This is a genomic window from Streptomyces sp. NPDC096136 (genome assembly GCF_044763325.1).
In the GTDB taxonomy this organism is placed as follows: Bacteria; Actinomycetota; Actinomycetes; order Streptomycetales; family Streptomycetaceae; genus Streptomyces.
Genome location: NZ_JBIWFZ010000020.1, coordinates 53,738 through 108,923 on the forward strand (window position 1 = coordinate 53,738; position 55,186 = coordinate 108,923).

The window sequence follows — 55,186 nt, forward strand, 5'->3', positions numbered from 1 at the left end:
GTTCCCCCCTCGCCTACTCCTTCTCCGAGGCCGACCACCGCAAGAGCATGTGGCTCGTCGAGCTCGGCCCGGCCGGGGAGGTCGCCGCCGAACGGCTCGACACCCCCGTCCCGCGGCCCCTCGCCCGGCTGCGGGGCCGCCTGGAGGACCTCCTGGACGACCCCGCCCTCACCGGCAGCGAGGACAGCTGGGTCGAGGCCGTCCTCACCGACCCCGTCCGCCCCCAGGACCCGATGGCCCGCCTCACCGCCCGCTTCCCCCACGCCCTCAGCCTCGCCTTCGAGCCCGAGGGCCGCGAGGACGACGGCGCGGCCTCCTACGCCCAGCGCCTGCGCGGCCGCAGCGACCAGGAGATCGCCGAGGACTTCGTCGCCCACGTCCGCGGCGGCGGCTGCGCCGACGAGGCCGAACGGGCCGTGCTGCGCGGAGCGTTCGACGAGGTCCGCGTCCAGGCCGCGGCGTCCGAGGACGGCCGCCGGGAGGCCGCGCGATGAGGCTGCACCGGCTCCAGGTCACCGCCTTCGGACCCTTCGCCGAACCCCAGAGGATCGACTTCGACGCCCTGTCCGGCGCCGGGATCTTCCTGCTGCACGGCCCCACCGGCGCGGGCAAGACCTCGGTCCTCGACGCGGTCTGCTACGCCCTCTACGGCTCCGTGCCCGGATCGCGCCAGGCCCCCGGCACCACCCTGCGCAGCGACCACGCCGCCCCCGACACCCCGACCGAGGTCACCCTCGAACTCACCGTCGGCGGCCGCCGCCTGGAGATCACCCGGCGCCCCGAACAGGACCGGCCCAAGAAGCGCGGCACCGGCACCACCAAGGACAAGGCACAGTCCTGGCTCCGCGAGCACACGTCCGACGGCTGGACCGCGCTCAGCCGCTCCCACCAGGAGATCGGCGAAGAGGTCGAACAGCTCCTCGGCATGAGCCGCGAGCAGTTCTGCCAGGTGGTCCTCCTCCCGCAGGGCGAGTTCGCCCAGTTCCTTCGGGCCGGCGCCGAAGCCCGCGGCCGGCTCCTCGGCCGGCTCTTCGACACCCGCCGCTTCGCCGCCGTCGAGACCCTGCTCGCCGATCGCCGCCGGGCCGCCGAGGCCAGGGTGCGCGCCGGAGACGAGAAGGTGCTCGCCGCCGCCCAGCGCCTGGCCCAGGCCGCCGGCGACAGCGCCGACCTGCGGGCCTGGCCGCTGCCCGCCCACCAGCCCGGCGACCCCGGCCTCGCCGGCGCCGTCCGGTCCTGGGCGGCCGTGGCCCGCTGCTCCGCCCGCGAGCGGCTCACCGTCGCCGAGTACGCCCTGGCCGCCGCCGAGGGACGGCACGCCGCGGCCCGGCGCGCCGCCGAGGAGGCCCGGGAACTCGACCGGCTCCAGCGCCGCCACGCCGAGACCGCCCGCCGCGCAGACCTGCTGGCGCAGGCCGCGCCGGAGCGCGAGCGCGTGCGGGAGCTGCTGGACCGGGCCCGCCGGGGCGCCCTCGTGGCCCCCGCCCTGGAGCTGCGCGGGGCCGCGGCCGCCGCCCACCTCACCGCCGCGCACGCGGAGACCCTCGCCCGGGCGGAGCTGCCCCCGGCCCTCGCCGAAGCGGGCACCGAGCAGCTCGGCGCCGTCGAGCAGCGCCTGCGCGAGGACCTCGGCGCGGCCGGCGCCGCCCAGCGGGCGGAACAGCGCAGCGCCGGGATCGGCCGCGAGCGGGCCACGCTGGAGCGGGAGTCCCGGGACGCCGACGAGCAGCACCAGGAGTCCGCCGAGTGGCTGGCCCGCTGGGAGGCCACCCGCGCCGCCCTCCAGGAGCGGGTCGACGCCGCCCAGCAGGCCCTGACCCTGGCCGAGCAGCTCGCCGGCCGGCTGGAGCCCGCCCGGATGCAGCTCACCGCCGCCCGGCGCCGCGACACCCTCGCCGCCGACGCGGACACCGCCGCCGGCGAGCGGGACTCCGTGCGCGAGGAGTCGTACGCCGCCAAGGAGCGCTGGCTGGAGCTGAAGGAGGCCCGGCTGCGCGGCATCGCCGCCGAGCTCGCCGCGGCCCTGGCCCCGGGCGAGCCCTGCACGGTGTGCGGATCGGCGGAGCACCCCGCTCCGGCCCGTCCCGCTCCCGGCCACGTGGACCGGGCCGCCGAGGACGCCGCCCACGCCCGCTTCGAACGGGCCGAGGAGCGCCGGGCCGCCGTCGAACGCCGGCTCGCAGCCGTCCGGGAGGCCGAGGCCGAGGCGGCGGCCGCCGCAGGGGAGGCCACCACCGCGGAACTCCTCTCGCTCACCGACGACCTGAGTACGCGTCACGCCGCCGCCCAGGCCGAGGCCGCCGGACTCCACACCGCCCGCGAACGCCTCGCCCGCGCCGAGCGGGAGCACGAGGCGCGCAGCTCCGACCGGCTCGAAGCCGAGCGCCGGGCCGCCGCCCGGGCCTCCCGGCGCGAGGCCCTCGACCGGGAGCAGGCCGCCCTGGAGGCCGAACTGGTCCTGGTCCGGGGCGACTCGCCCAGCGTCGCGGCCCGCGCCCGGGTCCTGGAGGACCGCATCCGGATGGTCACCACGGCCGCCGCCGCGCTGCGCCGCGCCGAGACCACCGCCGCGCGGCTGAAGGAGGCCGACGGCCAGCTCGCCGACGCCGCCTTCAAAGCCGGGTTCGACACCACCGCCGAGGCCGCCGGCGCCGTGCTCCCCGAGTACGAGCGCACCGCCCTCCAGCACCGCCTGGACGCCTGGCAGGCCGAGGAGGCGATGCTGTGCGACCGCCGCGCCGAGGCCGACACCGCCGCGGCCGCCGCCCTGCCCCCGGCAGACCCGCCGGCCGCCGAGGCCGCCGGGGAGCGTGCCGCCGCCCGGCTGCGCACCGCCGGGTCGGCCGTGGACGCCGCCCGCGTCCGCTGCGCCGAGCTGGACCGGCTCTCCCGGCAGGCGGAGCAGGAGCTGCGCGCCCTGGGACCGCTGCGCGAGGCCTACGAGCGCGTGGCCCGCCTCGCCGGCCTCACCGCCGGAACTTCCGCCGACAACGAGCGCAAGATGCGGCTGGAGTCGTACGTCCTGGCCGCCCGTCTGGAGCAGGTGGCCGCCGCCGCGACCGTACGCCTGCTGCGCATGTCCGGAGGCCGCTACACCCTCGTCCACTCGGACGCCCGGGCGGGCGGACGCGGACGCTCCGGCCTGGGGCTGCACGTGGTGGACGCCTGGACCGGCAGCGAGCGCGACACCGCCACGCTCTCCGGCGGCGAGACCTTCTTCGCCTCCCTCGCCCTGGCCCTGGGGCTGGCCGACGTGGTCACCGACGAGGCGGGCGGCATGCGGCTGGACACCCTCTTCATCGACGAGGGCTTCGGCAGCCTCGACGACCAGGCCCTGGACGAGGTGCTCGACGTACTGGACTCGCTGCGCGAACGCGACCGCAGCGTCGGCATCGTCAGCCACGTCGGCGACCTGCGCACCCGGGTCCAAGCCCAGCTGGAGATCGTCAAGCAGCGCGGCGGCTCGGTGGTGCGCCACCGCACGGCGGGGGTCACGGACTGAGCGGCCGCCGCGCCAGCGGGGACGAGTACACGACGCTGGTGGTCACCGGGCCGAGGCCGGCGATCCGGCCGGTGACCTCCTCCAGGTGCGCCATCGAGCGGGCGGCGACCTTGAGCACGAAGCAGTCGTCGCCCGTCACGTGGTGGGCTTCCAGGATCTCCGGGGTGGCGTCCAGGAAGTCGTGGAACGGCTTGTAGTTGCCGTGCGGATAGCGCAGCCGCACGAGCGCCAGGATGGCCTTGCCGAGCTTCTCGTGGTCGACCACGGCCGTGTAGCCGGTGATGATCCCGGCCTCCTCCATCCGGCGGACCCGCTCCGTGACGGCGCTGGCGGACATGGAGACGGCGCGGGCGAGTTCGGTGAAGCTGGCCCGGCCGTCCCGCTGGAGGGCCGCCAGGATGCGCCAGTCCGTGGCGTCGGGGGAGTATCCGGTCATGGCGCCGGTCTAGCAGGGGAATCCCCGGTGGAACAAGCCGAAGGCCGGGGAATCCCACTTCCCGGAATGATCAACGGTTCATAGATTCTGAGCCATGACGACGACGAGCCACACGACCGCCCCCGCCCCCGCCAACCCCGTCCTGCGGGTCCCTGCGGCCAGCCCGGCCGCGGCCGCCGCCTACTTCTCGGCCAGCCTCGCCTTCCACGCGGACGTGTCCGACGTCGCCGCCGCCTTCAAGGCCCACCGCGAGCAGGGCGCCGAACTCGGCTTCCAGCTGGTCGACTCCCGCTCCACCCCGGCCTGGGACCAGGCCCACGTGCCCGGCGCGGTCCACCTGCCCACCGCGCTGATCCCCGAACAGGCCGGGAAGCTCCTCGACAAGAACCTTCCCGTGGTCACCTACTGCTGGGGCCCCGGCTGCAACGGGGGCACCCGCTCCGCCCTCGCCCTGGCCGAACTCGGCTTCCAGGTCAAGGAGATGCTCGGCGGCATCGAGTACTGGATCCGGGAGGGCTTCGAGGTCGACACCTGGGAGGGCCCGCAGCGGCGCGCCGAGGCCGACCCGCTGACCGCCCCCACCGACTCGGACGACTGCGGCTGCTGAGCCGCCCGTACGCACGGCGGCCGCCCGCCCCCCAGTGGGGAGCGGGCGGCCGCCGGCGCGTGTCCGGGAGGGTCAGAGCCGCGAGAGCTCGTCCACCAGGTCGTCCAGGCCCAGCGAGCCCTGCGAGAGCGCCGCCATGTGCCAGGCCTTCAGGTCGAAGGACTCCCCGCGCGCGGCGCGGGCGTTGTCCCGGCCCAGCAGCCAGGCGCGCTCGCCCAGCTTGTAGCCGATCGCCTGCCCCGGCATCGACAGGTAGCGGGTCACCTCGCTCTCGATGAAGTCCGCCGGACGGCCGCTGTGCCGCCCGAAGAACTCCTGCGCCAGCTCCACCGTCCAGCGCTCGCCCGGGTGGAACGGGGAGTCCTGCGGGATCTCCAGCCCCAGGTGCATGCCGATGTCCACGATGACCCGCGCGGCGCGCATCATCTGGCAGTCCAGGTAGCCCAGGCGCTGCTCGGCGTCCTTGAGGTAGCCCAGCTCGTCCATCAGGCGCTCCGCGTACAGGGCCCAGCCCTCGGCGTTCGCGCTGACGAGGCCGACGCTCGCCTGGTAGCGCGACAGCTGGTCGGCGACGTGCGTCCACTGCGCCAGCTGGAGGTGGTGGCCCGGGACGCCCTCGTGGTACCAGGTGGAGACCAGGTCGTACACCGGGAAGCGGGTCTGGCCCATGGTGGGCAGCCAGGTCCGGCCCGGGCGGGAGAAGTCCTCCGAGGGGTTGGTGTAGTACGGGGCCGCCGCGCCGCCCGAGGGGGCGATCTTGGACTCGACCCGCTTGACCCGCTCGGCCAGTTCGAAGTGGGTGCCGTCGAGGTTCTCGATCGCCTCGTCCATCAGGCCCTGCAGCCAGGCCTGGACCTCGTCCACGCCCTCGATGTGGGTGCCGTGCTCGTCCAGGTGGCGCAGCACGTTCCACGGGTCGCCCTCGTCCGGGAGGATCTTGGCCGATTCGGCCTTCATCTCGCCGAGCAGGCGGTGGTACTCGGACCAGCCGTAGGCGTAGGCCTCGTCCAGGTCCAGGTCGGTGCCGTTGAAGTAGCGCGACCAGCGGGCGTAGCGCTCGCGGCCCACCGGGTCAGGGGCGTCCGTGACGGCCGGGGCGTACACGTCCCGCATCCAGTCCCGCAGTTCGACCACGGCCGCGGTCGCGGTGGCGGCCGCCGCGTCCAGCTCGGCGCGCAGGGAGTCGGGCCCGGCGGAGGCGAACTCCCCGAAGAAGTCCCGCTCGCCGTCGCCGTCCTGGCCGGCCCAGGTGGTGAGCTGGCCGACGAAGGTGGCGGTGGGGCGGGGGCCGCCGAGCAGCCCGCGCTCCAGGCCGAGGGCGAGGCTCTCGCGGTAGCCGGCGAAGGCGGCCGGCACGGCGCGCAGCCGCTCGGCGATCGCGGCCCAGTCGTCCTCGGTGTCGGCCGGGGTCAGGGTGAAGACCTCGCGGACCTCGTGCGCCGGGGAGTGGATGTTGCTGACGGTGCGCAGGTCCTCATCGGCTTCGTGGACCGCGAGTTCGGCGGTCAGGCGCTCGCGCAGCAGACGGCCGCAGCGGCGCTCGCCGTCGGTGTCGGCGCCGGGCAGCCGCTCGGCCTCGTCGAGCCGCGCGAGGGTGTCGCGCGACAGCCGGGCGCGGGCGGCGCGGCCGGCGGGGGAGAAGTCGGGGAGCGAGCCGGAGCTGGCGGCGACACCGAGGTAGGTGCCCATGATCGGGTCGATGGCGATGAGTCCGTCGACGTAGGCGTCGGCGACCTGGCGGGGCAGAAGGGCTGCGCTGTCGCTGTGGAGGGTGTCTGACATGCGGACATCTTCGTACGGCCGACACCCCTACGTCATCACCATACGGGCTTGTTCTCCTGACGGAGCCCGGATTCCGGACGCCTGAGGGCCTTGGCCGGGTCCAGCCGGGCCGTGACCACCAGGGTGCCCTCCTCGATCTGGTAGTCGAGGGGCAGGCCGAGGCCGCGCATGGCCGCGACCATGCCGGTGTTGGACGCCTGGGTCACGGCGTACACGCTGTCGGAACCGGCCTCGACGGCCATCGCGAGGAGCCGGCGCAGCAGTTCCGAACCGATGCCCCGGCGCTGCCAGTCGTCCTCGATGAGCAGTGCGACCTCGGTCTCGTCCCCGTCCCACAGCAGGTGGCCGAGGGCGACGAGCCGGCCGGAGGCGGTGGTGGCGGCCAGGGTGCGGCCGAAGCGCGGGCTGAGCAGGTGGCCGAGGTAGCGGTCGGCGTCGGAGACCGGGCCGTGGTAGCGCAGGGCGAGGGTGCGCTCGCTGCACCGGTCGTGCATGGCGCGGGCGGCCGCCAGGTCGGAGCCGTCGGCGCGGCGGACGGTGATCTCGTTCCCCTCGGGGAGGGTCAGCACGTCCCGGCTCCGGGGGACGCGGGGGCCGAGGCGGGCGTCGAGCTCCACGAGGGCGCGGGCGCGGGCGAACTCGGTGGGGGTGAAGGGGAGATACGGGCGCTCCACGGTGATCGCACCGCCCGAGGGGTCGCGCAGCCGCATCACCGTGGCCTCCAGCACGCCCTCCACGGGGGCGTCGGCGCCCGCGTTGGGACGGCCCGAGAGGGTGGTGGCGGGGATCGACTGGATGGTGCAGCGGCCCAGCAGCTGGCGCAGCGCGAGGGGGAGTTCGGCCGCGTCCAGGGCGGTGCGGGTGGCCAGGCCCAGGACCCGGGTGGGGGTGTCCACCAGGTCGTGGGCGTCGGCGCGTTCGATCCAGGTGCTGCGGCCGCCGGCCCGGGCGACGGCCCGGGACAGGTCGGCGGTGGCCAGGTGCTGGGGCGCGCGCAGCAGGAACTCGTCGACGGTGCCGCCCTCGGGGAGGGGGTGGGTCTGGAGGGTCAGGATGTCCACCTCGTGGCGGGCGAGCGCGGTGCACAGCGAGGCGAGGCTGCCCGGCTCGTCGCGCACGGTGGTCCGCATCCGCCACAGGGCGCCGGCGGCGGGCGCGGTGGTCGCGGCCGCTTCCCGGGGTGCCGCCGCGGGCGGAGCCGAGGGGTCCCCGGCGGCCGGTGGCGCATGGCTGTGCCGGCGGGCCCACCAGGTGTGGAAGCCCGCCGTCACCAGCAGCGCGACGGCCGAGGCGACCAGCAGGAGCGGGCCGCGGGGACCGTGCGCGACGAGATTGGCGATGCCGTCGGCGACCGCGACGGCGCAGAAGAGGGCGGCGAGTTCGACGAGGTCCCGGCGCCAGTGGTGGCGGTGGCGGTGCGGGGCGGCGGTGGCGCGGTTACGGTCAGTCATGCACACCACTGTGACGCCCGGGTGTTGCGTGACCACGAACGATCTGTGACCGACTGGTTAAGTGTCGCTCTGGCCCGTTTCTCCCGGTTTTCCAATGGGTTTCAGCCGCCGGTGCTGGCGGCCGCACCGTGGCCGGGACCGGCCGGGCCGGTGCCTCACGGCTGGCCGACGCGGCCCGGCTGGAGCACCTGGGTGAAGAGTACGTCCCCTCCCTGGCGGCGCAACCGCACGGTGAGTTCCCCGCTGTCGCCGTCGATCTCGACCTCGCCGTAGTACGGGGGGTTCTCCGCCGGGGACATGTTGGCGACCGGCGCCGACTGCACGTACGCGGTCCGCGGCCCGAAGGTCGCGTCCAGCCTGCCGGCCGGGAAGCCGCCCGCGCCGACGGGGCCGGAGACGAACTCCCAGAACGGCGCGAAGTCGGAGAAGGCCGCGCGCTCGGGGGCGTAGTGGTTGGCGGCGGTGTAGTGGACGTCGGCGGTGAGCCAGAGGGTGCCCGTGATGTGCTGGTGCTTGATGTGGCGCAGGAGGTCGGCGATCTGGAGCTCGCGCCCGAGCGGGGCCCCGGGGTCGCCCTGGGCGACCGCCTCGAAGTCCATAGCCCCGTCGGGGACCACGATGCCCAGCGGCATGTCGGCGGCGATCACCTTCCAGGTCGCCCGGGAGCGCGAGAGCTCCCGCTTGAGCCAGGCCAGCTGCTCGGTGCCGAGGATGCCGACCGGGTCCTCGGACTGGCGGCCGGGGGAGTTGGCGTCGCGGTAGGTGCGCATGTCGAGCACGAACACGTCCAGCAGCGGACCGTGCCGCAGCACCCGGTACATCCGGCCCTCGGCGCGCCCGCCCCGCAGGTCGGTCACGGGGAAGTACTCGCCGAAGGCCTGGCGGGCGTGGGCCGCGAGGGTGTCGACGTCCTTGACGGTGTAGCGCGGGTCGTCGAGCAGCTGGCCCGGGTACCAGTTGTTGCGCACCTCGTGGTCGTCCCACTGGGCCAGGACCGGCACCTGGGCGTAGAACGCGCGCAGGTTGTGATCGAGCAGGTTGTAGCGGAAGTTCCCGCGGAACTCGTCGAGGGTCTCGGCGACCTTGGCCTTCTCCTCGGTGGTGACGTTGTGCCAGACGCGGCCGTCGGGCAGCGGCACGGCCGCCTTGAGGGGCCCGTCGGCGTAGATCGTGTCGCCGCTGAAGAGGAAGAAGTCGGGGTCGCGCAGCCGCATCTCGTCGAAGACGCGGTAGCCGCCCAGCTCCGGGTTGATGCCCCAGCCCTGGCCCGCCAGGTCCCCGGACCACAGGAAGCGCACGTCCTGGCGGCGCGAGACCGGCGTGGTGCGGAAGCCGCCGCGGACCGGCTCGCTCGAGCGGCGGGGGTCGTCGGGGTCGGTGAGCACGACCCGGTAGTGGATCTGCCGGCCGGGAGGCAGGTCGCGCAGGGTGGTGGTGCCCGTGAAGTCGGTGGCCGGGCCGAGGAAGGGGCCGCCGTGGCGGCGGACGCCGTAACGGAACGACTCGCTCGGGGAGGTCTCGACGTACATCCGCGCCGGCCGGTCGGAGCGGACCCAGACGGTGGCCGAGTGGGCGGTGATCTCACCGCACTGGACGCCCCAGAGGGCGGCCGGGCGGCCGGAGCGGGTGAAGGCGGGGACCCGGGGGGAGGCGGCCAGCGCGGGCGCGGCGAGCGCCGTGGACAGGGCCAGGCCCACGGGGAGGGCGAGCGACCCGCCGAGCAGGGACCGTCGGGTGTGGGGCATCGAGGCCATGGGTGCGGCTCCAGGGGCGGCTGGGGGGGATGGCCGGTCCAGTGTGGCGTCGCCCACCAGACCGGCCGGGTCGCCCACGCGAACCGCGGATGAACACCCGTCAGCGGATCACGTCAGCGGGCTCGCGCGGTCACGCCCCTCCGCGCCCGGCGGCGCGTGCCGTCTCGCGGACGACCCGGGCCACGAGCGCCGGATCGTCGTTCATCGGCACGTGTCCGCAGCCCCGCAGCCGCACCAGCCGGGCCCCGGGAACCGTCCGCTTGGCGCGCACGCCCTGGCGGGGCGGCAGGAGCCGGTCGCGGGAACCCCAGGCGATCGTCACGGGCAGTCCGGGCAGGTCGTGGGCGAACCGTACGGATCCGCCGGCGGCCAGCGTCCCCCGGAAGCCCGCGGCACCGCGCAGGGCGAGGGTCTCGGCGACCACGGCCTCCGGGGCGCGTCGGCCCGGGCGGGCGTAGATGGCGCCGGTGAGCGCGGTGCGGCCCGCGGCGCTGCCCGCGAGCCGCTCCAGGGCCGGGCGGGGCAGGGCCAGGGCGCCGGCGCGCATCGCGAGCAGGGCGGTGAAGACGTAGACCCGCTCGGCCTGCGACCAGAACCCGGCCGGGGAGAGGGCGGTGACGGAGCGGGCGGTGCCGAGGCGCCCCATCTCCAGGGCGAGCAGCCCGCCGAGGGAGTTCCCCGCGAGGTGCGGGCGCTCGACGCCGAGCGCGGCGCAGAGCGCCCCGAGGGCCTGGGCCACGGTGGCGAGGTCGTACGGGACCCCCGGCGGCAGGGGCTCGGAGGCGCCGAAGCCGGGCAGGTCGACGGCGATCACGTCGTACTCGGCCGCCAGGACGTCGGACACCGGGTGCCAGGCCTGGAGGTGGTGGCCTATGCCGTGCAGCAGGAGGAGGGGCTCGCCCGCGCCCTTGCGCTCGTAGGCGACGGTGGCGGTACGGGGGCCCAGCGGCGATTCGATCGGGAAGGAGACGGTGGCGGTCATGCTGCTCCTCGTCGGGTGGACGCGAGTGGGACGGGCCGTCGGAGAGAGGCCGCCCTCATCATTACCGTCCGGTAGCCGGCCGGGTGGAGCCTTCGGGAAACGTGCGTCGGGCACGAACATCCTGTGAACGTCTTGCTACATATGCCCGATCTGCCCGGCGGGGTGGCCAGGATTGGTCTTGACCAAGGGGGGGCGCCGTCCTATGGTCGCAGGGATAGTGCAGGAACCTTTAATAAACAAAGGCGCGGAACTGCGGCGCGGAACTGCCGCTGGAACTGCCGCCCGACACGGCGACGGCGGCGACTGCAGGAGGAGTCAGGGTGGGGACCACGCAGCTCGAATCGGTACCGGAGCCGAAGTACTGGCACCTCAAGACCGTGCTCAGCGAGGCGCTGGACCGCGACTTCGCGGTCGGCGAGGTCCTGCCGAACGAGCGTGAGCTCGCCGCCCGCTTCGGAGTCGCCCGCGCCACCCTGCGGCAGGCCCTGGAGCAGCTCGAACTCGAAGGCCGCCTGCAGCGCCGCCGCGGCGTCGGCACCACCGTCGCCCCGCCGCGCGTGGGCGTCGCCGTCGGCAGCGCCGGGCACAGCTGGCCCGGGGGGAGCGACGACGGCTGGGAGGCCGTGGACGCCGTCGACGCCGTTCCCGCGGGCGCGGTCCTCGCGCTGCTGGGCACCGCCGCCGACCAGCCCGTCCACACCGTGCGCCGGACCCGCGTCACGCAGGGCCAGGCCGTCGCGGCCGAGCTGCTCTACGTACCCGCCGCCTCCGTCCCCGGGCTTTCCGCCATCGACGCCCCCGCCGGGCCCGCGCGGGCGCGCGCCGTCCTGCGGGAACTCCAGCGGCTGGAGCTGGACGGGCAGGACCGCTCGGTCGAGCTGGGCTCCGCCCGCGCCGACGACGCCAAGGAACTGGACCGTCTGCCGGGCGCGCCGGTGCTCCTGGTCACCACCCGCTACTTCACCGCCGAGGGCACGGCCGCGGTCTCGGTGGCCACCTACCGCGCCGACACCTGCCGCCTCACCTTCGGCGACACGGGCATGGAGATCACGGAGACCCGCGCCGCCTCCTGACCGGCGCGGCCGTCACCGCCCTGGCCCCGCCCCCGGCCCGCGTCCGAAGCGGAACGGAGCCGGGCGGGGCCGGCTCGACCGCTCCGCGCAGCGGCACGGCCGCCCGGCCCCGTCTCCGCGTCCGTGCTTCCGTTCGTGTCGATCCGACGGGGTCACCGGGCGGTGACGGTCTTCTCCACCGCGAACAGCTCCTCTTCCACGTGGTCCAGGGCGAGCCGCAACGCCCCCGTGGCCACGGCGGCCTCCCCCAGCAGGGACAGCGCCACCCTGGGCGGCCGCAGGCAGTACCGCTCCAGCTCCCGCCGCAGCGGTTCGAGCACCCCGTCCAGGCCGGCCGCCCACCCGCCGACCACGACCAGCTCCGGATCCATCGCCAGCACCAGCGCCGCCACGTCGTGCACCAGCCGTTGGAGGAACCGCTCGACGGCGGCCACCGCCCGCTCGTCGCCCCGCCTGGCCATCGCGAACACCTCGGCGACCGCCGGCTCGTCCAGCGGGTGCAGCGGTTCGCCCGTCGTCGACAGCAGCCGTTCCGGGGTGGCCTCCCGGCCCAGCAGGTGCAGCGCGCCGATCTCGCCCGCCGCGCCGCCGAAGCCGCGGTGCAGCCGGCCGCCGATCAGGGAGCCCGCACCCGGGCTGAGGCCGGCCATCACGAACACCATGTCGTCGGTGTCCCGCGCCGCACCCTTCCAGTGCTCGGCCACGGCCGCCGCGTTGGCGTCGTTCTCCACCCGGACCGGGCAGCGGAACGAGCGCCGCAGCCGCTCCCCGAGGGGCAGCCCGGTCCAGCCGGGCAGGGCCGTCCCGAGGCGGACCGTTCCGTCGGCCTCCACGATGCCGGGACTGCCGACCCCGACCGCCCGCAGCGAGTCGCGCGGGATACCGGCCCGGCGCAGCAGATCGGCCACCGCCGCCCTGACGCGCTCCAGCCGCTCGTCGGCCGACGCGGTCTCGGCCACGTCCTTCGTCCCGGCCCCGATCACCCGGCCGTCCAGCCCGGACAGCAGCACCGCGATCCGGTGCGAGCCGATCTCGACGCCGAGCAGATGGCCGGCCTCGGCCCGGAAGCGGAACCGCCGCGCCGGCCGGCCCTGCCGCCGCGCACCCTCCTCCGCGTCGGCCTCGACCACCAGGCCCGCGCCCATCAGGCCCTCCACGACCCCCTCGACCGTCGGCCGGGAGAGCCCGGTCACCCGGGTGAGGTCGGTGAGCGTCGGCGACTCGGCCGCGCGCAACGCGCGCAGCACCACGGCCGAATTGATCCGCCTGAGCAGAGAGGGATCCCCGCCGGTCAGCTGCCCCAACGTGTGTCCTCCCAGCTAGCGGCCCTGTCAGCCGGATCGTACTGCGCCTCCGGCGCGGCGGCGAGAAGCAGTCCCCTCAGCCCGGCGAGACGAACCCGGACTCGTACGCGGTGATCACCGCCTGGGTCCGGTCACGCGCCCCCAGCTTGCCCAGGATCGCGCTGACGTGCGACTTGACCGTCTCCGTGCCGACGATCAGCTCCCGGGCGATCTCCACGTTGGTCAGCCCGCGCGCCATGAGCCGCAGCACCGCCTCCTCCCGCTCGGTCAGCGCGGCACGCTCCAGGACGGCGCGCGCCTGCCGGTTCCCGTACTCGGCGGCGAGGGACCGCACGGCGGAGGGGAACAGCAGCGTCTCCCCCTCAGCCACCAGCCGCACCGCGTGCACGATCTCCGCGGGCCGGGCCCGCTTCAGCAGGAACCCGTCCGCCCCGGCGCGCAGCGCCTGGTAGACGTACTCGTCGTTCTCGAAGGTCGTGACCACGATGATCTTCGGCGGCGAGTCCACCGACCGCAGGACGGCCCGGGTCGCCTCGATGCCGTCGAGCAGCGGCATCCGCACGTCCATCGCCACCACGTCCGGCCGGAGTCGGCGGACCAGGGGGATGACGGAGGCTCCGTCGGCGGCCTCACCCACCACCTCGATGTCGGGCTGGGAGTCCAGGACCGCGCGCAGACCCGCGCGCACCAGGGGCTCGTCGTCGACGAGCAGTACGGTAACCGGCATCCGGTCAGCGTATTCGCTCCAGCGGAAGCCGCGCGCGCACCCGCCAACCACCCTCGTGGGGACCGGTTTCGGCCTCGCCGCCGAGCAGTGAGGCCCGCTCCCGCATCCCTCGCAGGCCGCTTCCCGCACCCGTGCTGACCGAGGGGCGCTCCGGCAGCGGGTTCGTGATCTCCAGCTCCAGCCGGCCGTCGGCCATTCCGATCCGCACGCGCACCGGGACGGGACCGCAGTGCCGCAGCACGTTCGTGAGCGCCTCCTGCAGGATCCGGTACCCCTCCCGGGTGACGGGCCGGGCAACTTCTCCAACGGGCCGCTCAGTTCGGCGTCCACCGCGGCCCCGGAGGCGCGGGCCGACTCCAGCAGCCGGTCCGCCTCCGCCAGGGTCGGCCGCTGCGAGGCCGGCTGCGCCGACTCCCGCAGCACCAGCAGCACCCGCTCCAGGTCCTCCAGCGCGGCCCGGCCCGTCTGCTCGATCGCGTCGAGGGCGCGGGCCGTGAACTCCGGGTCGCCGGCGGCCCGTGCGGCCCCGGCCTGGACCACCGCCACCGTCAGCGCGTGGCCGATCGAGTCGTGCAGCTCCCGCGCGATCCGGGTCCGCTCCAACAGCTGCTCCGTGCGCGCCTCCAGCGCGGTGAGCCGCTCGGCCGCCGACGGCCCCAGCAGCCGCCCGGCCACCAGGGTGATCAGCTCGCCGAGCAGGACCACGACCGCCATGAGCAGGACCAGCGGCAGGGGCGCCAGCAGTACCGCGAGCCACGGGGGGAGCGCGGACGGCAGCAGCCAGTGCAGGTCCTCGTTCGGTCCGAATCCGAAGGCGAACCCGATGAGGTCGATGGTGGTGACGGGCAGCCAGACCGAGACGAAGATGGCGACCGAGGCGAAGAGCATCCTGGTCTCCAGCCACAGCAGCGTCCGCCAGCGGTCGCCCCAGCGCGCGGACGGCTCCGTGCTGATCGTGCCGTCGGCACCGTCCTGCTCGTACGGGGCGAGCAGGAACTGGGCCTGGAGCCCCTCCGCCGTCCGGACCCAGGGGACGAAACCGAACGGCACGACGATCAGCAGCGGCATCCACGGCATATCGGGCGCTATGAACAGCCATATGGCCAGCAGCAGCACGGGTACGCACAGGTGCAACCAGCGCGAGTAGGTCACCGGTCGGAGCGGAGCGCGCAGGAGTCGTCGGTACATGCCCTCATGGTCGCAGCGCCCGATCACCGGGCGTCTCCCCCGTACGGGGGAGACGGGACCCCCGCACGGGGGAGGGAGGGGGAGCGGCCGGCGAGGAGTCTTGAGCCATGAACAGCATCGAGTTCCGAGAACTGACCAAGGCATACGGTCCTTCCCCGGCGGTGGACCACCTCACCTTCGACGTCGTACCCGGACGGGTCACCGGCTTCCTCGGACCCAACGGCGCCGGGAAGTCGACCACCATGCGCCTGCTGCTCGGCCTGGACCGCCCGACCTCGGGCACGGCCACCATCGGCGGAGAGCGCTACCGGGACCTCCGGGACCCGCTGCGCCGGGTCGGGGCACTCCTCGACGCCCAGGCGGCGCACGGAGGACGGACCGCGCGGGACCACCTGCGCATGCTGGCGGCGGCCGCCCGTCTCCCGGCGAGCCGGGTGGGGGCGGTGATGGAGCAGGCCGGAATCGCCTCGGTGGCCGGCCGGCGGATCAAGTCCTTCTCCCTCGGCATGCGCCAGCGCCTGGGCATCGCCTCCGCCCTGCTGGGCGATCCGGAGGTCCTGCTCCTCGACGAGCCCACCAACGGCCTCGACCCCGAGGGGATCGTCTGGATCCGCGAGCTGCTGCGCGAGATGGCCGACGACGGCCGCACGGTCCTGGTCTCCAGCCACCTGATGTCGGAGACCGCGGCCTTCGCCGACCACCTCGTCGTCCTCGGGCGCGGCCGGCTGCTGGCCGACACCTCGATGGAGGAGTTCATCGACGCCCGCAGCACCCCGCGGGTGCGGTTGCGCACCTCCGAGCCGGCCCGGCTCCGGGAGGCCCTGTCCCGGGAGGGGTTCGAGCTGGCCGGCGCCGAAGGCGGGCGCTGGACGGTCGAGGGCATACAGGCCGAGCGGCTCGGCCGGCTCGCGGCCGGGGAGGGCATACCCGTGCTGGAACTCGCCGACGAGCGGGCCTCGCTGGAGCAGGCCTACCTCGATCTGACCGCCGAACACGCCCAGTTCGCCGCCACCCACTGACCCCTCGCCCCGAAGGAGGCACCGCCATGAGCACCGCTCTGCCCACCCGCCCCGTCCTGTACTCGGAATGGATCAAGATACGGTCCCTGCGCGGCAGCTTCGCGGCGCTGATCACGATCCCGGCCCTCTCGGCCGGCATCCAGGCGCTGGCCGCCGCCACGACCGGCGAGGCCGACGGAAGCGTGCTGGGGGACGACCCCCTCTTCGCTTCCTTCTACGGCATCGTCTGGGGCCAGGTCGCCGCCATGGCCTTCGGCACGACCGCCCTGTCGGCCGAGTTCCACAACGGCGCCCTGCGCACCTCCCTGGCGGCGGTGCCGAGCCGCACCCGCTTCTACCTGTCGAAGACGGCGGTGATCGGCGGACTCGCCCTCCTCGTGGGCCAGGTCACCGGCCTCCTCACCTTCCTCGCCGGCCAGGCCTTCATGGGCTCGAACGCCCTCCACCTCGGTGATCCCGGAACCTTCCGCGCGATCGTCGGCAGCGGCCTCTACCTCACCCTGATCACCCTGTTCGCGGCCGGACTGACCGCCCTGCTCCGCAGCGGAGCGCTCGTGCTGAGCCTGCTCATACCCTTCGTGCTGATGGTGTCCTTCGTCGTCGGCGCGGCCACCGGCGGCGTGGCCGAGTTCCTGCCGGACCGGGCCGGTCAGCTGGTGATGCACAGCGCCGCGGACGGGCGGCTCGGGCCGTGGAGCGGACTGGGCGTCCTGGCCGTGTGGGCCGGCGCCGCCCTGGCCGGCGGCTGGCTGGCGGTGCGCCGCAGGGCGGCCTGACACGAAGCCAGTTGTCAGTGCCCGCCGCGATACTGACGCCATGACCACGGCAGAGCACCTCGACACGATCGACCGGCTCCGGGCCACGGCCTTCGCGACCGCGCCGGAGGGGGCCCCGGGGCAGGGCGGCGGCCCGGGGCATCTCCTGGTCACGCTCAGCCGGACCCGGGATTTCTGGGACGACGACGGGTCCGGCCGGGAGGAGGCCGCCGATCAGATCGACGCCGAGTACGGGGCACTGGTCCAGGCCCTGACCGACCGGTGGGGCGAGCCGCACGTCTTCGCCGTGGGCTCCCTGCTGGACCGGGGGTTCGCGGGGGAGGAGATACCGGAGCCCTGGGACGAGGTCTGCAACACCACCGACCACGTGCACCTGTGGCGGGTCGGGGAGCGGTGGCTGGTGGTGTACGTCGCCCAGTGGGACAAGGAGTTCCCCTACCTGCTCATGGCGGGGACCACCGTGGTCGACCCGCCCTAGGAGCCCTGCGAGGCCTCGCGGAGGCGGGCGAACTCCTCGGCCATGGACGCGGCGGTCCAGTGGGCGTTGAGCCCGCTCGGGTTGGGCAGGGCCCACACACGGGTGGTGCCGATGCTCCGCTCCTGGGGGCCGATGACGGCCTTCGGCTCGCCGAAGGCGGTGCGGTAGGCGGTGATCCCCACCACGGCCAGCCACTGGGGGCGCAACCGTTCCACCTTCGCCGTCAGGATTCGCCCGCCCTCGCGGAACTCCTCGGCGCTCAGCTCGTCGGCGCGGGCGGTGGCCCGGGCGACGACGTTGGTGATGCCGAGCCCGTAGGAGAGCAGCTCCCGCTGTTCGGCGGGGGCCAGCAGGCGGGGGGTGAAGCCCGACAGGTGCAGGACCGGCCAGAAGCGGTTGCCGGGGCGGGCGAAGTGGTGGCCCGTCGCGGCGGACAGGAGGCCCGGGTTGATCCCGCAGAACAGCACACGCAGACCGCCCGCGACCACGTCCGGGAGGACGCGGTCGCGGGCGGCTTCGAGCTCTTCGGGGGTCAGAGGATCGACCCGGGGGCGTAGCCGGCGGCCTCCGGGTGCTCCTTGGCGATGGCCTCGATACGGGAGACCACGCTCGCGACCTGGTCGCCCGCGGCGCCCGTGAAGGACAGCTTGTCGGCCATCAGGGCGTCCAGCTGCGCGCGGTCCAGCGGCATCCGGTCGTCGGCCGCGAGCTTGTCGAGGAGCTCGTTGCGCTCGGCGCCCTGCTCGCGCATGGCCAGGGCGGAGGCGACGGCGTGCTCCTTGATGACCTCGTGCGCGGCCTCGCGGCCCACGCCGGCCCGCACCGCGCCCATCAGGACCTTGGTGGTCGCGAGGAACGGCAGGTAGCGGTCCAGCTCGCGGGCCACGACGGCCGGGAAGGCGCCGAACTCGTCGAGGACCGTCAGGAAGGTCTCCAGCAGGCCGTCGAAGGCGAAGAAGGCGTCCGGCAGGGCCACCCGGCGGACCACGGAGCAGGAGACGTCGCCCTCGTTCCACTGGTCGCCGGCCAGCTCGCCCGTCATCGAGGCGTAGCCGCGCAGGATGACCATCAGGCCGTTGACGCGCTCGCAGGAGCGGGTGTTCATCTTGTGCGGCATCGCGGAGGAGCCGACCTGGCCGGGCTTGAAGCCCTCGGTGACCAGCTCGTGGCCGGCCATCAGGCGGATGGTCTTCGCGATCGACGACGGGGCGGCGGCCAGCTGCACCAGGGCGGTGACCACGTCGTAGTCGAGGGAGCGGGGGTAGACCTGGCCGACCGAGGTGAAGGCCTGGGAGAAGCCGAGGTGGGCGGCGATCCGCTGCTCCAGGTCGGCCAGCTTGGCGGCGTCCCCGCCCAGCAGGTCGAGCATGTCCTGGGCGGTGCCGACCGGGCCCTTGATCCCGCGCAGCGGGTAGCGCTCCAGCAGGTTCTCCAGGCGGTCGTAGGCGACCAGCAGCTCGTCGGCGGCGGTCGCGAAGCGCTTGCCCAGGGTGGTCGCCTGCGCGGCGACGTTGTGGGAGCGGCCGGCCATGACCAGCTCGGCGTGCTCGCCGGCGAGCTTGCCGAGGCGGGCCAGCACGGCGACCGTGCGGTCGCGGGCCAGCTCCAGCGAGAGCCGGATCTGCAGCTGCTCGACGTTCTCGGTGAGGTCGCGGGAGGTCATGCCCTTGTGGACGTGCTCGTGGCCGGCGAGGGCGTTGAACTCCTCGATCCGGGCCTTCACGTCGTGCCGGGTGACCTTCTCGCGCTCGGCGATGGAGGCGAGGTCGACGGTCTCCAGGACGCGCTCGTAGTCGGCGAGGGCGGCGTCCGGGACCTCGATGCCGAGGTCCTTCTGGGCGCGCAGGACGGCGAGCCACAGCCGCCGCTCCAGCGTCACCTTGTACTCGGGGGACCACAGGACGGCGAGCTCCGCGGAGGCGTAGCGGCCGGCCAGGACATTGGGGATGCGGGGCTTGGCTGTCACGTGTAGGGATTCTACTGGGGCCGGAGCTGTGCGTTTACGCAGGTGGGGGCACCACCTGCAATTGTGGCTTGCTACAAGAGGGGCGGGGTTGCGTATGGCAGAAGCTCCGGCCGCTTCGGGGGGCGACCGTCGCCCGAGGAGCGGCCCGTGAGCCGGCGGCCGATCCAGGGCAGCAGGTGCCGCTGCGCGAAGCGCAGGTCCTCGGTGCGCCGCACGCCCCACCCCGGGGCGGAGGCCGGCGGCAGGGAGGCCGCCCAGTCGTCCTCGGCGGGCAGGCCCAGGGCCTGCCAGACGGCTTCGGCCACCCGCCGGTGCCCCTCGGCCGTCAGGTGCAGCCGGTCGGCGTCCCACAGGCGCGGGTCCCCGAGCACCGGGGCCCCGTACAGGTCCACCAGCAGTGCGCCGTGGCGTGCGGCGAGCTCCTCCAGGATGCCGAAGAGCTCCTCCATGCGCGGCCGGAAGCGCTCCATCACCGGACCCTGCCGGCCCGGCGAGCGCATCAGGACCAGACGCCCGCAGGAGGGGGCCAGCAGCTCCACCGCGGCCTCCAGGTGGCCCCGGACGCGTCCCATGTCCACCCTGGGGCGCAGCGCGTCGTTCAGCCCGCCCACCAGGGTCACCACGTCCGCGCGCATCGCGGCCGCGGCCGGTGCCTGGTCCTCGGCGATCTGTCCGATCAGCTTCCCGCGCACTGCGAGGTTCGCGTAGCGGAAGTCCGGCTCGCGCGCCGCCAGCCGGGCGGCGAGGAGGTCGGCCCAGCCCCGGTAGGAGCCGTCCGGGAGCAGGTCGGACATCCCCTCGGTGAAGGAGTCGCCGACCGCGACGAAACTGGTGTAAGACGCATTCATCCCCATGGCGCAGCGATGCTACCGCGCGGTATCCCGGCCCCGCAGGGCCGGGGCCACCGCCACCGGGTGCCACCGGGCGGACGGGCTACGCCGAGGCCGGCCTGCCGAAGAGCTCGCGCAGGACGTCCTCCATCGTCACCAGCCCCGTCATGGCCCCGTCGGCGCCGAGGACGGCCGCCAGGTGCGTACGGCTGGCCCGCATGGCGGTCAGCACGTCGTCCAGCGGGGTCTCCGCCCGTACCTGTGCGATGGGGCGCAGCTCCGACACCGGGAAGGGCTCGTCCCGCTCCAACGCGTCCAGGGCGTCCTTGACGTGCAGGTAGCCGAGGATCCGCCGCTGCCCGTCGACCACGGGGAAGCGGGAGTAGCCCGACTCGGCGGACAGCCGCTCCAGCGCGGCGGCGGTGATGCCCTGCCGGGCCGTGACCACCCGGTCCACGGACATCACCACGTCCGCGACGGGCCGCCGCCCCAGCTCCAGGGCGTCGTGCAGCCGCTCGCTCGCCCGGTCGTCGATCAGCCCGGCGTCGCTGGAGTCCTTGACCATCCTGGCCAGCTCGTCGTCCGAGAAGGTGGCCGCGACCTCGTCCTTCGTGTCCACTCGCAGCAGTTTCAGCAGGGCGTTGGCGAAGGCGTTGATCGCGAAGATCACCGGCTTGAGCGCATGGGTCATCGCCACCAGCGGCGGACCCAGCAGCAGCGCCGTGCGCACCGGCTCGGCCAGCGCCACGTTCTTGGGCACCATCTCGCCGAACAGCATGTGCAGGTAGGTGGCCAGCGCCAGCGCGATCACGAAGGAGATCGCGTGCGTCACCCCGGAGGGCACCCCGATGGCGTCGAGGAGCGGGCTCAGCAGGTGCGCGATGGCCGGCTCGGCGACCACGCCCAGCACCAGGGTGCACAGGGTGATGCCCAGCTGGGCCGCCGCCATTAGGGCGGACACGTGCTCCAGGCCCCACACGACCGCACGGGCCCGGCGGTCGCCCTGCTCGGCGTACGGTTCGATCTGGCTGCGCCGGACCGAGATCAGCGCGAACTCCGCGCCGACGAAGAAGGCGTTGACGACCAGGGTCGCCAGGCCGATCAGCAGCTGGATCGCGGTCATCGGTCCCCCTCCGGGCCCGTGTCGCCGGGCACCTCGGTCGGCATGTGCAGCAGCACGCGCGCGGCGCGCCGGCCGCTCGCGTCGACCACGTCCAGACGCCAGCCGTCCAGCTCCAGCCGGTCCCCGACGGCCGGGATCCGGCCCAGCTCGGCGGCTATCAGCCCGGCCAGGGTCTCGTACGGGCCCTCCGGGACGCGCAGTCCGATCCGGCGGAGCTGGTCGGTGCGCGCGGCGCCGTCGGCGGAGTACAGGGTCCGGCCGTGCTCGTCCGTGCCGGCCGGTGCCAGGTCTGCGGTCTCGTGCGGGTCGTGCTCGTCGCGGACCTCGCCGACGACCTCCTCGACGATGTCCTCGAGGGTGGCCACGCCGGCCGTGCCGCCGTACTCGTCGATCACCACGGCCATCGTCTGCTTCCCGGACAGCCGGTCCAGCAGCCGGTCGACGGTCAGCGACTCCGGTACGAGGAGGGGCTCGCGCAGCAGCTGCGACACCGGGTGGCCGCGGCGTTCCTCGGCGGGCAGGGCCAGGACGTCCTTGATGTGGACGGTCCCGACGACCGTGTCGAGGCTGCCCCGGTAGACGGGGAAGCGCGACAGGCCCGTGGCCATCGTCGCGTTGGCCACGTCCTCGGCGGTGGTCTGCACGTCGAGGGCCGTGACCTGCACGCGCGGGGTCATCACGTTCTCCGCGGTGAGGTCGGCCAGGTTCAGGGTCCGCACGAACAGCTCCGCCGTGTCCTTCTCCAGCGCGCCCGCCCTGGCGGAGTGCCGGGCGAGCGCCACCAGCTCCTCGGGGCTGCGCGCGGAGGCCAGCTCCTCGGCGGGTTCCAGCCCGAACCGGCGGACGAGGTGGTTGGCGGTGCTGTTGAGGTGGCTGATCAGCGGCCTGAAGGTACGGCTGAAGACCCGCTGCATCGTCGCCACGCGCTTGGCGACGGCCAGGGGGGAGGAGATCGCCCAGTTCTTGGGGACCAGCTCGCCGACCACCATCAGCACCACGGTGGACAAGGCCGTGCCGAGCACCAGGGCGGTGGAGGAGGCGGCCGCCGCGGACAGGCCGATGGCCTCGAGGGGGCCCGAGATCAGGGCGGCGATCGACGGCTTGGAGATCATGCCGATGACCAGGCCGGTCACGGTGATGCCGAGCTGCGCGCCGGAGAGCTGGAAGGTCAGGCTGCGGACGGCGGCCAGGGCGCTGTCCGCGCCGCGCTCGCCGCGCTCCACGGCCCGCTCGAGCTCACTGCGCTCGACGGTGGTCAGCGAGAACTCGGCGGCGACGAAGACCCCGCAGGCAAGGCAGAGCAGCAGCGCCACGACGAGCAGGAGCACTTCGGTCATCGGTCGATCACCTCCGTCCCATGATCGGCCAGGACGGGGGGTGCCGCGCGGTGTCGCGCGCGGGGATGCCGGGGACCGGGAGGCTCGCCCATGGGCGGACGCTCACACCTTTCGGGTCGGGAGGGATCGGGGGGGCTTCCGAGGGGCCCGGGAGGACCCCCGAGTACAGGGTAAAGGAAAGGCAAAGGTGACCTGGGGTCGCCGTCGAGGGTGCGGGCGTCACCGGCGGCCCGGCCGGGGCCGGGCAGGGCATTTCCGGTCACGGGCCGCAGTGCCGAAGCGTTTGTTCCGAGGATATTGGCTCGATATCGCCCACCCGGGAGAGGCGGGGTATGTGAATCCCTATATACGGAACGTTTCGGCGGGTTGGGCGTGACCGGTCGCGTGCGTGACGAAAAGGAATTCATTCCGGCCCGGCGTTGGGGTGTGCTCGTGGCAATGCGCTGGTGGGGGGCATGATCGGTGATCATCGGATGATCCGTGGACTGCGCGCTTCGGGTGAACGGGCGGGCGGATTTCATGGACCGGTCGGCGATTGCTGATATCAATTTCCCTGCGCTCGGATCCGCGCCGAATACACCTCATTCCGGTCGTGCGCCCATCGCGCCGGCCTGCATCGAGAATGGAATCCGCATCATGGCAACCGCCTTCCGCAAGACCATCGCCCTCGCCGCGCTGGCACTGGCCGCCTCCCTCCTGCCGGCCGGCGGGGCGGGGGCGGCGAGCACCGCGCAGCAGGCCGCCGTCCCCGGCCGCTACTGCCTCGCCAACGCCTGGGGCACCCCGAACGTCTCCTCGAAGCCGTGCGACGCGGCCGACCAGGGCCAGCACTGGACCGTTTCGGGCAACCAGATCGCCCTCACCAACGCGCGCGGCTACTGTCTGGCCAACGCCTGGGGCACCGCGCAGGTCACCACGAAGCCGTGCAACCCCAACGACCAGGGGCAGTACTGGAACGTCTCCGGTCAGCAGATCGCCCTGACCTTCGCCCCGGCCTACTGCTTCGCCAACGCCTGGGGCACCCCGAACGTCTCCACCAAGCCGTGCGACTCCGCGGACCAGGGCCAGAAGTGGGTCGTCTTCAACGACCAGATCAGCCTGGCGGCCGCCTGATCCCACCCCCTCGTCCCGGGGAGGCGCGCCGCACGCCTCCCCGGGGCACCACCCGCTAGTCGTGGGAGCGGCGGGCCGAGCCGATGACGCAGTACGAGGTGGGGAGCGACGGGCCGCGTTCGGGCAGGCGGAAGGAGCGGTGGGAGACGATCCGGAAGCCGGCCGCCTCGATCGAGGCGAGCGGGTCGCGGGCGGTGTGGCAGCCGCCGAACAGGCGCGGCCAGACCGTCCGGTCGAGTGCCCGCTGGACCGAGGCCATCCCCGGACCGGGGGCGATCCCGTGCTCCAGGAACCGCAGCTCGGCGCCCGGACGCAGCACCCGGTGCAGCTCGCCGAGGGCGCGCGGCAGGTTCCGCACGGTGCACAGCACCAGCGAGGCGACGGCGGCGTCGAAGGCCTCGCTCTTGACCGGCAGGGCCTCGGCGACACCCGGTACGAGGTCCACCGGCACCTCGGCACGCAGGGCGGCGGCCGCCGCGAGCCGGCGCAGGGTGCGCTCCGGTTCGACGGCGACGACCTCGGAGACGGAGCGCGGATAGTGCGCGAAGTTCAGGCCGTTGCCGGCTCCGATCTCGATGACGCGGCCCGACACCCCCCGCAGGAGATCCTCGCGCAGCGCCCCGATCCCGGCACGGGTCTCGGCGGCGGCGCTGGCGCGGGCGTAGAACCGGGCGAAGCAGGGGTGGTGGACGGGATCGGGCACATGGGTGGGCATGGGGCGGCCTCCGGGCGCGGGTCGGGGGCTGACACGCGGGCACACGGGATCGCCTGTGCCCACCGGGGCCTGTTCCCCGCCCCGCCCCGCCGCGAAACCGGTCCGGTACCGAACCGGCCCCGCGGTCCCCGGATCAGGCCCCCCGGGCGGCCCGTCCCCGGGGCAGGACCCCCCCGGGCGGCCCGTCTTCGGGTCAGAACCCCCCGGGTGGCCCGTCTCCGGGTCAGGCCGGCCAGGCGGCCAGGAAGGATTGCGCCGACCACGTGCCGTCCAGCCGCGGGGCCAGCCAGCCCGGGGCGGCCTCGCGGAAGGCGGGCGGCGGCAGGGTGCCGGAGCCCTCGGGGACGGCGCCCAGCAGCGGGAGGCCCGAGGCCTTCGGAAGATCGGCCAGGTTGCAGCGGGAGGCCAGGTCGGGGGAGGCCGGCCAGCTGCCCACCACCACGCCCAGCCCGCGCAGCCCCCGCGCGGTCAGGGCCTCGGCCGTCAGGGCCGTGGAGTTGAGGGTGCCCAGCCCCGCCGGGGCCACCACCAGCACCGGAGCCGCCAGCAGCCGCGCGGCGTCGGCCAGGGTGTGGCCCTCCTCGTCGAAGCGGACCAGCAGCCCGCCCGCGCCCTCCACCAGCACCAGGTCGTGCGTCCCCGCCAGGGCCTCGGCCGCCTCGGCGATCCGCGCCGGGGCGAGCGTCGCCAGCCCGGAGCGCCGCGCGGCGGTGTCCGGGGCCAGCGGCTCGGGGTAGCGGGCCAGTTCCCGCGCGGTCACGGACGGACCGGCCAGGCGCACGGCCTCGGCCGCGTCCCCCGGCTCGGCCGGTCCCACGCCGGTCTGCGCGGGCTTGAGCACCGCCACCGACCGGCCGGCGGCCACGGCCGCCGCCGCGATGGCCGAGGTGACCACCGTCTTGCCGATTTCCGTGCCCGTACCGGACACGACGATCACGGACATCTCAGCCCTCCCGGGCCGCGGCGACGGCCGCGCGGCAGATACGGGCGACGTCGGCGTCGCCGGTCACGAACGGCGGCATGGTGTAGATCAGGTCGCGGAACGGGCGCAGCCACACGCCCTCCCGGACCGAGGCCCGGGTGGCGGCCCAGACGTCGACCGGGTGGTCCAGCTGGATCACGCCGATCGCGCCCAGCACCCGTACGTCCTTGACCCCCGGCTGCCCGGAGGCCTCCGCCAGGCCCTCCCGCAGGCCCGCCCCGATCCGCCCGACCTCGCCCGCCCAGTCCTGGCCGAGCAGCAGGTCGACGGAGGCCAGGGCCACGGCCGTGGCGAGGGGGTTGCCCATGAAGGTCGGCCCGTGCGCGAGCACCGGGACCTCGCCCTGCGAGATCCCCTCGGCGACCCGCTCCGTGCACAGGGTGGCGGCGAGCGTGAGGTAGCCGCCGGTCAGGGACTTGCCGAGGCACATCACGTCCGGGGTCACGCCCGCGTGGTCGGCCGCGAACAGCGCACCCGTACGGCCGAAGCCCGTAGCGATCTCGTCCAGGACCAGCAGGACCCCGTACTCGTCGCACAGCTCGCGCAGCACCCGCAGGTAGCCCGGGTTGTGGAAGCGCATCCCGCCCGCGCCCTGCACCACCGGCTCGACGATCACCGCGGCCAGCTCGTCCGCGTGCGCGGCGACCAGCGCGCGCAGGTGCGCGGTGTACGCCGGGTCCACGGGGGTGTCGAAGTCCCCGGGCGGAGCGTCCGCGAAGACCTGCTGGGGCAGGTGGCCCTGCCACAGCTCGTGCATGCCGCCCTCGGGGTCGCAGACGGCCATCGGCTGCCAGGTGTCCCCGTGGTAGCCGCCGCGCCAGGTCAGCAGCCGGGTCTTGCCGGTCCGGCCCAGCGAACGCCAGTACTGCAGGCACATCTTGACGGCGACCTCGACGGACACCGACCCGGAGTCGGCGAGGAAGACGTGCTCCAGCCCGGGCGGGGTGATCTCGACGAGCCGGGCGGCCAGCCGGACGGCGGGCTCGTGGGTGAGCCCGCCGAACATGACGTGCGACATCCGGCCCAGCTGGGCGGAGGCCGCCTCGTTCAGCACCGGGTGGTTGTAGCCGTGGATGGCCGACCACCAGGAGGACATGCCGTCGACCAGCTCCTCCCGCCCCTGTGCCGGGGCGGCGAGGCGCAGCCGGACCCCCGAGGCGGAGGAGACCACGAGGGTCTCCTGCCGCCCGGGCATCGGGCCGTACGGGTGCCAGACGTGCTGCCGGTCCAGGGCCAGCAGGCCGGCCGTGGCGGAAGCGGGGTCGAGCGGGTCGTGCAGGGGGTACGGGTCACGCATTGGGGGCGAGGTCCGTCCCCGCTCCGCGGCGGCGCACCGCCACCAGGTCCGGCCGCACCTCGCCCGGCTCGGCCTGCGCCGGCGCCTCGGCCCGCGCCTCGGCCGGAGCCCCGGCGGTGTGCCCGGCGCAGCCGCCGCAGGCCGAACCGCAGCCGGGGGCCTCCGCGTCGGCCGCCGGCCCGCAGCCGCCGGAGCCCGCCGCGGAGCCGCACACGCCGCCCGCGTGGGCCGCGGCAGCGGCCGCGGCGGCGTCCGCGCGGTGCGCGGGCAGGGTCGTGGTGCCGGCGCCCTCCACCTCGAAGCCGGCGTCCGCGATCATGTCGAGGTCGGCCTGGCCGGCCTGGCCCTCACTGGTGAGGTAGTCGCCGAGGAAGATGGAGTTGGCGATGTTCAGCGCGAGCGGCTGCATCGAGCGCAGGTGCACCTCGCGGCCGCCGGCGATGCGGACCTCCACGTCGGGGCAGACGAACCGGACCATCGCCAGGATCCGCAGGCAGCGCTGGGGGGTGAGGTTCCACTCCTTGGCCAGCGGGGTGCCCTCGAAGGGGATCAGGAAGTTGACCGGGACGGAGTCCGAGTCCAGCTCGCGCAGCGAGTAGACGACGTCGACCAGGTCCTCGTCGCTCTCGCCCATGCCGGCGATCAGGCCGGAGCAGGCCGACAGGCCCGCCGCGTGCGCCTTCTGCACGGTGTCGACGCGGTCGGCGTAGGTGTGCGTCTTGGTGATCTGCCCGTACGTGGCCTCGGAGGTGTTGAGGTTGTGGTTGTAGGCATCCGCACCCGCGTCGCGCAGCTTCTCGGCCTGGCCGTCGGAGAGCAGGCCCAGGCAGGCGCAGACCTCCACGCCCTCGTTCTGCTCCTTGATGGCGGCGATCGTCTCGCCGACGCGGGCCACGTCGCGGTCGGTCGGGCCGCGCCCGCTCGCCACGAGGCAGACCCGCTTGGCGCCGCCGGCGACGCCGGCCGCGGCGGCCTGGGAGGCCTCGTCCGGCTTCAGCCAGGTGTACTTGAGGATCTCGGCCTTCGACCCCAGGCGCTGGGAGCAGTACGAGCAGTCCTCGGGGCAGAGCCCCGACTTCAGGTTGACCAGGTAGTTCAGCTTGACGCGACGCCCGAACCACTGGCGGCGCACCTTGCCGGCAGCGGCCACCACGTCGAGCAGTTCGTCGTCGGAGGTCGCCAGAACGGCGAGCGCCTCCTCGCGGGTCGGCAGCTCGCGCCGCAGTCCCTTTTCCACCAGGGTGTTCAGCAGGTCCATGCGCCCGATCCTGTCCCACGCGACCACTCCCGGCCAAGGAGAGAACGGACAACATGGCCGGAAGGGAGTGTGTGGATCGCCACACCGGCCCCTGGGGTCACGGGCGGATAGGGTCGAGCAGATCTGTCGACTGCCGACAAATCGCGAGACACATCGCGAGACGCGACGCGAGGACCGCCGATGACCCAGCCCACCCCGCAGCCCGAGGACGTCTTCGCCTGGATCGACGGCGCGGAGCGCCGGCGCGAGGAGGCGGGACTGGTGCGGGCCCTGCGCCCGCGCCCCGCGGACTCGCCCCTCCTGGACCTCGCGAGCAACGACTACCTCGGCCTCTCGCGGCACCCCGAGACCGTGCGCGGCGCCTGTGCGGCGGCCGAGCGCTGGGGTGCGGGGGCCACCGGATCGCGCCTGGTCACGGGGACGACCGAGCTGCACACCGAACTGGAGCGGGAGTTGGCCGCTTTCGCCGGTTTCGAGGCGGCCCTGGTCCTTTCGTCCGGATATGCCGCGAACCTTGCCGCGGTGACCGCGCTGAGCGGCCGGGGCGCCCTGGTGGTCTCCGACGCCGGGAACCACGCCTCGATCGTCGACGGCTGCCGGCTCTCGCGGGCGGAGGTGGAGGTGACCCCGCACGGGGACGCGGAACAGGTCCGCAAGGTCCTCGCCGGGCACGGCGGCCGCGCCCTGCTGGTGACCGACTCGGTGTTCTCGGTCGACGGGGACGCCGCCCCGCTCGCCGCGTACGCAGCGGCCTGCCGGGAGGCGGGCGCCGCCCTGCTCGTGGACGACGCGCACGGGCTCGGGGTCCTCGGCGAGGGGGGCCGCGGCGCCCTGCGCGCCGCCGGGCTCGCGGGCGCGCCCGGCGTGGTCGCGACGATGACCCTGTCCAAGTCGCTGGGCAGCCAGGGCGGAGCGGTCCTGGGGCCGGCCAAGGTGATCCGGCACCTGGTCAACACCGCCCGCGCCTTCATCTTCGACACCGGGCTGGCCCCGGCCGCCGCGGGCGCGGCGCTGGCGGGCCTGCGCCTGCTGGGGCGGGAGCCGCAGCGCGCGGCCCGGGTCCGGGAGGTGGCCGCCGAGCTGTACGGGCGGCTCACCGCGTCCGGCCTGACCGCGGCCAGGCCGGACGCGGCCGTGGTGTCGGTGCGGGCCCCGTCGGCCGCGGCGGCACTGCGCTGGGCCGCCGACTGCCGCGAGGAGGGACTGTCCGTGGGGTGCTTCCGTCCGCCGTCGGTGCCGGACGGCATCTCCCGGCTGCGGCTGACGGCCCGGGCGGATCTCACGGGGGAGGAGATCGGCCGCGCCGTCGACACGGTCCTGCGGACCGCTCCGGCCGGGGCCACGGACCCGGTTCAGCGGTAGGACGTCACACGCGCACGTCCGTCCGTACGGAGGCGAGGAAGCCGTCCCAGGCCGGCCCGGTGAAGAGCACGGCCGGGCCGTTCGTCCGCTTGGAGTCGCGGACGGCCAGCAGTCCGCCGCTCAGGGCGGCCGCCTCCACGCAGTTGTTCATTCCGGTGCTGCGGCTGCTCCGCCGCCACCGCGCGCTGTTCAGAAGTCCGCCGGTGGATAAGGGGGTTGCGGACACGGGGGTGCCTCCTTACGCGTCGTCAGCGAGTGAGCTGATGAGATCCGACGAGTCACGGGGCGGGAGGGCGTGCGCCTGGATGGTGCGGAACGCGGCGCTGTACGCCTCTAGGTCTTCCTTCCGCTCCAGATAGAGGCTACTCGTCAAATGGTCGAGCACCACCACATCCAGATCGGCGATGTTCGGAAATGAGAAAATGACGAACGGTCCGGTCAGGCCGAGATGGCCCCCCACGGTGAACGGCAGCACCTGGAGGTGCACTTGGGGCAGGCGTGCCACCTCCGCGAGGTGCCGCAGCTGCTCCCGCATCACCCCCGGCCCGCCGATCTGCCGGCGCAGCACCGCCTCGTCGAGCACGGCGCTCAGCTCCAGCGGGGGATCCGCCCGCAGCACCGCCTGCCGGGCCAGCCGTACGTCGACCAGCGCGTCCACCTTCGGCTCCGGAAGCCCGCCCAGCGCCGCCCGGGTCACGGCCCGCGCGTACTCCGGGGTCTGCAACAGGCCCGGAACCACCGAGAGTTCCACCGTCCGCGCCGAGCGGGCCCCGGCCTCCAGGCTGATGAAGTCCCGGTACTCCTGCGGGAGCAGGCCCCGGTAGTCGTGCCACCACTGGCGGCCGCGCGCCTCCTCGCCGCCCGCCGCGGGCCCCGCCGCCGAAGCGCCCAGGGCCTCCAGCAGGGCGCGCTGCTGGGGGCTCACCACGTCCCCGTAGGCGTCCAGCAGCAGCCGGATGTCCTGCGTCTTCACGCCACTGCGGCCCGTCTCGATACGGCTGACCTTCGACTGGTGCCATCCCACGATGCGGGCCACCTCGCCGCTCGTGAGCCCGGTGCGGTCGCGCAGTGCGCGCAGTTCCTCGCCGAGCTTGCGCCGGCGCACCGCGGGACCGTGCTGCATACCCGCTCTCCTTCCACCGGCACAGATCGCACCAGTCTGCCGTCCAAATACGCTCTTCCGTAGCAGAGTTCACCGCATTGGGCGACAGATATATGCATATCTTGGGGGAACGCAGGAAACGGCGGGACGATGGATGGCACTCTGGCGCTCAGCGCAGAACCGGGGCGGCTCCGTCCCGGTGGGAAAGGGACGTCGCCATGGCAGATCAGCTGGAAGCATCCGTCACCCTGCCGAGCGACCCGGTCTCGGTGGCCGCCGCCCGCCGCTACGCCGCGCAGGTCCTGAGCGACTGGGGGCTCCCCGAGGACGCCGACACCGCCGACACCGTGCGCCTGGTGGTCTCGGAGCTCGCGACCAACTCGGTCCAGCACACCTTCGGGCAGTCGCCCACCTTCACCGTCGACCTGCGCCTGGAGCGCGAGGAGTGGCTGCGCGTCGGTGTGACCGACAGCCACCCGCGCTGGCCCCGGCGGCTCCCCGCGGCCGTCCAGCAGGACAACGGCCGCGGCATGGTCATCATCCGCTGGCTGGCGGCGGAGGCGGGCGGCCGGCTGTCGGTCAGCCCCACCGAGGACGGCGGCAAGACCGTCTGGATCTCCCTGCCCTGGCCGGCCGGCGCGCCCGCCGGGGCGGCGCGCGGCCGCTGAACCGCAGGGGTGCGGCGGCCGTATACGAAGACGGGGGCGCGGCCCCCGGCGGGATGAACCGGGCGCCTGCCGGAAACATGGGTTAACCCGGCGGAAAAGTACCGCCCCTAGGGTGTGGCCCGCGGGCTTGCGCCAATGGCCTCCCATGGGCCGGTAAAGCGCCGGTGATCGGGACGGAAAGCCTCGCTCTGCGTTGGGCAAGACATGCTTGGCATGGATATGCGCAGGTCAACAAAGTGTTGACGGCCGATACGGTCGCCACGGCGCGATGACGATCATGTCCCGGAAGCTTGGTGATACAGGTGCAGTTGACACCACACGAACAAGAGAGACTGCTGATCCACGTGGCCGCCGACGTGGCCGAGAAGCGCAGGGCGCGCGGGGTCCTGCTCAACCACCCCGAGGCCGTCGCCCTGATCACCTCCCACCTCCTCGAAGGGGCCCGGGACGGCCGGACCGTCGCCGAGCTGATGAAGTCGGGCCGCGAGGTGCTCACCCGGGCGGAGGTCATGGAGGGGATCCCCGAGATGATCCACGACGTCCAGGTCGAGGCGACCTTCCCCGACGGCACGAAGCTCGTCACCGTCCACGACCCGATCATCTGAAGGGCGCGATCCCCATGATCCCCGGCGAAATCGCCTATGGGGACGGTCCCGTGCGCCTCAACGAAGGCCGTCCCGTCACCCGCCTCACCGTGCTCAACGCCGCCGACCGGCCCGTCCAGGTCGGCTCCCACTACCACTTCGCCGAAGCCAACCCCGGCCTCGACTTCGACCGGCGGGCCGCGCACGGCCTGCGCCTGAACATCGCCGCCGGCACCGCCGTCCGCTTCGAGCCGGGCATCCCGGTCGCGGTGGAACTCGTACCGCTCGGCGGACTGCGCACCGTACCCGGGCTGCGCGGGGAGACCGGAGGACCCCTCGATGGCTGAGATCTCGCGCCAGGCCTACGCGGACCTGTTCGGCCCCACCCGGGGCGACCGGATCCGGCTCGCCGACACCGACCTCTTCGTCGAGATCGAGCAGGACCTCAGCGGCGGCCCCGGCCACTCCGGCGACGAGGCCGTCTTCGGCGGCGGCAAGGTCATCCGCGAGTCCATGGGACAGGCCCGTACCACCCGCGCCGAAGGCGCCCCCGACACGGTGATCACCGGCGTGGTCGTCCTCGACCACTGGGGCATCGTCAAGGCCGACGTCGGCATCCGCGACGGCCGCATCTGCGGCATCGGCAAGGCGGGCAACCCCGACACCATGGACGGCGTGGACCCCGCCCTGGTCATCGGGCCCGAGACCGAGATCATCGCGGGCAACGGGAAGATCGTCACGGCCGGCGCCATCGACACCCACATCCACTTCATCGCGCCGACCGTCGTCGACGAGGCCCTGGCCTCGGGCATCACCACCCTCGTCGGCGGCGGCACCGGGCCCGCCGAGGGCTCCAAGGCCACCACCGTCACCCCCGGCCCCTGGCACCTGGCCCGGATGTTCGCCGCGCTGGAGGCCTACCCCGTCAACATCGGCCTGCTCGGCAAGGGCAACACCATGTCCCGCGAGGGCATGTACTCCCAGCTGCGCGGCGGCGCCCTCGGCTTCAAGATCCACGAGGACTGGGGGGCCACCCCCGCCGTCATCGACGCCTGCCTGGGCGTCGCCGACGAGACCGGCACCCAGGTCGCCATCCACACGGACACCCTCAACGAGGCCGGGTTCGTGGGCGACACCCTCGCGGCCATCGCCGGGCGGACCATCCACTCGTACCACACCGAGGGCGCGGGCGGCGGCCACGCCCCGGACATCATCACCGTGGTCTCCGAGCCCAACATCCTGCCCAGCTCCACCAACCCGACGCGGCCGCACACCGTCAACACCGTCGAGGAGCACCTCGACATGCTGATGGTCTGCCACCACCTCAACCCGGCCGTCCCCGAGGACCTCGCCTTCGCCGAGTCCCGGATCCGGCCCTCCACCATCGCCGCGGAGGACGTCCTCCACGACCTCGGCGCCATCTCCATCATCTCCTCCGACTCCCAGGCCATGGGCCGGGTCGGCGAGGTCGTGATGCGCACCTGGCAGACCGCCCACGTGATGAAGAAGCGGCGCGGCTTCCTCCCCGGTGACGGCCCCGCCGACAACCACCGGGCCCGCCGCTACGTCGCCAAGTACACGATCAACCCCGCCGTGGCCCAGGGCCTCGCCCGCGAGATCGGCTCGGTCGAGGTCGGCAAGCTCGCCGACCTGGTGCTGTGGAACCCGGCCTTCTTCGGCGTCAAGCCCGAGGTCGTCGTCAAGGGCGGCCAGATCGCGTACGCGCAGATGGGCGACGCCAACGCCTCCATCCCCACCCCCCAGCCCGTCCTGCCCCGGCCCATGTACGGAGCCGTCGGACGCGCACCCGGCCTGAACTCGCTCAACTTCACCTCACAGGCCGCCCTCGACGACCACCTGCCCGAACGGCTTGGCCTCGCCAAGCAGTTCACGGCCATCGAGAGCACCCGCAAGACGAGCAAGACGGACATGCGCAACAACGACGCCATGCCGAGGGTCGAGGTCGACGCCGACACCTTCACGGTCAGCATCGACGGCGAGGTCGTGGAACCGGCCCCCGCCGCGGAGCTGCCCATGGCACAGCGCTACTTCCTCTTCTGACGAACGACGAAGGACCGCTCCTGATGAAGCACCGCATGCCGAGGAGCCCCGGCCGATGAGCCTCGCCGCGCTGCTCGTCCTGGCGGACGGCCGCTTCCCCGCCGGAGGGCACGCCCACTCCGGCGGGGCGGAGGCCGCCTGCAAGGCGGGCCGGATCCACGACGCCGCCACCCTGGCCCAGTTCTGCCGGGGCCGGCTGCACACCGCCGGGCTGACCGCCGCCGCCCTCGCCGCGGCGGCCGCCCTCGGCCTCGACCCGGCGGACCTCGACGCCGCCGCCGACGCCCGCACCCCCTCGCCCGCACTGCGCGCCGCCGCCCGCCGGCTCGGACGGCAGCTGCTGCGGGCCGCCCGCGCCACCTGGCCCGCCGCCGAACTCGACGCGCTGGCCGCCGCCTTCCCGCGCGGGGCGCACCAGCCCGTGGTGCTCGGCGTCACCGCCCGGGCCGCGGGGCTCGGCGCACTGGACGCCGCGCACGTGGCGGTGTACGAGAGCGTCAGCGGGCCGGCCACGGCCACCGTGCGGCTGCTGGGCCTCGACCCCTTCGAGGCGAGCGCCGTCCTGGCCGGCCTGGCCCCCGAGCTCGACGCCGTGGCCGCCCGGGCCGCCGAGGCCGCGCTGCTCGCGCGCACCGAGGGCGCGGACGTGCTGCCCGCGGCCTCCTCGCCGCTGCTGGAGATCGCCGCGCAGGCCCATGCCGACTGGGCGGTACGCCTCTTCGCCTCCTGAGCGCGGGCGCCCCCACCACCGACCATCCCCAAGGAGACCTGCCGTGCACCTCGACCACGACGTGACGTACCCCCACCGGCACACCCACGGCGCCGCGGCCCTGCGCGCCGACGGCAGCCGCCGCGCCCTGCGCATCGGACTCGGCGGACCCGTCGGATCCGGGAAGACCGCGACCGTCGCCGCGCTCTGCCGGGCCCTGCGCGCCGAACTGTCCATGGCCGTCGTCACCAACGACATCTACACCCGGGAGGACGCCGAGTTCCTGCTCCGCGAGGCGGTCCTGCCCCCCGAGCGGATCAGCGCGGTCGAGACCGGAGCCTGCCCGCACACCGCCATCCGCGACGACATCTCCGCCAACCTGGAGGCCGTGGAGGAACTGGAGGAGGCCCACCTGGGGACCGCCCCCCTCGACCTGATCCTCGTCGAGTCAGGCGGCGACAACCTGACCGCCACCTTCTCCCGGGGCCTGGTCGACGCCCAGATCTTCGTCATCGACGTGGCCGGGGGCGACGACATCCCGCGCAAGGGCGGCCCCGGGGTCACCACCGCCGACCTGCTCGTCGTCAACAAGACCGACCTCGCCCCCTACGTCGGCTCCGACCTGGAGCGGATGGCGCGCGACGCCGCCGAACAGCGCGGGGACCTGCCCGTCGCCTTCCAGTCCCTGCGCGGGGACGAGGGCGTGGCCCCGGTGGCCGGCTGGGTGCGCGAGCGGCTCGCCGCCTGGGCCGTACGGTGACCGCCGCACCCCTCGCCGCCGCGCCACCGGCCGTCACGCCCCCCGCAGCCCTGCCGCCGGCCGGGCTGCGGGCCACCGCCCGCATCGCCGCGGCCGCCGACGGGCGCGGCGGCACCGCCCTGCCCGTGCTGGCCGGGGAAGGGCCGCTCGCCCTGCGCCGGGTCCGGGGCGAGGGCGCCGAGGCGGGCGTGATGCTGGTCGGCGCGATGAGCGCCCCCCTCGGCGGCGACCACCTCACGGTGGAGGCGGACGCGGGACCGGGCGCACGGCTCGCCCTGCGCTCGGCGGCCGCCACCCTGGCCCTGCCCGGCCGCAGAGGCGAGAGCGCGCGGTACGACGTACGGCTGGAGCTGGCGGCGCAGTCGCAGGTGCGCTGGCTGCCGGAGCCGCTCGTCTCGGTGCGCGGCAGCGACCTGCGGGTCACCACCCGCGCCGAACTGGCCCCCTCCGCCCGGTTGGTGCTGCGCGAGGAACAGGTGCTGGGACGCGCCGGGGAGGCCCCCGGCCTGCTGCGCAGCCGCCTCACGGTGGTCCGGGGCGGCCGCCCGCTGCTGGACCAGGAGCTGTCCTGCGGGCCCGGCGCCCCGGGCGGCTGGGACGGGCCGGCCGGCATCGCCGGGCACCGGGCGCTCGGCCAGCTCCTCGTCGTGGACCCGCGGTTCGAGCAGGACCCGCCGCGGGCCGCGGTGCTGGGGGAGTTCGCGGCGGCCACCCCGCTGGCCGGCCCGGCCGTCCTGGTGACGGCCCTGGCCCCGGACGCGCTGCGGCTGCGCGAGCTGCTGGAGGAGGCGGCCCGGACGTACGGCTGGTGAGGGCCGTACCGGCGGCGGGTGTCCGGTGGGTGACGGGCGGGCGGATCCAGGGCGAATGGGACACCGCTCAGCGGTACACCCGTTTCCGGTTATCGGGTTGGCAAAGAACTCGACCTCGCTCTGTTGCCGGGTACCTGTCAGGCGAAAGGATCCCCCTGACCCAACCCGGCCGCCTCGCGCGGCACATGACCAGGGGGATCAACCACGTGATACGCAACGCGACGCTGGGGAGCGCCGCCACTCTCATCACCGGCGCGCTGGCCGCGGGCCTGCTGCTCGCGCCGTCCGCCTCGGCCGCCTCGGCCGGCAAGGACAACGGCGCCGCGGAGGCGGCCGGCGCCCAGATCGCCGCCGCCCGCGCCGCGCGCACCGGCATCGACTGGAAGGACTGCCCGGCCGACTGGGGCTTCGAGAAGCCGATCCAGTGCGGTTGGGTGAAGGTCCCGCTCGACTACGCCAAGCCCTTCGGCAAGACCATCGACATCGCGGTCGACCGCGCGGTCAGCACGGGCACCAAGGAGGAGCGCCAGGGCGCCCTCGTCTACAACCCGGGCGGCCCGGGCGGTTCCGGCATGCGCTTCCCGCGCCGGGTCACCACCAAGAGCCCGCTGTGGGTCAACACCTCCAAGGCGTACGACTTCGTGGGCTTCGACCCCCGTGGCGTCGGCCACTCCGCGCCGATCTCCTGCATCGACCCGCAGGAGTTCGTCAAGGCCCCCAAGGCCGACCCGGTCCCTTCCAACGAGGCCGACAAGCGCGCCCAGCGCAAGCTCGCCGCCGAGTACGCGGACGGCTGCAAGGAGCGCAGCGGCGAGATGCTGCCGCACATGACCACCACCAACACCGCGCGCGACCTGGACGTCGTCCGGGCCGCCCTCGGTGAGAAGAAGCTGAACTACCTCGGCGTCTCCTACGGCACCTACCTGGGCGGCGTCTACGCGACCCTGTTCCCGGGCCACGTCCGCCGCATGATCGTCGACTCGGTGGTCAACCCGGACACCGACAACATCTGGTACCAGGCCAACCTGGAGCAGGACGTCGCCTTCCAGACGCGCTGGAACGACTGGCAGGACTGGGTCGCCAAGTACGACTCCACCTTCCACCTCGGCGACACCCGCGCCAAGGTCGAGGCCAAGTACCAGCAGCTGCGCGCCCAGGCCAAGGCCAACCCGCTCGGCGGGGTCGTCGGCCCGGCCGAGCTCATCGGCTTCTTCCAGGGCGCCCCGTACTACGACTCCTCGTGGGTCCCGGTCGCGCAGGCCTTCAGCGCCTGGGCCGCCGGTGACGAGAAGCCGCTGATCGACGCCATCGCCCCGGACATGTCGGACACCAAGGCCAACGCCGCGTCCGAGAACAGCAACGCCGTCTACACCGCGGTGGAGTGCGCCGACGCCAAGTGGCCGACCAGCTGGGCCAAGTGGGACCGGGACAACAGCGAGCTGCACAAGAAGTACCCGTTCCTGACCTGGTCGAACGCCTGGATGAACCTGCCCTGCGCGACCTGGAAGTCCAAGCAGAGCACCCCGATCGAGGTCGGCGCGAAGAACATCGCCCCGGTCCTGATCGTCCAGTCCGAGCGTGACGCCGCCACCCCGTACCAGGGCGGTGTCGAGCTGCACCGCCGCCTGGCGGGCTCGCGCCTGATCACCGAGCAGAACGCCGGCTCGCACGGCGTCACCAGCCTGGTGAACCCCTGCATCAACACGCGGGTGGAGTCCTACCTGCTGACCGGCAAGGTCGACGCCAAGGACGTGAAGTGCGGCCCGCACGCCACTCCGGTGCCGCCGGCCCCGGCCGCCGCGAAGTCGCTCGCCCAGGCCCCGGCCTCGGAGCTCGCGAAGCGCGAGGAGCTCCCGGCCGTCCGCTAGGACCCCGGGAACCCCGATGAGCGGGAGGAGGCTCAGCGCTTCGTGCGCCGGGCCTTCTTCCGCTCCTCCTCTTCCTCGGCCTTGACCTCGGCCGCGTACCGGTCGACGTACTCCTGGCCGGAGAGGTTCAGGATCGCGTACATGATCTCGTCGGTGACGGCGCGCAGCACGGCCCGCTCGCCCTCCATCCCCGCGTACCGGGAGAACTCCAGCGGGGCGCCGAAGCGGATCGTGACCCGCCGGACCCTCGGGAGGGTCTGGCCGGGCGGCTGGATCTCGAAGGTGCCGAGCATCGCGCACGGGACGACGGGCACCCCGGCCTGCAGCGCCATCGCCGCCACCCCGACCTTGCCCTTGTAGAGCCGCCCGTCGTGCGAGCGGGTCCCCTCCGGGTAGATGCCCAGCAGCTCGCCCTTCGCCAGTACCCCGAGCCCCTCGCGCAGCGCCGCCTGCCCGGCGTCCTTGCCGGAGCGGTCCACCGGGATCTGCCCGGCGCTGCGGAAGAAGGCCGCGGTCAGCCGGCCCTTGAGCCCGGGGCCGGTGAAGTACTCGGCCTTCGCCAGGAAGGTGATGCGGCGCCGCAGGATCGCCGGCATCAGGAAGTGGTCGGAGAAGGACAGGTGGTTGCCCGCGACGATCGCGGCCCCCTCCTCGGGGACGTTCTCCAGGCCCTCGATGCGCGGCCGGAACAGCAGCCGCAGCAGCGGCCCGAGCAGGACGTGCTTGAGCAGGTGGTAGAACACCCGGCGCTTCCCTTCACCCGACGGTCGGACCACGGACGGATCAGCCATGCGGTGGCGAGGAGCGGGCCGTGCCGGCCCGGGCCGGTCTCAGGTGCTGCGGGAGGCGGCCAGGGCGAGGGTCAGCAGCCCCAGCACCACCCAGCCGAACCACAGCCAGCCGTTGCTGCCGAGGGCCACGGAGTACGTGGAGACGGCCACCAGGGCGGCGAGGGTCGTGACGGCCATCGCCTTAACGGATCCGTTCATGCCCCATGGTGGCGCGCCGACGGGCTCCGGCGCTACTGGCCGCGCCCTCGGAGCGAGGCGAGATAGGCGTTGTACTCCGCCAGCTCCTTGTCGCCGTCGCGGTCCGCGGCCCGGTCCGAGCGCCTCGCCGCCCGCTGCTCCGAGTGGTACCACTGGTAGACCAGCGCGATCAGCACCAGCACGGAGGGGATCTCGCTGAAGGCCCAGGCGATGCCGCCACCCCAGTGCTGGTCGTCCAGCGCGTCGATGCCCAGGGAGGCCGCGGGGTTCGCGTAGGTCTTGATCATCGGCTCGCTGGCCATCATCAGGGCGATGCCGAAGAAGGCGTGGAAGGGCATGCCCGCGAAGAGCTCCAGCATCCGCATCACGTAGCCGGGGCGGTGCGGGCCCGGGTCCACGCCCATGATCGGCCAGAAGAAGATCAGGCCGACGGCCAGGAAGTGGACCATCATGCCGATGTGCCCGGCCCTGCTCTGCATCAGGAAGTCGAAGAGCGGGGTGAAGTACAGGGCGTAGAGGCTGGCGATGAACATCGGGATGGTGAAGGCCGGGTGCGTGATGATCCGCATGTACCGGCTGTGCAGGAGCATCAGGAGCAGCTCGCGCGGGCCCTTGCTGCCGCGGGCCGCGGGCGGCAGGGCGCGCAGGGCCAGCGTCACCGGAGCCCCGAGCAGCAGCAGGATCGGGGTGATCATGCTGATCACCATGTGCTGGACCATGTGCACGCTGAACATGACCATGCCGTAGTCGTTCAGCTTGGTGCACATCACCAGCACCACCGTCAGCACACCGGCGACGAAGGAGAGCGTCCGGCCCAGGGGCCAGGCGTCCCCGCGCCGGCGCAGCCGCAGCACGCCCCATCCGTACAGGGCGAGCGCGATCAGGGAGCCGAACAGGAAGAAGCCGTCGAAGGAGAACTCCAGGCCGCGCCCGAGGGTGAACGGCGGCAGGTCCATGTTCATGTCCATATCCATGTTCATGTCCATGCCGTGACCGCTGTGGTCCATCTGTTCTCTCCCTTGACTGTGGCGCCCCACCACAGTAGTGCCGCCCCCGGACGCGATCGCGTCCGGGGGCGGCACCAGGGGTCAGAACGGGTGGAACATCACAGAACCGTCTGCGCCTCGTCGTACCGCGCGTCCGGCACGGTCTTGAGGGTCGAGGTGGCCTCGGCGAGCGGGACCATCACGATGTCGGTGCCGCGCAGGGCCGTCAGCATGCCGAACTCGCCCCGGTGGGCCGCCTCGACCGCGTGCCAGCCGAAGCGGGTGGCCAGCACCCGGTCGTAGGCGGTGGGCGTGCCGCCGCGCTGGACGTGGCCCAGGATGACCGGACGGGCCTCCTTGCCCAGGCGCCGCTCCAGCTCCACGGCGAGGATGTTGCCGATGCCGGCGAAGCGCTCGTGGCCGTACTGGTCCGTGCCGCCCTGCTGGTAGTCCATCGAGCCGGCACGCGGCTTGGCGCCCTCGGCGACCACGACGATGGCGAACCGCTTGCCGGCGGAGAAGCGCTCGCCGACGATCGCCGTCAGCTCCTCGATGTCGAAGGGGCGCTCCGGCACCACGATGGCGTGCGCGCCGGCCGCCATGCCCGAGTGCAGGGCGATCCAGCCGGTGTGGCGGCCCATGACCTCGACGACCATCACGCGCTGGTGGGACTCGGCGGTGGTCTTCAGCCGGTCCAGGGCCTCCGTGGCCACTCCGACGGCGGTGTCGAAGCCGAAGGTCACGTCGGTGGAGGAGATGTCGTTGTCGATCGTCTTCGGCACGCCGACGATCGGCAGGCCGCCCTGCGCGAGCAGGTTGGCGGCCTTCAGCGTGCCCTCGCCGCCGATCGGGATGATCGCGTCCAGGCCGAGGTCCGCCACGTGGCCGCGGGCCCGCTCCACGCCGTCGCGCAGGTGGGCGGGCTGGACGCGGGAGGAGCCGAGGATGGTGCCGCCGCGGGCCAGGATGCCGGCCACCGAGTCCAGGTCGAGCTTGCGGTAGTCGCACTCCAGCAGGCCGCGCCAGCCGTCGTGGAAGCCGATGACCTCGTCCCCGTGGTCGACGACGGCGCGGTGCACGACGGAGCGGATGACGGCATTGAGGCCGGGGCAGTCGCCACCGGAAGTGAGCACACCAATGCGCATGGCAGAGAGAACCTTTGCAACGTGGGCCGACGACCGGACCACGTCGTCCGGTTGGAACTAACCGTCACCCTACAAGCGGATTCCCGCTGGACTGAACCATCGTCCACATCGAGGACCTACGAAACGGAAGATCGTACGAAAGCACGTCGGCCCGGACCCCCGAGGGGGTCCGGGCCTGATGCCGTACGGCTCGGTGCCGCCGCGCGCTACGCGGGCTGCGTGGCCGCCGCGATGCGCTCCTCGCGCAGCGCCTCGTACCAGCGGTCGTCTATGGCCGGCAGCGCGTTCACGTCGAGGGCCAGCTTCAGCAGCAGGTCCGCGATCAGCGGGTTGCGGGCCATCACGGGACCGTGCATGTAGGTACCGAAGACGGTGTCGTTGTACGCGCCCTCGGTGCCGTCGCCGGTGCCGTTGCCCCGGCCCAGGCGGGTCCGGGCGAAGGGCTTGGCCGTCGGGCCCAGGTGCGTGACGCCCTGGTGGTTCTCGAAGCCCGTCAGCGGCGGCAGGTTCAGCCGCGGGTCGATGTCGGCGAGCACGTCGCCGACGCACCGCTCGCCCTCGCCGCGCACGGTCACGACGTCCAGCAGGCCCAGCCCCTCCTGGCGCTGGCCCATGTCGTTGACGAACTCCTTGCCGAGGATCTGGTACCCGGCGCAGACGGAGAAGACGATCGCCCCGTTCGAGACGGCGCGCTCCAGGCCGCCGTCGCGCAGCAGCCGCTCCGCGGCCAGCCGCTGCGGCCGGTCCTCACCGCCGCCGATCAGGTAGATGTCGCCCGAGGTGGGGATCGGCTGGTCGCTGCGCACGTCCACGCGCTGCACGTCCAGGCCGCGCTGGCGCGCCCGGCGCTCCACGACGAGGGCGTTGCCCTGGTCTCCGTACGTGCTGAGCAGGTCGGGGTAGACCCACACCAGACGCAGGCTGTTGTCGCTCATGCTCTTGTCCTCTATGGGTGACTAGTTGCCGACGCGGCGGCGCACGTCCTGGAAGGCGGTGTAGTTGGCGATCAGCTCGATCTGCCCGGGCGGCGCCAGCTGCACGGCCTCGTCGAGGGTCTCGCAGACCCGGAAGTCCAGGCCGGCGACCTCCAGGCGGACGGCCAGGTCCAGCTTGCGGTCGCCGATCACGAAGATCGGGTGGCCGGCGAGCCGCGGGTAGTCCACGTCCCACAGCCACGAGGTGTCGGTGCCGTCCGCGCCGCGGGCGTTGACGGACAGGATCACCGGCGCCGGGGGGCCGTCGATCAGCGAAAACGTTTCGAGCCAGCCGGCCGGGTTCTTCGCGAGCAGCAGGCGCAGCTCGCGGCCCTGGAAGCTGACCACGTCGTAGCGGCCGGCGACCGCCTGGACCTGGTACATGCGCTCCAGCGCGACCTGCGGGGGCACGCCGAACACGGCGGCCACGGCGGCCGAGGTGGCGGCGTTCGCCTTGTTGGCGCGGCCCGGCAGCTGGAGGTGGATCGGCCAGGCACTGCCGTGCGGGTCCAGCACGTGGTCGCCGGAGAGCACCCAGGTCGGGGTCGGGCGGCGGAAGCCGCACTCGCCGCAGAACCAGTCGTCGCCCGGGCGCTGCATGACGCCGCCGCAGGAGGGGCACGACCAGGCGTCGTCCTTCCACTCCTGGCCGGCCGCCACCCAGACGACGGTCTGCGACGAGGACGCCGACCAGACGATCAGGGGGTCGTCGCAGTTCGCGACGATGACCGCCTTGGAGCCCTGGAGCCCCTCCCGCCACTTCTCGGCGAGCATGCGGGTCTCCGCCGCGCGGTCGAGCTGGTCGCGGGAGAGGTTCAGCAGGGCGATCACCTTCGGGGTGACGTCCCGGGCCACCCCGGCCAGGTACTTCTCGTCGACCTCGATGACGCCGTACTTGGCGTCCGAGCCGCCGGCCAGGGCGGAGGTGATGCCCGCCGGCATGTTCGCGCCCAGCGCGTTCGAGACGACCGGACCGCTGGCCCGCAGGGCCTCCGCGATCAGGCGGGTCGTCGTGGTCTTGCCGTTCGTCGCGGAGACGAGGACGACATCGAGATGCTGCGCCAGCGCGCCGAGGAGATCGGGGTCCAGCCTGAGTGCGACCTTGCCACCGATCACCGATCCGCTTCCGCGTCCCGCGGCCCGCGACACCGCCGCCGCGGCCTTGCCCGCCGTCACGGCCAGCTTGGCCCGCGGCGAAAGCGGCTCCGTGTTGCCTGCCATCGTCCTTTGTCCTCCTAGCGTCGGTCGCCCCAGCCTATCCAGTACCGGCCGGAGCCTTGACCGCGGCGCCCCCGGTCAGCCGCGGATCTCCTCATATATTCGTCCGTCGTACCCTTACGGCCATGCGACAGCGCCCCATCCCCGGTACCACCGGACTCGTCCGCACCATGAGCCTGCTGGGTGATCCGGTGCTCCACTCCGCCTGCGCCGAGGTCACCGACTTCGGCCCCGAACTCGACCGCCTCATCGAGGACATGTTCGCCACGATGTACGCCGCCCAGGGCGTCGGACTCGCCGCGAACCAGATCGGCACCGGGCAGCGCGTCTTCGTCTACGACTGCCCCGACGACGACGACGTCCGCCATGTGGGACACGTCGTCAACCCCCGTCTGGTCGAGGCGGACGGGGACGAGTTCGTGGGCCCCGAGGGCTGCCTGTCGCTGCCCGGCCTGGAGGCGGGTACCGCCCGCTTCGACCGCGCGGTCGTCGAGGGGGTCGCCTCCGACGGGACGCCGGTGCGGATCGAGGGCACCGGGTTCTTCGCCCGCTGCCTCCAGCACGAGTGCGACCACCTCGACGGCACCGTCTACGCGGACCGGGTGACCGGTCTGCGCGCCCGCCTGCTGCGCCGGGCCATCCGCAGGACGGACTGGGGCCGGGCGGCCGGGCAGGTGTAGCCCCGGCCGGCGCCGGCGGGCCCGGCCCGGTCAGAAGCCCGGGCCGTCCTCGCGGTTGCCCGCGGTGGCCAGGCGGCCCCAGAGCAGGTCGGTGAGGCCCGCCACCAGGTCGGCCCGGGCGCACGGGCGTTCGCCGAGCCACCAGTCGCCGGCGGCGTGCATCATCCCGACGATGCCGTGCCCCCAGATCCGCGCGAGCTGTTCGCCGCCCGGGCCGAGGTCGACGCGCTCGCCCACCACCTTCGCCAGCTCCTCGCCGAGCCGGCGCAGCAGCGGGGCGGAGTGCAGACCTACGTCGAAGCCGCGCTCGGAGCTCTGCGAGTCCTCGGCGGGGTGCATCAGGAACCGGTAGACCTGGGGGCGTGCCTCGATGGCGGCGAGGTAGGTGTCGAGGGTGGCCTCCACCCGGCTGCGCCGCTCGGCCGGGGCGTCGAGCGCGGCCCGCAGCGAGTCGAGCAGGGCGTCGGTGTGCCGGACGGCCAGGGCCTGGTAGAGCCCGGCCTTGTCGCCGAAGTGCCGGTAGAGGATGGGCTTGGTGATGCCCGCCTCCGCCGCGATGGCGTTCATGGAGGCCTTGGGGCCGTCCCTGAGGACGACGCGGTCCGCCGCCTCGAGCAGCTCGCGCCGGCGGCGCTCGCCGGCTCCCGGCTCCCCGGCTCCGGCCTCCTGGGTGGTCTGCATGACGTGTTTATCTCCCCGCCCTTGCGATGTGCGTGACGCCCACGCAACGTAACACCCCGCACACCCCGGCGACCGAACCGGCGGCGCTTGACAGTGCTTACCGGCCGGTAACAGACTGTGGCCATCGTTTAGGTTACCGGCAGTAACCCGCGGGGCGGGGCTACCGGGCGGGGCCGCGAGGCCGAGTGCATCAGCTGGAGGGGACATGGCGGAGTTCACCATGGAGCTCAACGACGACCAGAAGCAGGTCCGCGACTGGATCCACGGCTTCGCCGCCGACGTGATCCGCCCCGCGGCGGCGGAGTGGGACGAGCGCGAGGAGACCCCCTGGCCCGTCATCCAGGAGGCCGCCAAGGTCGGCATCTACTCGCTGGACTTCTACGCCCAGCAGTTCTTCGACCCGACCGGCCTGGGCGTCCCGATGGCCATGGAGGAGCTCTTCTGGGGCGACGCCGGCATCGCCCTGTCGATCGTGGGCACCGGACTCGCGGCCATCGGCGTCCTCGCCAACGGCACCGAGGAGCAGATCGGCACCTGGATCCCGCAGATGTACGGCACCCCCGACGACGTGAAGGTCGCCGCCTTCTGCTCCTCGGAGCCGGACGCCGGCTCCGACGTCGGCGCGATGCGCACCCGGGCCGTCTACGACCAGGCCGCGGACGAGTGGGTGCTCAACGGCACCAAGACCTGGGCCACCAACGGCGGCATCGCCAACGTCCACATCGTCGTCGCCGTGGTCGACCCCGGGCTCGGCACCAAGGGCCACGCCTCCTTCATCGTCCCGCCGGGCACCCCGGGCCTCTCGCAGGGCCAGAAGTTCAAGAAGCACGGCATCCGCGCCTCCCACACGGCCGAGGTGGTGCTGGAGGACGTGCGCGTCCCCGGCTCCTGCCTGCTGGGCGGCAAGGAGAAGCTCGACGAGCGGCTCGCGCGGGCCCGCGAGAAGGCGAAGGCGGGCGGCGAGCGGGTGAAGAACGCCGCCATGGCCACCTTCGAGGCCTCCCGGCCCGCGGTCGGCGCGATGGCGGTCGGCACGGCCCGCGCCGCGTACGAGGTCGCCCTCGACTACGCGAAGACCCGCACCCAGTTCGGCCGGCCGATCATCGACAACCAGGGCGTGGCCTTCCAGCTCGCGGACATGCGCACGCAGATCGACGCGGCCCGGCTCCTGGTGTGGCGCGCCTCGTGGATGGCGGTCGCGGGGCGGCCCTTCACCGCGGCGGAGGGCTCCATGTCGAAGCTCTACGCGAGCGAGGTGGCCAAGAAGGTCACCGCCCAGGCGGTGCAGATACTCGGCGGCAACGGCTTCACCCGGGAGTACCCGGTGGAGCGGATGCACCGCGACGCGGCCATCTACACGATCTTCGAAGGGACGAGCGAGATCCAGCGCCTGGTGATCGCCCGCACCCTCTCCGGAATGCCGATCCGCTAGCCGCGGGCCGTGTGGGGGCCGGGGTGCGGGAACCCTCGCCCGGCCCCTTCGCCGGGGCCGGGCGAGGGGGCTGCGGCCCGTGTGATCCTGGCCACTCCCGGGGCTCCGGGGGCGGATGTGTTGCGTTGATCGTCCTGTTTTGACGGGGGCGCGCGCCGCGGGATTGCGGGGCAGCGGGCTCCGCGTGCGCCGAGAAGATCCCGACGGCCGGCATGAGCGCATGGTGAGCGGGCATACACACCCTGAACTCGACCTCCAAAACGGGTTCCGTCCGGGGGCGGCGATCGGCAATACTCGCCGCCACCGTGGATCGCGGAATCGACCGGGTGACCACCGGCCCTCCCGCCCCACACTGCGAGGAGGTGCGCCATGTGCTCCCACCAGCCCCCCTGCCCGCCCGCCGACAGCGCCGACCGTGACGCTGCCCGCACCGTGGCCTTCCATCCCGAACAGGGCTGGAGCCTGCTCTGCAACGGCGTGGTGGTCTTCGACGACACCGGGGAACTGCTCCCCGAAGGCCGGACGGTGGAACCCCGTCGCCCGGCCCTGGTCTGAGCGAGGAGGCAGCATGCGCCAGCAGCTGATCCGCAAGCCCGTCCCCAAGCCCGCCCCCCGAGACCTGGACCTGCGCACACCGTCGGGCAGACCCCTCCCGTACTGACGGGAGCCCCCGCCTCACGACGTCCACCGGCCGCCCCTCAGCCGGTGGACGCCGCCGCACCGCCCCGGAACGCGGTCTCGTACGCCGCGTCGCCGATCGCCGCCCTGGCCTGCCGCTCGCCCTGGTCCCGCAGGGCCGTCAGGGAGGGCGAGCCCATCTGCGGCCGCCCCACCGTGCGCCACCAGGCGTGCCCGGTGCCCAGCAGCCGCGCGGCCAGTTCCCCGTCGCCCAGGGCCGCCACCGCCGCCGCGAGCATGTCCAGCCCGATCGCGATGCCGAAGCGGTCGTTCAGCAGCCGCTTGCCCGAGAGCATCGCCCGCACGTGCCGGGCGGCCTCCCCGTGCTGGCCGAGCCCGAGCGCCGCGAAGGCCAGCACGTAGTCCGCGTACGCCCTCAGCCAGCGCTCGCCCAGCTCCACGCAGGCCTCGCGCAGCCCCCGGGCCTCCTCGGCGGCCTCCTCGAAGCGCCCCAGGTCGCACAGGGCGTACGAGCTCACCAGCTGGCACAGCAGCCGCCCCGCGCCGCGCCCGGTCCCGCCGTGGCCCGCCCGCGCCCGGGGTCCCGCCAGCGCGAGCGCCCGCTCCGGGTCGCCCGGCATCAGCAGGGACACCGACCGCAGGTAGGCGGCGCGCTGGCGCCCCTCCGGATCGCCGAGCCCGTCCGCGGCCCGCACGCACGCGAGGCCCGTCAGCCGGGCCGCCCCCAGGTCGCCCTGGAGCAGCATCGTCAGCCCGAGCGCCCACAGCGCCTGGGCGTGCGCGGCCCCGGTCGGCGGGGCCTGGGCCAGGGCCCGCTCCAGGAAGCCCCGGCCCTCCTGGAGGTGGCCGCAGGAGAACCAGAAGAACCACAGGGCCCCGGCCATCTCCAGGGCGGCTTGCGGGTCCGTCCCCAGGAGGTGCTCCAGCGCGGTGCGCAGCTGGGCGTGCTCGGAGCTCATCCTGCGGTACCAGTCCACCTGCCCCGGCCCCATCCACCCCTGCTCGGCGGCCCGGGCGAGGGCGGCGTACCAGTGGGCGTGGCGGTCGGCGACCGCCCCCACCTCGTCCAGCTCCTCCAGCCAGTCGTGGCCGAACTCGCGGATGGTGTCCAGCATCCGGTAGCGGGCCCCCGCCCCCCGCTCCCGGGACCGGCGCACGACGGACTTCGCGACCAGCCCCTCCAGCAGCCGTTCCACCCGCGCCGCGGGCAGCGGTCCGCCGGCGCACACCGCCCGGGCGGCGGCCGCTTCGAAGTCCCCGGCGAACACCGACAGCCGGGCCCACAGAAGCCGTTCCAGCGGCTCGCACAGCTCGTGGCTCCAGCCGATCGCGGTCCGCAGGGTCCGGTGCCGGGCCGGCAGGGCGGCGCCGGTGGTGTCCGAGAGCACCTCGAAGCGCGCTCCCAGCAGCTGGGCCATCCGCTCCAGCGTCCACAGCCGCAGCCGGGCACCGGCCAGCTCCAGCGCGAGCGGGATGCCGTCCAGGCGGCGGCAGACCTCGGCCGCGAGGGCGGCCCGGGCGGGGTCGGCGAGGGCGGCGGCGGCCTGCGGGGCGGCGGCCAGGGCGCGGGCCCGGAACAGGGCGAGGGCGTCGCTGTCGGGGCCCTCGCAGGGCAGCGGGCGGACCTCCAGGACGGTCTCGCCGGGGGAGCCCAGCCGCTCGCGGGAGGTGACCAGCACCGTCAGTCCGGGTGCGGACTGCAGGAGTTCGCCCACCAGGTGCCGGACGGGGGTGACCAGGTGCTCGCAGGTGTCCAGGACGATGAGCAGGGTCTTGTCGGCCATCCACGTGCACAGCTCCTCGTCGAGGGACTGCGCGGCGTGCGGCGCGGCGCCGATGGCCAGGCCCAGGGCGTGGGCGAGGGTGGTGGTCAGGAGCCCGGGGTCGCGCAGCGGGGAGAGCTCCACCCACCACACCCCGTCGGGCCGGGACCGGCCGGGGCGGGCGGCGGCCCGCAGGGCGAGCCGGGACTTGCCGACCCCGCCCACCCCGGTCAGGGTGATCAGTCTTCGCTGGTCCAGCAGGCCGTCGAGGCGGTCGAGTTCGGCCTCGCGGCCGAAGAAGCTCGCCGTTTCCGGCGGTAGGTTTCCCGGCACGGCGCCAGATTCTGACGTATGACCGCCGCCGGCGGCACCTGCCTGACCGTGGTTGACCGAGTACTCACCGAACACGGATGTATTGTGCGCGATCTTCTTCCCGGGCCGTGCCGTTCGGCCCGGATCGGCGCCGGCGGGCCGGCCGGCGTCCGTCAGCCGGGGAGGGTGATCCGGCGTTCCTCCGAGAAGGCGCCCCAGTTGCCGTCGGGCAGGCGGGCGCGCAGTTTCAGGGTCCAGGCGGTCCCGGCCGGCTCGGTGGTGGTGAGCCGGTAGGAGGCCCGTCCCTCCGGTACGGCTCCGGCCCCGAACTGGATGACCGTGACGGGCCGGTCGTTGACGTAGAGCTGGTACTCGGCCGTCTCCCGGCCGGTGTCCGGGGCGCTCCAGCCCAGGTCCACGGTCCCGGGGGAGGCGGTGGCGGTGAAGGCGCCGGGCGCGGTGCCGGGGCCCCGGGCGGGGTCGTCGGGGGTGGTCACGGCCACCGCCGGCCCGTCGGGGGAGCTGTTGTCGGAGCCGTCGCGGGCCCGGACGGTGAAGGAGTAGGCGGTGCCCGGCTGGAGCCCGGTGAGGGTGGTGGAGCCCTCGGCGGCGCCGGCCGTGTGGATCCGGATCCCGCCCTGGTAGACGTCGTACGCCGTCACGCCCGTGTCGTCCGTCGCCGGGGTCCACTCCAGGCGGACCGTCCGGGGGCCCTCGGCGCGGCCGGCGGTGGTGGCCGGCGCGGTGGGCGCCATATGGTCCTCGGCCCGGGCGGCGGGGGTGGTGACCTGTGCGGCGGCGCTCGGGGCGGAGCGGTTCCCGGCGGCGTCGCGGGCCCGGACCGTGAACGCGTAGGCGGTCTGCGGGGCGAGGCCGGTGACGTCCACCATGGTCTTCTCGGAGGGGAGTTCCCGGACGAGCCGGCCGCTCTGGAAGACCTGGTAGCCGGTGACCCCGTCGGCGGGCGGGGCCGCCTCCCACATCACGTGGACCGAAGTGGCGCTGCCCGCCCGGGCGGTGAGCCCGCCGGGGGCGTGCGGGGGGCGGGTGTCCCCGTCGGCGCCGCAGGCCGTCAGCGCGGCGGCCAGGCAGAGGGCGAGGCCGGCGCGGGCCGCCCCGGTGCGGCGCGGGGCCGTGATGGGTCGCACGGGGTGCCTACCTCGTCCGTGTTCGCGTAAAGGTCTAGACATATATGGCACGGGCGGGGGCGGCCGGACAAGCCCCCGGTGGCCGGGAATCGGTGTCCGTATGGCCAGGTTCGTCGCTTTCTGATCTCGTCTGGCATTATTGCGATCAGTTTGCAATAACAGATGATCTTGAACAGGGATGTGCACAGCATGACGGCCCGGACCGTACGGGGAGCCGCGGGCGCGGCGCTCACCGCCGCACTCATCACGGCCGTGACGGCCTGCTCCAACCCCTCGGCCCCCGCCCCGGCCGACACCGCCGTCGTCGGCATCGCCACCGAACCGGAGACCCTCAGCCCGCTGCTCGGCTACGGCAAGGACGGCAACTCCAAGGTCTTCGACGGACTCCTCACCCACGACGCGGACATGAAGCTCCGGCCCGCGCTCGCCGAGGCCCTGCCGGAGGTCTCCGCCGACGGCCGCACGTACACCTACAGCCTGCGCCGGGGCGTGGAGTTCAGCGACGGCGAGCCCTTCTCCGCCAAGGACGTCGAGTTCACCTACCGCACCATCCTCGACCCGAAGACCAACAACCCCTCCAGGACCGAGCTGGACGCGATCGAGAGCGTCACGGCCCAGGGGGCGGACCGGGTGGTCTTCACCCTCAAGTACCCCTACGCCCCCTTCGCCGAACGGACCGTGCTGCCCATCGCCCCCGAGCACATCGCGGGCCGGCAGGACGTCAACACCGGCGAGTTCACCACCAGGCCGGTGGGCACCGGACCCTACGTCCTCACCGGCTGGTCCCGGGGCGAGAAGCTCAGCTTCAAGGCCAACCCCGGCTACTGGGGCGGCGAACCCGCCGTGAAGAACCTCACCATGGCCGTCGTCAAGGACGACGACGTCCGCGCCACCCGGCTGCGCTCCGGCGAGCTCGACGGGGCCGTCCTGCCCCCCGACCTGGCCCGCGGCTTCGAGAAGGACCGCGCCAGGCGGATCCACACGGCCAGGACCTTCGACTACCGCAACGTCACCCTCCCGACCCACCACCAGGTCACCGGGGACGTGGCGGTCCGCCGGGCGCTCGACCTCGCCGTCGACCGCAAGGCCATGGTCGACACCCTGCTGGACGGCGCGGGCAGGGCCGCCTACGGCCCGGTCCCCACCGACAGCCCCTGGTTCGCCCCCGGCACCGAGCGCCCGTACGACCCCGACCGCGCCCGGCGGATCCTCGACGAGGCCGGCTGGAAGACCGGCGAGGACGGCATCCGCGCCAAGGACGGGGTCCGCGCCTCCTTCCCGCTGTGGTACACCTCCGGCGACAAGATCCGCCAGGACCACGCGCTCGCCTTCGCCTCCGACGCGAAGAAGGCGGGCATCGAGGTCAGGACCGAGGCCGGGACCTGGGAGGTCATCGAGCCCCGGATGAAGACCGACGCCGTCCTCGCGGGCGGCGGCTCCCCGGCCGACCCCGACTTCGACCAGTACCAGCTGCTGACCTCCTCGCTCGCCGGCGACGGCTTCAACAACATGGCCCGGTACGACAACCCGGCCGTGGACCGCGCCGTCGCCGACGGCCGCACCAGCGGGGACCCGGCCGCCCGCAAGGCCGCCTACGACACCGTGCAGCGCGAGCTCGCCCGGGACCCCGGCTACGTCTTCCTCACCCACATCGACCACGTCTACGTCCTGGGCGACCGGTGGGAGGGCCCGTCCACCCAGGTCGAGCCGCACGACCACGGCCTCGGCTCCGGCCCGTGGTGGAACGTGGAGACCTGGAAGCCGAAGCAGAGGTGACCCCCCGCCTGACGAACCTGCCGTGGGGGCCCATGGGGCGCATGGCCGGGCGGCGGCTCCTGGCCGCCGCCCCGGTCCTGCTCGCCGTCACCCTCGGCGTCTTCACCGTCGCCGAGTTCTCCCCCTTCGACCCCGTCAAGGCCTACGCCGGCACCGCCGGACTCACCGCCTCCGGGGCCGAACTCGACCGGCTGCGCGCCAACCTGGGCGTCGACCGCCCGCTCCTCGCCCGCTGGTGGGAGTGGCTCACCTCCGCGCTCACCGGCGATCTCGGCGACTCCGCCGTCCTGCGCCGGCCCGTCGCCGACGCCGTCGCCGAGCGCCTGGGCTGGTCCGCGCTGCTCGCCGGCTGCGCCTTCGCCGTGGCCGTCCTCCTCGGCACGGGCCTCGGCGTGCTCGCCGCCCGCCGCCGGGGCGGCCCGCTGGACCGGATCGTGAGCGGCCTCGCGTACACCCTGGAGGCGGCCCCGGCCTTCTGGCTCGGGCTCCTGGCCGTCTGGCTGTTCTCCGTACGGCTGGGCGTGCTGCCCTCCGGCGGGCTCACCGATGCCGCCGCCGACACGGTCACCCCCGGCCAGGTCGCCTCCCACCTGGTGCTGCCCGCGCTGGTGCTCGGGACCTCCCAGCTGCCCTGGTTCTTCCTCTACGTGCGCCAGGGCGTCGCCGACGCCCTGGACGAGGACCCCGTCCGCGGCGCCCGCGCGCGGGGCCTGTCGCAGCGCCGGGTCCTGCTCGGGCACGCCCTGCGCTCCGGGATGCTCCCGATGCTGACCCTCATCGGCTCGCGGGTGCCCGAGCTGATCACCGGCGCCCTCCTCGTGGAGACCGTCTTCAGCTGGCCCGGCATCGCCGCAGCCACCGTGCAGGCCGCCACTTCGGTGGACTTCCCGCTGCTGGCCGCGCTGACCGTCCTGGCCGCGGCCGCGGTCCTGGCCGGCAACCTGCTGTCCGACCTGCTGTACGGGCTCGCGGACCCGAGGGTGGGCTTCGATGGCTGAGCACGCGGACCCGGTGGTCTGGCGGAGGCACGGCCCCGGCCGCCGCTCCACCCGCGCCCTGAAGGTGCGAGCCTCGGCCGCCGTGGCGCTGCTGACGGCGCTGGCCGTCCTGGTGGTGCCCCCGCTGGTCCAGCTCGACCAGCAGGCCGTCGACCTCTCCGCGAAACTGCTGCCGCCCTCCTGGGCGCACCCCTTCGGCACCGACGACGTGGGCCGGGACCTGCTGCTGCGCTGCGTCTACGGGCTGCGGGTCTCGCTCCTGGTCGGCCTGGTCGCGGCGCTCGCCGCCACCGTGATCGGCACGGCCGTCGGCGCGGCCGCCGGGGCCCTGGGCGGCTGGACCGACCGGCTCCTCATGCGGGTGGTCGACACCCTGTCGTCCGTCCCGCACCTGCTGCTCGGCGTGTTCGTCGTCGCCCTCTTCCGGCCCGGCGTCTGGCCGGTCGTGGCCTCGGTGGCGGTCACCCACTGGCTGTCCACCGCCCGGATCGTGCGCGCCGAGGTCCTCTCCCTGCGCGGCCGGCCGTACGTGGACGCGGCCGTCTCCGGCGGTGCCTCGCGGTGGCGGGTCGCCGTCCGCCACCTGCTGCCCGGAGTGCTGCCGCAGGCCGGGCTGGCGGCGGTGCTGATGGTCCCGCACGCCATGTGGCACGAGTCCGCCCTGTCCTTCCTCGGCCTCGGCCTGCCCGCCCACCAGGCCAGCCTCGGCACCCTCGTGCAGGGCGGCCGCGGCTCTCTGCTGGCCGGCGACTGGTGGCCCACGCTCTTCCCCGGCCTGCTGCTGATCCTCCCCACCCTCGCCGTCGCCGGCCTCGCGGGCGCCTGGCGCGACCGCCTCGACCCCCGCCGACGCACGGAGGCGACCCTGTGACCCGCCACGACCCCGCACCGCCCCACGCTTCCGCCGCCGACCGGGAGTGGGCGCTGCGCGTCGACGGGCTCTCCGTACGGTTCCGCACGGCCGGGGGCCGGTACGTGGAAGCCGTCACCGACGCCGGGTTCCGCCTGGCGGCGGGGGAGTGCCTCGTGCTCGTCGGCGAGAGCGGCTGCGGGAAGTCCGTGCTGGCCTCCGCCCTGCTCGGACTGCTGCCCGGCAACGCCGAGACCGCCGGCTCCGCCTTCCTCGCCGACGGCCTCGACCTGCTCGCCGCCGACGAGGCCACCCTGGCCCGCACGGTACGGGGCCGGCGCGTGGGCCTGGTCCCGCAGAGCCCCGCCGCGCACCTCACCCCCGTCCGCACCGTCCGCTCCCAGCTGGAGGAGACCGTCCGGGAACTCACCGGCATCCGCTCCCGGCGCGGGGTCGCGGAGGCCGCCGAGGCCGCCGCCGCCCGGACCGCCTTCCCCGCCGACCACCTCGACCGCCACCCCCACCAGCTCTCCGGCGGCCTCGCCCAGCGGGCCGCCACCGCCCTCGCCCTGATCGGGGACGCCCCCCTGCTGCTCGCCGACGAGCCGACCACCGGCCTCGACCGGGACCTCGTCGAGCGCACCGCCGACGAGCTGCGCGCCCACACCCGGGACGCCGGCCGCGCCCTGCTGATGATCACCCACGACCTGGCCGCCGCCCGGCGCGTCGCCGACACCGTCGCCGTCATGTACGCCGGCCGGATCGTCGAACTCGCCCCCGCGGAGGCCTTCTTCGGCCAGCCCGGCCCCCGCCACCCCTACGCCCGCGGCCTGCTCGACGCCCTGCCCGAGCGCGCCTTCACCCCGATCCCGGGCGCCCCGCCCGAGCTCGGCGACCTGCCGCCCGGCTGCGCCTTCGCCGCCCGCTGCGCCCTCGCCGACGCCGGCTGCCGGACCGTCCGGCCGCCGCTCACCGAAGGGGTGGCCTGCCACCGTGCTTGAGCTCAGGGGCGTCACCGCCGGCTACGACCGCCGCAGCCCCGTCGTCCGCGACGCCCACCTCGTCCTGCGCCCCGGCGAGGCCCTCGGCCTGCTCGGGCCCAGCGGCTGCGGCAAGTCCACCCTGGCCCGCGTCGCCGCCCTGCTGCACCGTCCCGACCGCGGGACGGTGCTCCTCGACGGCCGCGCGGCGCCCGGCTTCCGGCACCGGGCCCCGCGCTCCCTGCGCACCGCCGTGGGCGTCGTCTTCCAGCAGCCCCGGCTCTCGGCGGACCCCCGCCTCAGGCTGCGCGACCTCGTCGCCGAACCGCTCCGCGCCACCGGCCGGCGCAAGGAGGCGGCCGCGGCGGTGGACGCCCTGGCCGACCGGGTCGGCCTCGGGGCGGACCTCCTCGGCCGGTACCCCCACGAGGTCAGCGACGGCCAGCTCCAGCGCGCCTGCCTGGCGCGGGCGCTGGTGCTGCGGCCGCGCTGGCTGGTCTGCGACGAGATGACCGCGATGCTCGACGCCTCGACCACGGCTGCGCTGGTCGGCGTGGTCGAGGAGTACCGGAGGCAGAGCGGAGCCGGCCTGCTGGCCGTGGGGCACGATCCGGTGCTGCTCGGCCGCTGGTGCGACCGCACGGTGGACTGGAGCGAGGTCGCGCGCGGCTGACCGACTGTTGCGCCTTCATGAATCATCCCCTCCCGCCATGGACTCCTCGGGCGGTGCGATCTAGCGTCTGGCGGCGGCGCGATGTCAGACGCAATGTCAACAGCACCGAACGACAAGGAGGACGCCCGGATGTTCCGAAGAGCGCTGAACTGCGCTGCGGTCCCGGCCATCGCCGCCCTGACGGTAGTGGCCGGGCTCGCCTCGCCGGCCCGTGCCGAGGAGATCCCGCAGGCCCCCGGCCACCGCCTGGTCCGCCACTACGAGGGCGCCCCCGCGACCGCCGCCCCGCTGCCGGGCACGGCCCCGCCACAGCACC

General features: G+C 74.1%; 53 protein-coding genes and 1 pseudogene (2 of these 54 cut by a window edge). 26 read left to right on the forward strand and 28 right to left on the reverse strand.

Annotated features, from left to right (window positions below; genetic code table 11):
• On the forward strand, positions 1-494 hold the end of the coding sequence (locus ACIRBY_RS30660; protein WP_403906651.1) for an exonuclease SbcCD subunit D. It extends 688 nt beyond the left edge of the window; only the last 494 of its 1,182 coding nucleotides appear in the window; the start codon falls outside the window, past its left edge; its stop codon occupies positions 492-494.
• The gene (locus tag ACIRBY_RS30665; RefSeq protein ID WP_403906654.1) at positions 491-3,502 is read left to right on the forward strand and encodes an AAA family ATPase; all 3,012 of its coding nucleotides are present in this window, start codon (positions 491-493) and stop codon (positions 3,500-3,502) included. Before ACIRBY_RS30660 ends, ACIRBY_RS30665 begins: the two co-directional genes overlap by 4 nt.
• Here the strand turns inward: ACIRBY_RS30665 and ACIRBY_RS30670 are convergent.
• Positions 3,492-3,938, reverse strand: coding sequence for an Lrp/AsnC family transcriptional regulator (locus ACIRBY_RS30670; protein WP_403906657.1), 447 nt, complete (start codon positions 3,936-3,938; stop codon positions 3,492-3,494). The two genes, ACIRBY_RS30665 and ACIRBY_RS30670, sit on opposite strands and share 11 nt — an antisense overlap.
• A gap of 94 nt (positions 3,939-4,032) precedes the next feature.
• Here ACIRBY_RS30670 and ACIRBY_RS30675 point away from each other — a divergent pair, with 94 nt between their 5' ends.
• Positions 4,033-4,545 (forward strand): rhodanese-like domain-containing protein, encoded by a 513-nt coding sequence (locus tag ACIRBY_RS30675; protein WP_403906660.1) that lies wholly within the window; start codon positions 4,033-4,035, stop codon positions 4,543-4,545.
• 72 nt (positions 4,546-4,617) lie between these two features.
• Here ACIRBY_RS30675 and ACIRBY_RS30680 read toward each other — a convergent pair whose 3' ends face one another.
• The 4 genes from ACIRBY_RS30680 to ACIRBY_RS30695 form a co-directional block, all read right to left on the reverse strand.
• Positions 4,618-6,327, reverse strand: coding sequence for a DUF885 domain-containing protein (locus ACIRBY_RS30680; RefSeq protein WP_403906662.1), 1,710 nt, complete (start codon positions 6,325-6,327; stop codon positions 4,618-4,620).
• Between the two features lie 35 nt (positions 6,328-6,362).
• Positions 6,363-7,778 (reverse strand): GNAT family N-acetyltransferase, encoded by a 1,416-nt coding sequence (locus ACIRBY_RS30685; protein WP_403906664.1) that lies wholly within the window; start codon positions 7,776-7,778, stop codon positions 6,363-6,365.
• Between the two features lie 155 nt (positions 7,779-7,933).
• A complete protein-coding gene (locus tag ACIRBY_RS30690) occupies positions 7,934-9,523 on the reverse strand; it encodes an alkaline phosphatase D family protein (RefSeq protein WP_403906864.1) in 1,590 nt (529 codons plus the stop codon).
• 139 nt (positions 9,524-9,662) lie between these two features.
• Complete coding sequence (locus ACIRBY_RS30695) at positions 9,663-10,514, reverse strand: alpha/beta fold hydrolase (RefSeq protein ID WP_403906666.1); 852 nt, start codon at positions 10,512-10,514, stop codon at positions 9,663-9,665.
• 320 nt (positions 10,515-10,834) lie between these two features.
• Between ACIRBY_RS30695 and ACIRBY_RS30700 the strand changes: the two genes are divergently transcribed.
• On the forward strand, positions 10,835-11,587 hold the full coding sequence (locus ACIRBY_RS30700; RefSeq protein WP_403906669.1) for a GntR family transcriptional regulator: 753 nt from the start codon (positions 10,835-10,837) through the stop codon (positions 11,585-11,587).
• Positions 11,588-11,739: 152 nt separating this feature from the next.
• Here the strand turns inward: ACIRBY_RS30700 and ACIRBY_RS30705 are convergent, their stop codons facing one another.
• From ACIRBY_RS30705 to ACIRBY_RS30715, 3 genes and pseudogenes are all read right to left on the reverse strand, one after another.
• Positions 11,740-12,891, reverse strand: a complete 1,152-nt coding sequence (locus tag ACIRBY_RS30705; protein ID WP_403906672.1) for an ROK family transcriptional regulator — start codon at positions 12,889-12,891, stop codon at positions 11,740-11,742.
• A gap of 76 nt (positions 12,892-12,967) precedes the next feature.
• A complete protein-coding gene (locus ACIRBY_RS30710) occupies positions 12,968-13,618 on the reverse strand; it encodes a response regulator (protein ID WP_403906675.1) in 651 nt (216 codons plus the stop codon).
• Positions 13,619-13,622: 4 nt separating this feature from the next.
• Positions 13,623-14,806, reverse strand: a pseudogene (locus ACIRBY_RS30715) (sensor histidine kinase).
• 107 nt (positions 14,807-14,913) lie between these two features.
• On the opposite strand from ACIRBY_RS30715, the gene ACIRBY_RS30720 reads away from it, so the two are divergent.
• From ACIRBY_RS30720 to ACIRBY_RS30730, 3 genes are read left to right on the forward strand one after another with little or no spacing between them, the layout of a single operon-like run.
• Positions 14,914-15,825, forward strand: a complete 912-nt coding sequence (locus ACIRBY_RS30720; protein ID WP_403906678.1) for an ABC transporter ATP-binding protein — start codon at positions 14,914-14,916, stop codon at positions 15,823-15,825.
• A gap of 26 nt (positions 15,826-15,851) precedes the next feature.
• Positions 15,852-16,601, forward strand: a complete 750-nt coding sequence (locus ACIRBY_RS30725; RefSeq protein WP_403906681.1) for an ABC transporter permease — start codon at positions 15,852-15,854, stop codon at positions 16,599-16,601.
• 40 nt (positions 16,602-16,641) lie between these two features.
• Positions 16,642-17,079, forward strand: coding sequence for a hypothetical protein (locus ACIRBY_RS30730; protein ID WP_403906684.1), 438 nt, complete (start codon positions 16,642-16,644; stop codon positions 17,077-17,079).
• On the opposite strand, the gene mug is transcribed toward ACIRBY_RS30730, so the two are convergent.
• From mug to ACIRBY_RS30755, 5 genes are all read right to left on the reverse strand, one after another.
• Positions 17,076-17,615: a G/U mismatch-specific DNA glycosylase gene (mug, locus tag ACIRBY_RS30735; protein ID WP_403906866.1), complete on the reverse strand. Its 540-nt coding sequence runs from the start codon at positions 17,613-17,615 to the stop codon at positions 17,076-17,078. The two genes, ACIRBY_RS30730 and mug, sit on opposite strands and share 4 nt — an antisense overlap.
• Positions 17,612-19,045 carry an adenylosuccinate lyase gene (gene purB / locus ACIRBY_RS30740; protein WP_389615260.1) on the reverse strand — a complete coding sequence of 478 codons (1,434 nt, stop codon included), beginning with the start codon at positions 19,043-19,045 and terminating at the stop codon, positions 17,612-17,614. The genes mug and purB overlap by 4 nt, the downstream gene beginning before the upstream one ends.
• 71 nt (positions 19,046-19,116) lie before the next feature.
• Positions 19,117-19,899, reverse strand: a complete 783-nt coding sequence (locus tag ACIRBY_RS30745; protein WP_403906686.1) for an SGNH/GDSL hydrolase family protein — start codon at positions 19,897-19,899, stop codon at positions 19,117-19,119.
• A gap of 79 nt (positions 19,900-19,978) precedes the next feature.
• Entirely contained in the window at positions 19,979-20,998 is a 1,020-nt protein-coding gene (locus tag ACIRBY_RS30750) for a hemolysin family protein (RefSeq protein WP_403906689.1), read from the reverse strand.
• On the reverse strand, positions 20,995-22,335 hold the full coding sequence (locus ACIRBY_RS30755; protein ID WP_403906692.1) for a hemolysin family protein: 1,341 nt from the start codon (positions 22,333-22,335) through the stop codon (positions 20,995-20,997). Before ACIRBY_RS30755 ends, ACIRBY_RS30750 begins: the two co-directional genes overlap by 4 nt.
• 636 nt (positions 22,336-22,971) lie before the next feature.
• On the opposite strand from ACIRBY_RS30755, the gene ACIRBY_RS30760 reads away from it, so the two are divergent.
• The gene (locus tag ACIRBY_RS30760; RefSeq protein ID WP_403906694.1) at positions 22,972-23,448 is read left to right on the forward strand and encodes a ricin-type beta-trefoil lectin domain protein; all 477 of its coding nucleotides are present in this window, start codon (positions 22,972-22,974) and stop codon (positions 23,446-23,448) included.
• 55 nt (positions 23,449-23,503) lie between these two features.
• Here the strand turns inward: ACIRBY_RS30760 and ACIRBY_RS30765 are convergent, their stop codons facing one another.
• From ACIRBY_RS30765 to bioB, 4 genes are all read right to left on the reverse strand, one after another.
• Positions 23,504-24,163 (reverse strand): class I SAM-dependent methyltransferase, encoded by a 660-nt coding sequence (locus ACIRBY_RS30765; RefSeq protein WP_403906696.1) that lies wholly within the window; start codon positions 24,161-24,163, stop codon positions 23,504-23,506.
• A 223-nt stretch (positions 24,164-24,386) separates the two neighbouring features.
• Positions 24,387-25,106 (reverse strand): dethiobiotin synthase, encoded by a 720-nt coding sequence (gene bioD, locus ACIRBY_RS30770; protein WP_403906699.1) that lies wholly within the window; start codon positions 25,104-25,106, stop codon positions 24,387-24,389.
• Position 25,107: 1 nt separating this feature from the next.
• Complete coding sequence (locus tag ACIRBY_RS30775; protein ID WP_403906701.1) at positions 25,108-26,442, reverse strand: adenosylmethionine--8-amino-7-oxononanoate transaminase; 1,335 nt, start codon at positions 26,440-26,442, stop codon at positions 25,108-25,110.
• Positions 26,435-27,700, reverse strand: a complete 1,266-nt coding sequence (gene bioB / locus ACIRBY_RS30780) for a biotin synthase BioB (protein WP_403906704.1) — start codon at positions 27,698-27,700, stop codon at positions 26,435-26,437. Before bioB ends, ACIRBY_RS30775 begins: the two co-directional genes overlap by 8 nt.
• 180 nt (positions 27,701-27,880) lie before the next feature.
• Between bioB and ACIRBY_RS30785 the strand changes: the two genes are divergently transcribed.
• The gene (locus tag ACIRBY_RS30785) at positions 27,881-29,062 is read left to right on the forward strand and encodes an 8-amino-7-oxononanoate synthase (protein ID WP_403906706.1); all 1,182 of its coding nucleotides are present in this window, start codon (positions 27,881-27,883) and stop codon (positions 29,060-29,062) included.
• A 4-nt stretch (positions 29,063-29,066) separates the two neighbouring features.
• On the opposite strand, the gene ACIRBY_RS30790 is transcribed toward ACIRBY_RS30785, so the two are convergent.
• Positions 29,067-29,288: a DUF397 domain-containing protein gene (locus ACIRBY_RS30790; protein ID WP_403906709.1), complete on the reverse strand. Its 222-nt coding sequence runs from the start codon at positions 29,286-29,288 to the stop codon at positions 29,067-29,069.
• Between the two features lie 12 nt (positions 29,289-29,300).
• Positions 29,301-30,185 carry a helix-turn-helix transcriptional regulator gene (locus ACIRBY_RS30795; RefSeq protein ID WP_366454242.1) on the reverse strand — a complete coding sequence of 295 codons (885 nt, stop codon included), beginning with the start codon at positions 30,183-30,185 and terminating at the stop codon, positions 29,301-29,303.
• 197 nt (positions 30,186-30,382) lie between these two features.
• Here ACIRBY_RS30795 and ACIRBY_RS30800 point away from each other — a divergent pair, with 197 nt between their 5' ends.
• From ACIRBY_RS30800 to ACIRBY_RS30835, 8 genes are all read left to right on the forward strand, one after another.
• Positions 30,383-30,832 carry an ATP-binding protein gene (locus ACIRBY_RS30800; RefSeq protein WP_403906711.1) on the forward strand — a complete coding sequence of 150 codons (450 nt, stop codon included), beginning with the start codon at positions 30,383-30,385 and terminating at the stop codon, positions 30,830-30,832.
• A gap of 302 nt (positions 30,833-31,134) precedes the next feature.
• Positions 31,135-31,437: an urease subunit gamma gene (locus ACIRBY_RS30805; protein WP_403906714.1), complete on the forward strand. Its 303-nt coding sequence runs from the start codon at positions 31,135-31,137 to the stop codon at positions 31,435-31,437.
• Positions 31,438-31,451: 14 nt separating this feature from the next.
• Positions 31,452-31,763 (forward strand): urease subunit beta, encoded by a 312-nt coding sequence (locus ACIRBY_RS30810; RefSeq protein WP_042809350.1) that lies wholly within the window; start codon positions 31,452-31,454, stop codon positions 31,761-31,763.
• Positions 31,756-33,477 carry an urease subunit alpha gene (locus tag ACIRBY_RS30815; RefSeq protein ID WP_403906716.1) on the forward strand — a complete coding sequence of 574 codons (1,722 nt, stop codon included), beginning with the start codon at positions 31,756-31,758 and terminating at the stop codon, positions 33,475-33,477. Before ACIRBY_RS30810 ends, ACIRBY_RS30815 begins: the two co-directional genes overlap by 8 nt.
• Positions 33,478-33,532: 55 nt before the next feature.
• A complete protein-coding gene (locus ACIRBY_RS30820; protein ID WP_403906718.1) occupies positions 33,533-34,207 on the forward strand; it encodes an urease accessory protein UreF in 675 nt (224 codons plus the stop codon).
• Positions 34,208-34,250: 43 nt separating this feature from the next.
• Positions 34,251-34,946 carry an urease accessory protein UreG gene (gene ureG / locus ACIRBY_RS30825; protein WP_403906720.1) on the forward strand — a complete coding sequence of 232 codons (696 nt, stop codon included), beginning with the start codon at positions 34,251-34,253 and terminating at the stop codon, positions 34,944-34,946.
• A 50-nt stretch (positions 34,947-34,996) separates the two neighbouring features.
• Positions 34,997-35,758, forward strand: coding sequence for an urease accessory protein UreD (locus tag ACIRBY_RS30830; protein ID WP_403906868.1), 762 nt, complete (start codon positions 34,997-34,999; stop codon positions 35,756-35,758).
• 206 nt (positions 35,759-35,964) lie between these two features.
• Positions 35,965-37,626, forward strand: a complete 1,662-nt coding sequence (locus tag ACIRBY_RS30835; RefSeq protein ID WP_403906722.1) for an alpha/beta hydrolase — start codon at positions 35,965-35,967, stop codon at positions 37,624-37,626.
• A gap of 32 nt (positions 37,627-37,658) precedes the next feature.
• Here the strand turns inward: ACIRBY_RS30835 and ACIRBY_RS30840 are convergent, their stop codons facing one another.
• The 6 genes from ACIRBY_RS30840 to ACIRBY_RS30865 all read right to left on the reverse strand — a co-directional run bounded on the left by ACIRBY_RS30840 (position 37,659) and on the right by ACIRBY_RS30865 (position 42,941).
• A complete protein-coding gene (locus ACIRBY_RS30840) occupies positions 37,659-38,369 on the reverse strand; it encodes a lysophospholipid acyltransferase family protein (RefSeq protein WP_403906724.1) in 711 nt (236 codons plus the stop codon).
• Positions 38,370-38,456: 87 nt separating this feature from the next.
• The gene (locus tag ACIRBY_RS30845) at positions 38,457-38,615 is read right to left on the reverse strand and encodes a hypothetical protein (RefSeq protein ID WP_042814717.1); all 159 of its coding nucleotides are present in this window, start codon (positions 38,613-38,615) and stop codon (positions 38,457-38,459) included.
• 32 nt (positions 38,616-38,647) lie between these two features.
• Positions 38,648-39,622, reverse strand: a complete 975-nt coding sequence (locus ACIRBY_RS30850) for a cytochrome c oxidase assembly protein (RefSeq protein ID WP_403906727.1) — start codon at positions 39,620-39,622, stop codon at positions 38,648-38,650.
• Between the two features lie 98 nt (positions 39,623-39,720).
• Positions 39,721-40,746 (reverse strand): 6-phosphofructokinase, encoded by a 1,026-nt coding sequence (locus tag ACIRBY_RS30855; RefSeq protein ID WP_403906730.1) that lies wholly within the window; start codon positions 40,744-40,746, stop codon positions 39,721-39,723.
• Positions 40,747-40,952: 206 nt separating this feature from the next.
• The gene (locus tag ACIRBY_RS30860) at positions 40,953-41,681 is read right to left on the reverse strand and encodes a type 1 glutamine amidotransferase (protein ID WP_042809884.1); all 729 of its coding nucleotides are present in this window, start codon (positions 41,679-41,681) and stop codon (positions 40,953-40,955) included.
• Between the two features lie 21 nt (positions 41,682-41,702).
• Positions 41,703-42,941 (reverse strand): MurT ligase domain-containing protein, encoded by a 1,239-nt coding sequence (locus tag ACIRBY_RS30865; protein WP_366454251.1) that lies wholly within the window; start codon positions 42,939-42,941, stop codon positions 41,703-41,705.
• Between the two features lie 122 nt (positions 42,942-43,063).
• On the opposite strand from ACIRBY_RS30865, the gene def reads away from it, so the two are divergent.
• Positions 43,064-43,618 carry a peptide deformylase gene (gene def / locus ACIRBY_RS30870; RefSeq protein WP_403906734.1) on the forward strand — a complete coding sequence of 185 codons (555 nt, stop codon included), beginning with the start codon at positions 43,064-43,066 and terminating at the stop codon, positions 43,616-43,618.
• A 30-nt stretch (positions 43,619-43,648) separates the two neighbouring features.
• On the opposite strand, the gene ACIRBY_RS30875 is transcribed toward def, so the two are convergent.
• Positions 43,649-44,299 (reverse strand): TetR family transcriptional regulator, encoded by a 651-nt coding sequence (locus ACIRBY_RS30875; protein ID WP_403906737.1) that lies wholly within the window; start codon positions 44,297-44,299, stop codon positions 43,649-43,651.
• 205 nt (positions 44,300-44,504) lie between these two features.
• Here ACIRBY_RS30875 and ACIRBY_RS30880 point away from each other — a divergent pair, with 205 nt between their 5' ends.
• Together ACIRBY_RS30880 and ACIRBY_RS30885 are read left to right on the forward strand one after the other, a co-directional pair.
• Entirely contained in the window at positions 44,505-45,731 is a 1,227-nt protein-coding gene (locus ACIRBY_RS30880; RefSeq protein ID WP_403906740.1) for an acyl-CoA dehydrogenase family protein, read from the forward strand.
• Between the two features lie 369 nt (positions 45,732-46,100).
• The gene (locus ACIRBY_RS30885; RefSeq protein ID WP_042809879.1) at positions 46,101-46,286 is read left to right on the forward strand and encodes a DUF5999 family protein; all 186 of its coding nucleotides are present in this window, start codon (positions 46,101-46,103) and stop codon (positions 46,284-46,286) included.
• A gap of 143 nt (positions 46,287-46,429) precedes the next feature.
• Here ACIRBY_RS30885 and ACIRBY_RS30890 read toward each other — a convergent pair whose 3' ends face one another.
• Together ACIRBY_RS30890 and ACIRBY_RS30895 are read right to left on the reverse strand one after the other, a co-directional pair.
• A complete protein-coding gene (locus ACIRBY_RS30890; protein ID WP_403906744.1) occupies positions 46,430-48,466 on the reverse strand; it encodes an ATP-binding protein in 2,037 nt (678 codons plus the stop codon).
• A gap of 152 nt (positions 48,467-48,618) precedes the next feature.
• Complete coding sequence (locus ACIRBY_RS30895) at positions 48,619-49,593, reverse strand: fibronectin type III domain-containing protein (protein ID WP_403906747.1); 975 nt, start codon at positions 49,591-49,593, stop codon at positions 48,619-48,621.
• 189 nt (positions 49,594-49,782) lie between these two features.
• Between ACIRBY_RS30895 and ACIRBY_RS30900 the strand changes: the two genes are divergently transcribed.
• The 6 genes from ACIRBY_RS30900 to ACIRBY_RS30925 form a co-directional block, all read left to right on the forward strand.
• Positions 49,783-51,369, forward strand: a complete 1,587-nt coding sequence (locus tag ACIRBY_RS30900) for an ABC transporter substrate-binding protein (protein ID WP_403906750.1) — start codon at positions 49,783-49,785, stop codon at positions 51,367-51,369.
• Positions 51,370-51,401: 32 nt separating this feature from the next.
• Complete coding sequence (locus ACIRBY_RS30905) at positions 51,402-52,367, forward strand: ABC transporter permease (RefSeq protein ID WP_403906870.1); 966 nt, start codon at positions 51,402-51,404, stop codon at positions 52,365-52,367.
• The gene (locus ACIRBY_RS30910) at positions 52,360-53,238 is read left to right on the forward strand and encodes an ABC transporter permease (RefSeq protein WP_403906753.1); all 879 of its coding nucleotides are present in this window, start codon (positions 52,360-52,362) and stop codon (positions 53,236-53,238) included. The genes ACIRBY_RS30905 and ACIRBY_RS30910 overlap by 8 nt, the downstream gene beginning before the upstream one ends.
• Positions 53,235-54,218, forward strand: coding sequence for an ABC transporter ATP-binding protein (locus ACIRBY_RS30915; RefSeq protein WP_403906756.1), 984 nt, complete (start codon positions 53,235-53,237; stop codon positions 54,216-54,218). Before ACIRBY_RS30910 ends, ACIRBY_RS30915 begins: the two co-directional genes overlap by 4 nt.
• Complete coding sequence (locus ACIRBY_RS30920; RefSeq protein WP_403906758.1) at positions 54,211-54,870, forward strand: ABC transporter ATP-binding protein; 660 nt, start codon at positions 54,211-54,213, stop codon at positions 54,868-54,870. Before ACIRBY_RS30915 ends, ACIRBY_RS30920 begins: the two co-directional genes overlap by 8 nt.
• A 129-nt stretch (positions 54,871-54,999) precedes the next feature.
• On the forward strand, positions 55,000-55,186 hold the beginning of the coding sequence (locus ACIRBY_RS30925) for a hypothetical protein (protein ID WP_403906761.1). Its footprint extends 1,385 nt past the window's final position; the window shows 187 of its 1,572 coding nt (coding positions 1-187); its start codon is at positions 55,000-55,002; its stop codon lies beyond the right edge, outside the window.

What these genes read in the sequence shown, in the direction of transcription:
- ACIRBY_RS30665 (WP_403906654.1), top strand. Translation starts at nt 491, where the DNA reads ATGAGGCTGCACCGGCTCCAGGTCACCGCCTTCGGACCCTTCGCCGAA.
- ACIRBY_RS30670 (WP_403906657.1), bottom strand. Translation starts at nt 3,938, where the DNA reads ATGACCGGATACTCCCCCGACGCCACGGACTGGCGCATCCTGGCGGCC.
- ACIRBY_RS30675 (WP_403906660.1), top strand. Translation starts at nt 4,033, where the DNA reads ATGACGACGACGAGCCACACGACCGCCCCCGCCCCCGCCAACCCCGTC.
- ACIRBY_RS30680 (WP_403906662.1), bottom strand. Translation starts at nt 6,327, where the DNA reads ATGTCAGACACCCTCCACAGCGACAGCGCAGCCCTTCTGCCCCGCCAG.
- ACIRBY_RS30685 (WP_403906664.1), bottom strand. Translation starts at nt 7,778, where the DNA reads ATGACTGACCGTAACCGCGCCACCGCCGCCCCGCACCGCCACCGCCAC.
- ACIRBY_RS30690 (WP_403906864.1), bottom strand. Translation starts at nt 9,523, where the DNA reads ATGCCCCACACCCGACGGTCCCTGCTCGGCGGGTCGCTCGCCCTCCCC.
- ACIRBY_RS30695 (WP_403906666.1), bottom strand. Translation starts at nt 10,514, where the DNA reads ATGACCGCCACCGTCTCCTTCCCGATCGAATCGCCGCTGGGCCCCCGT.
- ACIRBY_RS30710 (WP_403906675.1), bottom strand. Translation starts at nt 13,618, where the DNA reads ATGCCGGTTACCGTACTGCTCGTCGACGACGAGCCCCTGGTGCGCGCG.
- ACIRBY_RS30720 (WP_403906678.1), top strand. Translation starts at nt 14,914, where the DNA reads ATGAACAGCATCGAGTTCCGAGAACTGACCAAGGCATACGGTCCTTCC.
- ACIRBY_RS30725 (WP_403906681.1), top strand. Translation starts at nt 15,852, where the DNA reads ATGAGCACCGCTCTGCCCACCCGCCCCGTCCTGTACTCGGAATGGATC.
- ACIRBY_RS30730 (WP_403906684.1), top strand. Translation starts at nt 16,642, where the DNA reads ATGACCACGGCAGAGCACCTCGACACGATCGACCGGCTCCGGGCCACG.
- ACIRBY_RS30745 (WP_403906686.1), bottom strand. Translation starts at nt 19,899, where the DNA reads ATGGGGATGAATGCGTCTTACACCAGTTTCGTCGCGGTCGGCGACTCC.
- ACIRBY_RS30750 (WP_403906689.1), bottom strand. Translation starts at nt 20,998, where the DNA reads ATGACCGCGATCCAGCTGCTGATCGGCCTGGCGACCCTGGTCGTCAAC.
- ACIRBY_RS30755 (WP_403906692.1), bottom strand. Translation starts at nt 22,335, where the DNA reads ATGACCGAAGTGCTCCTGCTCGTCGTGGCGCTGCTGCTCTGCCTTGCC.
- ACIRBY_RS30760 (WP_403906694.1), top strand. Translation starts at nt 22,972, where the DNA reads ATGGCAACCGCCTTCCGCAAGACCATCGCCCTCGCCGCGCTGGCACTG.
- ACIRBY_RS30765 (WP_403906696.1), bottom strand. Translation starts at nt 24,163, where the DNA reads ATGCCCACCCATGTGCCCGATCCCGTCCACCACCCCTGCTTCGCCCGG.
- bioD (WP_403906699.1), bottom strand. Translation starts at nt 25,106, where the DNA reads ATGTCCGTGATCGTCGTGTCCGGTACGGGCACGGAAATCGGCAAGACG.
- ACIRBY_RS30775 (WP_403906701.1), bottom strand. Translation starts at nt 26,442, where the DNA reads ATGCGTGACCCGTACCCCCTGCACGACCCGCTCGACCCCGCTTCCGCC.
- bioB (WP_403906704.1), bottom strand. Translation starts at nt 27,700, where the DNA reads ATGGACCTGCTGAACACCCTGGTGGAAAAGGGACTGCGGCGCGAGCTG.
- ACIRBY_RS30785 (WP_403906706.1), top strand. Translation starts at nt 27,881, where the DNA reads ATGACCCAGCCCACCCCGCAGCCCGAGGACGTCTTCGCCTGGATCGAC.
- ACIRBY_RS30795 (WP_366454242.1), bottom strand. Translation starts at nt 30,185, where the DNA reads ATGCAGCACGGTCCCGCGGTGCGCCGGCGCAAGCTCGGCGAGGAACTG.
- ACIRBY_RS30800 (WP_403906711.1), top strand. Translation starts at nt 30,383, where the DNA reads ATGGCAGATCAGCTGGAAGCATCCGTCACCCTGCCGAGCGACCCGGTC.
- ACIRBY_RS30810 (WP_042809350.1), top strand. Translation starts at nt 31,452, where the DNA reads ATGATCCCCGGCGAAATCGCCTATGGGGACGGTCCCGTGCGCCTCAAC.
- ACIRBY_RS30815 (WP_403906716.1), top strand. Translation starts at nt 31,756, where the DNA reads ATGGCTGAGATCTCGCGCCAGGCCTACGCGGACCTGTTCGGCCCCACC.
- ACIRBY_RS30820 (WP_403906718.1), top strand. Translation starts at nt 33,533, where the DNA reads ATGAGCCTCGCCGCGCTGCTCGTCCTGGCGGACGGCCGCTTCCCCGCC.
- ACIRBY_RS30845 (WP_042814717.1), bottom strand. Translation starts at nt 38,615, where the DNA reads ATGAACGGATCCGTTAAGGCGATGGCCGTCACGACCCTCGCCGCCCTG.
- ACIRBY_RS30850 (WP_403906727.1), bottom strand. Translation starts at nt 39,622, where the DNA reads ATGGACCACAGCGGTCACGGCATGGACATGAACATGGATATGGACATG.
- ACIRBY_RS30855 (WP_403906730.1), bottom strand. Translation starts at nt 40,746, where the DNA reads ATGCGCATTGGTGTGCTCACTTCCGGTGGCGACTGCCCCGGCCTCAAT.
- ACIRBY_RS30860 (WP_042809884.1), bottom strand. Translation starts at nt 41,681, where the DNA reads ATGAGCGACAACAGCCTGCGTCTGGTGTGGGTCTACCCCGACCTGCTC.
- ACIRBY_RS30865 (WP_366454251.1), bottom strand. Translation starts at nt 42,941, where the DNA reads ATGGCAGGCAACACGGAGCCGCTTTCGCCGCGGGCCAAGCTGGCCGTG.
- def (WP_403906734.1), top strand. Translation starts at nt 43,064, where the DNA reads ATGCGACAGCGCCCCATCCCCGGTACCACCGGACTCGTCCGCACCATG.
- ACIRBY_RS30875 (WP_403906737.1), bottom strand. Translation starts at nt 44,299, where the DNA reads ATGCAGACCACCCAGGAGGCCGGAGCCGGGGAGCCGGGAGCCGGCGAG.
- ACIRBY_RS30880 (WP_403906740.1), top strand. Translation starts at nt 44,505, where the DNA reads ATGGCGGAGTTCACCATGGAGCTCAACGACGACCAGAAGCAGGTCCGC.
- ACIRBY_RS30885 (WP_042809879.1), top strand. Translation starts at nt 46,101, where the DNA reads ATGTGCTCCCACCAGCCCCCCTGCCCGCCCGCCGACAGCGCCGACCGT.
- ACIRBY_RS30900 (WP_403906750.1), top strand. Translation starts at nt 49,783, where the DNA reads ATGACGGCCCGGACCGTACGGGGAGCCGCGGGCGCGGCGCTCACCGCC.
- ACIRBY_RS30905 (WP_403906870.1), top strand. Translation starts at nt 51,402, where the DNA reads ATGGGGCGCATGGCCGGGCGGCGGCTCCTGGCCGCCGCCCCGGTCCTG.
- ACIRBY_RS30910 (WP_403906753.1), top strand. Translation starts at nt 52,360, where the DNA reads ATGGCTGAGCACGCGGACCCGGTGGTCTGGCGGAGGCACGGCCCCGGC.